Raw genomic sequence first — 57,671 nt, 5'->3', positions numbered from 1 at the left:
GCTTGAAGAAGCCTTCATCAGCCATCTGGAAGAAGCCAGCGGCATTGACGATAACGCCCCCGCCCCGGATGCATCGGCGATGCAAGGCGACGGCGAAAATGGAACGACGAAATGGAAACCGGCCAAGGCATCGTTTTTCAGCCTGCGTCGGCTTTGGGCCTATTCGCTGCGTGAAACCATGGAACTGATCCGCGATCCGATCCGGTTGATGTTTGCCTTGCTGGGTACGGCGATCCTGATGCCGGTTTTTGGGTATGGCATCACGTTTGATGTCGAAAACCTGACCTATGCCGTACTGGATCGCGACAGGACCGAAACCAGCCGCACCTATCTTGAAAACCTTGCAGGGTCCCGATATTTCAGTGAACAGCCACCGTTAAACAGTAATGACGAACTTGAACAAAGATTGCTGTCGGGTGACATTGCGCTGGCGATTGAAATCCCACCCGGATTTGGCCGTGACCTTGAAGCCGGACGCAGCCCCGAAGTCGCCGCCACCATCGATGGCACCATGCCGTTTCGCGCCGAAACCATCCATGGCTATGTCGAAGGCATTCACAGCAAATATCTGAACGAACGCAGCATGCGCAATACCGGTTTGCCGGCTCAAACCCTGCCGGTCAGTATCGAAACCCGCTATCGCTATAATCAGGACTTCAAAAGCATCTATGCCATGGTGCCATCGGTGATTGCACTGTTGCTAATGTTCATTCCCGCCGTTCTGATGGCGGTCGGCGTCGTGCGCGAAAAGGAATTGGGATCAATCACCAACCTTTATGTCACCCCCGTCACGCGGATCGAATTCCTGATCGGCAAACAATTGCCCTATGTCGGGCTGGGCCTGATCAATTTCGTTCTGATGGTCGCGATGGCGCTATTCTGGTTCGAGGTCCCGATGCGGGGCAATCCGCTTACACTTGTTGTCGGGGCCTTCCTGTTTGTGTTTGCCACGACCGGGCTTGGGCTTTTGATTTCGTCCTTTACCCAAACGCAGATCGCCGCCCTGTTTGGAACCGCGATTGCGACAATGGTGCCATCGGTCATGTTTTCGGGGATGATGCAGCCGATATCGTCACTTGACGGTGCGCCCGCCGTGCTGTCGACCATCATGCCGACATCGCATTTCATGTCGATCAGCGTCGGGGTCTTTACCAAGGCGCTTGGCTTTGCCGAACTTTATCCCCAAATCCTGACGCTGGTGGTTTTCTTCCCGGCATTGACCGCCCTTTCGATGCTGCTGCTTAAAAAGCAGGAGGCGTAAAATCGATGTTTGGCAAACGGATTGAGAATATCTATCGCCTCGGCATCAAAGAGCTTTTCAGCCTCCGTCGCGATGTCGTGTTGCTGATCCTGATCTGCTGGGCGTTTTCATTTGCGATTTACAATGCTGCGACCGGCTTTTCCCATGACCTTAAAAACGCATCAATCGCGATTGCCGATCTGGACAAATCCAAACTGTCCCGCCAGATCGGTGATGCGTTCCTGCAGCCGTTTTTCAAGAGACCGGCGGAAATCAGCGAAGGCGACATCGACGCCGCCATGGATAGCGGCGAATATACCTTTGTGCTGGTGATCCCGCCCGATTTTGAAAAAGACCTGATTGCCGGTCATCAACCGGAAATACAGCTTAATATCGATGCTACCGCGATGATGCAGGCCGGGATCGGCCAAGGTTATGTCAGCAACATCATTGCCCAGGAAATCCAGACCTTCATGAGTGGTGTTTCGGCCTATGTCGCGGCCAGCCACGAACCACCGACACAGCTTGTCACGCGTTATGCCTATAACGAAAACGCGACCAGTTCATGGTTTACCAGCGCGATGGAAATCATCAACAACATCACCATGCTGTCGATCATCCTCTCTGGTGCCGCCCTTATTCGTGAACGAGAACATGGCACGATCGAACATCTGCTGGTGATGCCGCTTGATCCGTTTGAAATCATGCTGGCAAAGGTCTGGGCAAACGGACTTGTGATTCTGATCGCAAGCGCGCTATCGCTGTTTTTCGTCGTCGAACTGATGCTTGGCGTGCCTATTATCGGCTCCAAACTGTTATTCTTGGCAGGGACGATGCTGTATCTGTTTTTTGCCACCGCCCTTGGCATTTTCCTTGCGACCATGACAAAATCAATGCCGCAATTCGGGCTCCTATTTATCCTTGTCGTATTGCCGATGCGGATGTTGTCGGGCGGGAATACGCCGCTTGAAAGCATGCCTGAAACGCTTCAGAACATCATGCAATTCGTCCCGTCCAGCCACTTTGTCAGCTTTGCACAGGCGATCCTGTATCGCGATGCCGGGATCGATGTTGTCTGGCAGGAATTCCTGATCGTCTTCGTGATCGCCGCTCTGTTCTTCGCCTTTAGCGCCATGCGCTTTCGCAAAAGCATCGCGGCAATGCGATAGAACCGGAAAGCCCGGTTATCCGTGGCGAAGCTTGAAAAACAGGATGGTCGAGGCCAGCACAAGGGTAAAACCGTTGGCAATGATCACCGGCCAGTCACCACGGATCAGGCCATAAACCAGCCAAAGCGCGATCCCCGTGCACAGGATCAGAAACATCACAAGCGAGATATCAGCCGTCGAGCGCGTGCGCCAGGTACGTATAACCTGCGGCAGGAAGGCAATCGTGGTCAGTGATCCGGCAAGAAGGCCAAGGACAGTTTCAAAAGACATGATCATGGAAGGCCTCCGTCAGATCGCCCGACCCGATGACAGCGCATCAGATCGGAACAAAACGCTCGATTGAATGCATTCAACACATAACACAACCAACTTCAAGCGGGAAATATGTGAGGGCACCGTGACACGCCAGAAGCCTTGATAAGCTTGGGGGAAAGCCGGAATTTAAAGCCAGAAACACAAAACCCCGCTCGGAAACCGGCGGGGAGGAAATGGTGGGCCTAACAAGACTCGAACTTGTGACCTCTCGCATGTCAAGCGAACGCTCTAACCAACTGAGCTATAGGCCCCTGTATTTGGGGAAAGATGGTGGGCCTAACAAGACTCGAACTTGTGACCTCTCGCATGTCAAGCGAACGCTCTAACCAACTGAGCTATAGGCCCTCTAACCCATCTTTCATCTGACCGGCCTTCAAAGCGGAAGGCTTGGCCAGCGCCGTTTGTGACGGCGAGGCGGTATTTAGCCCAAGGCAGAAAAAGGTGCAACCCCTCAATTGGTTTTTTGACAAAAAATCTTCATCTATGGGGGACGGGATGGATCGCTGTTGCTATGATCATCATCCAGTTTAGGGAAGATATAACAAACGACAATGAACCAGTTGCCATCGGATCTTACCGGCAGTGGACCGGCAACCGTCATCCTGCCATCCCGGCAAACCCTGCCGGTGGTGTTTGCATCGCCCCACTCCGGGCGCCATTATCCGCAGGAATTGATCGAGATTGCCCGTATTGACTCGTTTGCGCTCCGTGCATCCGAGGATGCCTTTGTCGATCAGCTTTTTGCCAGCGCGCCCAAGCTTGGCGCACCGATGCTGTGCGCGACATTTCCGCGTGCCTTTGTCGATGTCAATCGCGGGGCGCTGGAGCTCGACCCGCGCATGTTTGATGGCCCCCTGCCTTCGGATGCGGATATTCATTCGATGCGGGCCCTCTCGGGGTTGGGATCAATCCCGCGCGTCGTCAGTGGCGGGATCGAGATTTACAAGGCGCGCCTGCCGGTCGCCGAGGCGATGCACCGGATCGATACCTATTACCACCCCTATCACAGTGCGCTTCGCAAACTGATTGACGCAACGCGTGACCAGTTTGGCTATTGCATTCTGATTGATTGCCATTCGATGCCCGGGGATTCTGTCGACAGCAGCAAAAACCGCGTTGATCTGGTTCTGGGCGATTGCTATGGAAGTTCCTGCCATCCGTCTTTGACGCGCTTTGTCGAAGATCGTGTCCGCGATCTGGGCTTTACCCCGTCGCACAATGATCCATATGCAGGCGGGTTTTGCACGCGCCATTACGGGCAACCGGAAGACCATGTGCACAGCCTGCAGATCGAGCTTTCACGCTCGCTTTACATGGACGAGGACACGATCACGCCCCATCGCGGATTTGACACCCTGCGCGAACAGATGACACATCTGATATCGTGCTTCCACGATCTTGACGGGAATCCCTTCTGATGACCACCAGCCCCGTTTCTTCCTCACCGTCGGGCAAACCGATGCCAAATGGCGACGCCTCCCTCGAGGACCTAGTGATCCGGGATGCAGAGCCAGAAGATTTTGGCCGCATCACCGAGATTTACGGCCACCATGTCCTGCATGGCCTGGCCTCGTTCGAAGAACGCGCGCCTGAAATCGCTGAACTGACATCGCGCTGGCAGCATGTCCGCGAACGCGGCCTGCCCTATCTGGTCGCCGAAATCGACGGCCGTGTCGAAGGCTTTGCCTATGCCGGCGCCTATCGCCCGAGACCGGCGTATCGTTTTACGGTCGAAGACACGATCTATATCGCGCCCGATGTCGTCGGCAAGGGTGCCGGCCGCGCGCTTCTGTCCGAGCTGATCAGACGCTGTACCGCCCTTGGCTATCGCCAGATGGTCGCCGTAATCGGCGACAGCGCCAACGTGGCCTCCATCGGGTTGCACGCACGTCTTGGCTTCCGGGTGGCAGGCACATTGCAATCGGCAGGCTTCAAACTTGGCCGCTGGGTCGATAGCGTGATCATGCAGCGCGGCCTCGGCGACGGTGACGGTAACTTCCCTGAACACGATCCGGGACGGGAAAAGTAACCCGTTACAGCCCACCCTATCGCACGACAAACCACCAAAGGCACTGGTTGGACAGACAGTGCCTTTTCTTTTGGATTGCTGAGTACCAATCAGGCAGGAAATCCCCACCCCGAAAAAGATCAGAACCGGCCTTTAACCAATGCGCGATTTGCACTGCACAATTCCGCGCAGGCGGCATAATGATATTTTCGGTGAAAATTCCTGCCCCCTGAAATCCCTGCAAATCCTTGGAATTCAGGCAAAAAAGAAGGCCGCCTGTGACAGCGGCCCAAGTCTAGGGAGGAAACGTCCAAGAAACGAGCGACAAGTCGCTCGCCGGAATGCACTGCGTCCTACCGCAGCGCACAAATAGACATTACCCATTAGATCGCGCGGACGCAACACGTTTTTGACTATTTTTTTATCAAAAAAATAAATGCACTTTTTTTGATCAAAATTTCACCAAACTGACACTTTTTCGAACTGAATCCCGCCCATCTGAGGTCACTTTTTCAGCATTGCCCCCATTCTCGACGCCGGTTCATTTGTGAAAATTTGGCGACTCACAGCGAATCAGAATGCAAGGGAATGACAGAAAACCTGCGATTCCATCGATAAATTCGAAAATTCCCCCTTCGATTCCCGTCATGAGAATATGCTCAAAACCCGCAGAAACTCTCAGTTTCACGGTTTCAGGAGCGTTGACGCGGGAAAATACATTGGAAAACATATTGGTCGAACCGGCCCGACAAAAACGGGATTCGCTCCGATACGGCATAAAAAACGGCCACAGAACGTGTGACCGACAAAAAGGCAGGATGATTGATTTCGGAAACAGGCCTAGTTCAGGGTCTGATTGACGATCTTGCCATCCGCCCGGACTGATGATTTGACCGATACAGGTTTTGCCACCTTGCGGCCCGACAGGCCATCAGCAACGATCTGTTCGCGGTCATGACGTTTTTTGGCGTCATACATCCGCTGATCCGCCAGATCGATCAGGTTATGCGGCTGTGAAATGGCGTCTTCGATCCGTTCGGCAAGGCCGTAGCTGGCCTGCTGCGTCATGCCATTAGCAAGAGCAGCCAGACCGGGTGACATGACGCGATGCATGACATCGTTCGCACGATCGAGCGTCAGATCCGGCAGAATAACAAGGAATTCCTCGCCACCCCAGCGGATCACCAGATCGGCACGACGGAACCGTTGCGCCAGATTGCGCCCGGCTTCCTCCAGAATACGATCACCGTAATCATGACCAAACTGGTCATTGATCTTTTTAAAATCATCAAGATCGACAAAGGCCACGGTCAGCGGACTGCGTTTCCGATAGGCGGTTTCAAAATTCAGTCGCAGCATTTCCATGCCAAAGGCACGGGTATAAACGCCTGTCAGCGGATCAATCGCGATTTCCTGGGCGGCAACAATCGTACGGTAAAGCTGCACCGATGCCGCCATTACCGCAAGCGGCAGCAGGACCGACAGGATCATTTCAACCGGAACATAGCCACTGGCAACCGGCCCCTGCGCCCCAAAAACCAGCAGGACGAGTATGGGCGAGACCATTATCCCCGCCTCAACCAGCGTCAAAGGCATGATCGCGACCAGAACAACGATACCAAGCAGAAGGAAACTGTGCGCGGTCAGCATCTTGGGCGAGGCATCCGGATCAAGCCCGGAAAAACCGCAAAGCAGGGTGGCAGCAATCACAAGAAACAGCATCGGCAGATAAGGCGCACGTCGTCGCCATCGGGAACTGACCGCACGATTAATCAGCACCGCAATCGCAATCCCCATGACAAGGAAGCGCATGATCACGGTTTGCGATTGCCAAAAGCCATTACCAAAAGCCCCGTCCCAGATCGGGACAAGCGCCAGCAGAACGAGGGTGAAAAAAGCCGCGAAGCGTGCCGTCAGCTGGACCGATTCCTTGCGCCGCAGATGCAGCAATTCTGCATGCCGGGGCGTGTAAAGGAAATCTCGATAGCGGCAACGCAGTGGCCCTGCGAAGCGCCGACTATCTCTTCGGGGACCAGATAGCACGCGGGTCAGCTCCAACTCATCTTTGCGAAGGAGCCACAGCAGCCCCGAAATTTTTATGATCGTTCCCTGATTTAACCGCCAATTCAACTATCCAGAAGAGGTGGCTGCATAAATTTGAATTAATTTTTAACTAACCGCGAGTGAAAAAATGCAAATAAGCACCTGTTTCAACACAAAGTCGAACGTAGATTAACGTCTCCAGGTTGTTTTTCCGATACACTTCACTCGCAAAACCCTAAGGCGAACTAAGAAACATTCGCGACTCGCAATAAAGGGCAAGGCCGTCATGCGATAAAAAGAAACCGCCACACCGGAAATCCGGTATGGCGGCAATAATCAAGGCCGATCGAAATCCTTCTGGAACAGGATCAGCCCCAAAGCGCCCGGTCCGGAAGCCCCATAACACCCTTGTCAAACGCCAGACCATTTTCACGGTCCTTTGCCATCCAAAGAGGCCCGTCAAGATCGACAATGCGCGCATCGGCAGCAACGATCATGGCCGGCGCCATCGCAAGCGACGTCCCGACCATGCAACCAACCATGATCTGCATGCCGACCTTGGCGGCAGCATCGGCAAGCTCAAGCGCCCCGGTAAGACCACCGGTTTTATCGAGCTTGATATTGATCATGTCGTAAAGCTGCGCAAGGCGCGGGATATCGGCGACGGTATGGATCGATTCATCGGCACAAAGCAGCACCGGACAATCAATATCTAGCAGGCCATCATCCTGCCCGGCAGGCAGCGGCTGTTCGATCATTTCCACACCAAGTGCGTCGAGTTCGGCCCCGATATCTTCAAGCAGTTCAATCGACCATGCCTCGTTGGCATCAACGATCAAACGCGATGTCGGCGCGCCTTCCCGAACCGCACGAACGGACTCGAGAACGTTTTCACCGTTAAGCTTTAGCTTGAGCAACGGTGCCGATGCCGCCTTGCGCGCGGCTTCACGCATCGCATCAGGCGTATCAAGGCTGAGCGTTTCTGCCGTAATCAGGCCTTCGGGCGCCTTGCGCTCAGCAAGTTCCCAGGCACGGCGGCCAAACCGCTTTGCCTCAAGGTCCCAATAGGCACAATCAACTGCGTTGCGCGCCGCACCGGCCTTCATCGCGTCCTGCAGTTCCTTGCGCGTCATACCATGCGAAAGGGCATCGGCCTGGGCCTCGATATCGGCAATCACTTTTTCGACGGTTTCACCATAACGGGCATAGGGAACGCATTCCCCATATCCGGTGAATTCACCATCGGTCAGCGTGACCTTGACGACATGGGCCTCGGTCTTGGCGCCGCGCGAGATTTTGAACGCCCCGCGCAGCGGCCAGACTTCGGATGTGACACTTATGCGCGGCACATCAGATCTCCTGCAGTTTGTCGACGATTGGTGCAACACCGGTCCGAACCGGATCAACACATGGCAGGCCAAACTCGGCTTCGACTTCGGCCAGAAGCTTTTTGGCCGCCGCATCGTCAAGCGACTTGGTATTGATCGCAAAACCGGCCACCACGCAATCGGGGTTGGTCAGGCGCGCATGCATCAGGTTGACTTCCATCGTGGTTTTCAGGTCCGGAAGCTTGTAACCCGGCAGACCGCGCATGTGGGTACGGGTCGGTTCGTGGCAGACGATGATCGCATCGGGCTGCGAACCATGGATCAGGCCCATGGAGACACCGGCAAACGATGCATGGAACAGGCTGCCCTGCCCTTCGACAACGTCCCAGTGATCGGGCTCGTTGGCCGGGGCAATGGTTTCAACCGCGCCGGAAATGAAGTCCGAAATCACGGCATCAACCGAAATGCCCTCGCCCGCGATGAAGATACCGGTCTGGCCGGTCGCACGGAAGGTTGACTTCATGCCGCGCTTTTTCATTTCGGCATCAAGGGCCAGTGCGGTGTACATTTTACCGACCGAGCAATCGGTGCCAACCGCCAAGACACGTTTGCCCGGGCGCTTTTCACCATTGCCAATCGGCAATTTTCCATCGAAGTGACGCACATCGAAAAGTTTTACGCCTTTGGCATTGGCGGCTTCGACCAGTTCGGGAATCGTCGACAGGCGCGTATGCAGGCCATTGGCGATATCCATACCGGCATCAATCGCTGCCAGAAGGGTTTCCATCCATGCCGGTCCGATAACGCCGCCACGGTTGGCAACGCCCAGAACGATGGTTTTGACGCCTGCGGCCTTGGCTTCGGCAATCGACATTTCCGGCAGACCAAGATCAGCCTGACAGCCCGGAAGGCTTAGCTGTGCGACACACCATTCCGGGCGCCACTGCTTGATGCCAATCGCGGTTTTTGCAGCCAGTTCGTCCGGTGCATCACCAAGAAACATAAGATACGGATGTTCGATTTTCATTTTACCTCCTTGACCAGCGTCCAACCGCTGCCCTTATAATCTGGGGCGACTATAACGCAACTTGGTGGGAGCCATCCAGATATATGAATTGATATCTTCGACTATCCACCGAAATGTTCGCACAAAATTCGAATATCGAAACAAATAACAAAAAAACATTCTGAATTCATCGAAGACAAACCTCCTTTCTTGTGAATTTCACCGGGAAACGCCCGGAAAAAGCAAGAAAATGCAATTTTGAAGGACTGGCGCGAAAGCGTCCGACTACACATGAGTACCGATCTCAAAAAGTGGCTTTCTGACCGCAAAATTGAAGAAGTCGAATGTATTGTCCCAGATATGTCCGGGGTGGCGCGGGGCAAGGTTCTGCCAACGCAAAAGTTTTTGCGCGGGCTTGAAGCCAAAAGCCTTGCCATCCCCGAGGCAATTTTTTCCATGACGGTCACCGGGGGTTACCCGGAAGAAACCGACGCGTTTCTGGACCCGGCGGAAAAAGACGTTGTCATGGTACCCGATCCGGAAACCATTCGCGTCGTGCCGTGGTACGAAGAACCGACAGCACAGATTATTTGCGACTGTTACCATTTTTATGGCGACGAGGTGTCGATCTCGCCGCGCCACGTTCTCAAACGCGTCCTGGCCGCCTTTGAAGAACGCGGCATGAAGCCGATCATTGCCCCGGAACTTGAATTTTATCTGGTGGCAAAAAACACCGACCCAGACAACCCGCTCGAACCGCCAATCGGTCGTTCGGGCCGCCCGGAACGGGCATCGAACGCCTTTGGCATTGATGCGATCAACGAATTCGATCCGCTGATCGAAGACCTCTATGACTATTGCGAAGCCATGGATATCGACGCTGATACCATGAGCCACGAGTCGGGCCCCGCCCAGCTTGAAATGAACTTCAATCACGGTGCGCCGCTTGAACTGGCCGATCAGGCATTCCTGTTCAAACGCACGCTGCGTGAAACCGCGCTCAAGCACGGGGTCTATGGCACATTCATGGCCAAACCGATGGGCAACCATCCGGGCAGTGCGATGCATATCCATCAGAGCGTCATCGACATCAAAACGGGCAAAAACCTGTTTGCCGATGACAATGGCGATAATTCACAGATGTTCCTGAACTATGTCGGCGGCCTGCAACGTTACCTTCCGGCTGCCATGCCGCTTCTGGCCCCGAACATGAACAGCTATCGCCGTTTGCAGCCCTGGTCGGATGCGCCGATCAACATGCACTGGTCCCTTGATAACCGTACGGTCGGCCTGCGCCAGCCTAACGGTCCGGCCAATGCACGCCGCATCGAAAACCGAATTCCGGGTGCCGATGCCAACCCGTATCTGGCGATTGCGGCATCGCTTGCCTGCGGCTTGCTCGGTATCATCGAGGAAATCGACCCGACCGCCCAGATTGAGGGTTCGGGTTATGACCGGGCACATTCCCTGCCCCGCCACATCCACGAGGCGCTGGCAAAATTCCATCGGTGCAAACCGCTAAAAGACCTGTTGGGCGAAGAATTTTCGGCCGCCGTTCTTGCCGTCAAGGAAGCCGAATGGGATGCCTACCAGACGGTGATCAGCGCGTGGGAGCGTGAACACCTTCTGCTGAACGTTTGATTGAATTCTTGCGCCGGGGCATCATCCCCGGCGCAAGAATGTTGCATGATGAATGCCTAATTTTTCACTTGATGCGAAAAATGCCCAAAAATCCATCTTGTGTTTGACAAAAACCTGAGGCATTCGAAGGATATGAAGGTCTTGGAGAAAGCAATAACAGGACCTTCAAATTTTCAAACGCTGCCACATGGGAGGCTCAGCGAAATGAAATCACTTCTTAAATCTTCAAGCCTTGTTGTCCTTGCCGCAGCCCTTTCGGGCTTTGCCGCAAGCGCATCGGCACAGGAAGTCCTTAACGTTTATAACTGGTCTGACTATATCGGCGAAGAGACCGTAGCCAATTTCGAAAAGGAATATGGCGTAAAGGTCAATTACGACGTTTATGACAGCAACCAGGTTGTCGAAGCCAAGCTTCTGGCAGGAAATTCGGGCTATGATCTGGTCGTGCCGACGCTGGCCGATGCGCAGCGCCTGATCCAGGCGGGCATCTTCCAGAAAGTCGATAAATCGAAACTGGAAAACTTTGGCAATCTGGACAAGGTGATCCTGAATCAGACCGCCAAATACGACCCGAACAACGACTATGCTGTTCCTTACCTGTGGGGTACCAACGGCATTGGCTATAACGTTGCCAAGGTTCAGGAAGCTCTGGGCGACGATGCACCGCTCGATAGCTGGGCGCTGGTATTTGACCCGCAATATGCCGAAAAGCTGTCGAAATGCGGCCTGACCATGCTTGATGATCCGGGCGAGATCGTGCCGCTGGTCAACTTCTATCTCGACAAACCGGATTCCAAGCAGTCGAACGAAGACATCGAAGCCGCGATGGCCGAACTCGAAAAAGTCCGTCCCTACATCACCTATTTCCACAGCTCGCAATACATCAACGACCTTGCCAATGGTAACGTCTGTGTATCTATCGGCTGGTCGGGTGACGTTGGCCAGGCTGCCCTTCGCGCCGACGAAGCCGGTAACGGCAACGAGATCAAATACGTGATTCCGAAGGAAGGCACGCTGATCTGGTTTGACGTAATGATGATCCCGGCGGATGCGCCTAACCCGGATCTGGCCCACAAGTTCATTGATTACATCCTGCGTGCCGATGTCGGTGCGGATCTTGCCAACTATGTCGAATATGCCAGCCCGAACGAGGCTTCCATGGAATTCATCGACGAAGATCTGAAAGCCGATCCGGGTGTTTACCCGTCGCAGGAAGTCAAGGAACGCCTGCGTTCCAAGATCGAACCGGGCTCGAAAGAACTTCGTACCCGCACCCGTCTGTGGACCAAGCTTAAAACCGGTCAGTAATCAACCGGCTGGCATTCGAACCTGATCCAAGGGGCGCTGCATCCGTGCAGTGCCCCTTTTTCGTGGCAGGATGTCTTGTGACTCGTGATGGCATTCGTGAAAGTGCGCAATGTCTCATGACTACCGCCGAAGGAAATGAAACCGCCAACAATGCACATTTTCTGAACACCCCTGCCGACTTTTCCGCCATTTAGCGCAACATCAGCCACAAAACGTTCGAAATATCGCACACCCCTCTTTACAGATTGTGGAATTGCTTCATCCTGTTAATCAGGCAAAACCAAAACATCGGACGGCAAGCTGCGGCCAATCGCGCCAAGATGCACAACCGGGCATGTCGCCCGATGTTTTGGGTATATCTCGACAACAAACAAGGGGAGAAGCTTGGTGTCGCAGGGGGCTTTGCAGAAAGCACACGAGGATGTGCACAAGACTCAGCCTTGGAACAATCCCGAAGCGGTCCCGTTTATCCGTTTCGAGAATGTGACCAAGAAATTCGGCGACTTTTATGCCGTCGATGATGTGTCGCTTGATATTTACCGACATGAATTATTTGCCCTTCTGGGCGGATCGGGCTGCGGCAAAACAACCCTTTTGCGGATGCTGGCCGGGTTCGAGGAACCGACAGCGGGCAAAATCTTCATCGATGGTGTCGATATGGCCGGGGTCCCGGCCTATGAACGTCCAACCAACATGATGTTCCAGTCCTATGCCCTGTTCCCGCACATGACGGTTGAACAGAACGTGGCCTTTGGCCTGCATCAGGACGGATTGCCGAAATCGGAAATCCGTACACTGGTTTCAGATATGCTGGCCCTTGTGCAGATGACCAAATTTGCTAAACGCAAACCCCATCAGCTTTCCGGCGGACAGCGCCAGCGTGTTGCACTGGCACGATCCCTTGTCAAAAAACCCAAGGTTCTGCTGCTCGATGAACCGCTTGGCGCACTTGATAAAAAGCTGCGTGAACAGACGCAGTTCGAACTGGTCAACATTCAGGAAAAGGTCGGCACCACCTTTGTCATGGTCACCCATGACCAGGAAGAAGCCATGACCATGGCATCGCGCATTGCCGTGATGAATGAAGGTGTGATCCGTCAGCTTGGCACGCCGTTCGAGCTTTACGAATATCCCAACAGCCGCTTTACCGCGAACTTCCTGGGTCAGGTCAACCTGATCGAAGGAACGCTTGTCGATGATGATGAAAAATACGCCGTCATTCATTCCGACGATGCTGGTGGTGAAATTTATATCGACCACGCCGTTCAGGGCCACGAAGGGGCTACGCTTTGGATCGCGCTTCGCCCGGAACGTTTGCGCCTGCTGACGGAAAAACCGACCGATACGAAATACAATTGCCTGTCGGGCAAGGTCGAAGAAATCGGCTACCTTGGCGGGCTTTCGACCTATCACGTACGCCTTGATAGCGGTTTCCGCATCAAGGTCACCGAACCCAATTCCAGCCGCCATATCGAACCACGTTACACGTGGGAAGATCGCGTCTGGGTAACGTGGGAGGCCGGGGCTGCTTCGGTTCTGAACCAATGAGCAGTGAAAAGCCAACTCTGAAACAACGTTATGATCGCCTGATGCTCAAGCATGGCCGGGTCCTTGTGATCGGCCTGCCCTATCTCTGGCTGATGCTGTTCTTCCTGATTCCGTTCCTGATCGTGCTCAAGATCAGCTTTGCCACCGCCGAATACGCCCAGCCGCCCTATAGTGCGCTGTTCACGTGGATTGACGAAGGCGTCAATATCACGATCAATTTCGGCAATTACCTGTTTCTGCTTAGCGACAGTCTTTATATATCGGCCTATCTGAATTCGATCCGGATTGCTGCGATTTCAACCGTGATCACGCTTCTGATCGGCTATCCGATGGCCTATGGCATTGCACGCGCGCAAGGTTCGCTTCGCAGTGTCCTTCTGATGATGGTGATCCTGCCCTTCTGGACCAGCTTCCTGATCCGCGTTTATGCTTGGATCGGCATTCTGGACCGCGAGGGGCTGATCAATGCGCTGCTGCTAAACCTCGGCATCATTTCCGAGCCATTGATCATGCGTCAGACCGAATTCGCGGTCTATATCGGCATTGTCTATACCTACCTGCCCTTCATGATCCTGCCGCTTTATTCCACGCTGGAAAAAATGGATGTCAGCCTGATCGAGGCCGCCCTTGATCTTGGCTGCAAGCCATGGAAAGCCTTCATGAAGGTGACATTGCCCCTATCGATGCCCGGCATTCTGGCCGGATCGCTTCTGGTGTTCATTCCGTCCGTTGGCGAGTTTGTCATCCCGGAACTTCTGGGCGGGCCGAATACCCTGATGATCGGCCGGACATTGTGGAACGAATTCTTTGCCAACCGTGACTGGCCGATTGCGTCTTCTGTCGCGATTGCGATGCTGCTGTTCCTTGTCGTGCCGATCATGTGGTTCCAGCATATCCAGACCAAGCAGGAGGAAAACGGGCAATGACCGGTAAACGTTCGACTTTCCTTCTCAGTGCTCTGGTCTTCGGCTTCGCATTTCTGTATCTTCCGATCCTGCTTGTGATCATTTACTCGTTTAACGAGGGCAAGCTGGTCACCGTCTGGACCGGCTTCTCGTTCAAATGGTATGTGTCGCTATTTTCCAATGACGGCATGATTGATGCCGCCTGGAACAGCCTTCGGATCGGGGTGATGTCGGCAACGCTCGCCCTTGCGGTTGGCACACCGGCCGGGCTTGTCATGTCCCGTTTCGGACGGTTCAAAAGCCGCACCCTGTTTTCGGGCATGGTTGCCGCCCCGCTTGTGATGCCCGAAGTCATCACCGGCCTGTCCCTGCTATTGCTGTTTGTCACCCTTGAACAGCTTATCGGCTGGCCAGCCGGGCGTGGTGTAACCACGATTGTGATCGCACACACGACCTTCTGTGCGGCCTATGTCGCGGTTGTTGTGCAATCGCGACTGGCGGGCATGGATACCTCGGTCGAAGAAGCCGCGATGGACCTTGGTGCCAAACCGGCAAAGATTTTCTTTGTCATTACCCTGCCCATGATCCTGCCGGCCCTGTTGGCCGGGTGGCTTTTGTCATTTACCCTGTCGCTTGACGATCTGGTGATTGCAAGCTTTGTCGCCGGTCCGGGTTCCACAACCCTGCCGATGAAGGTTTTCTCGTCGGTAAGGCTTGGGGTTTCGCCGGAAATCAACGCGCTTGCAACTCTGATCATCCTTGCAGTGTCGGTGATGATCGTGATTTCCAGCCTGCTGATCCTGCGGTCTGAACGCGCACGCAGCCGATCCATGGATCAGGCCACCCCGGAAAACTGAGTCTGCGATCTTTCGAACAAAAAAGCAGCCCCCGCGAAGGTGCTGCTTTTTTTATGATGCTGATTGAAAAGCCGATGGCAAAACCGAAATCAGGCCCGGTTCTGTTCTTCCATCTGACGCAGGAATTCACGACATTTCATACCCGGTGCAAGCACACGCCAGTACGACACCACCGCTTCTTCGGTTGCCACACTGAAATCGATAATCAGATTATCAAGCGCGTTCTGGCGCATCAGTTCGGCAACACGTTCCGGAATCTGTGACATCTGCCACATGCCAATCACCAATGCATAGGACGTCCGCATCAGCTTGTTGGCATTCTCGGGCGTGATGGCATACAGCTCGGACAGGGCATCTGCCGTCCGTTTCACCATGGAAGACAAAAATCTCCGATGGCTTAGAACCGCTTCATCGTCCGTCCCCTGCTCAAGAACCCCTTGTGACAGGGACGCCAGATGCAGGAATTGCTTCCGTTTGACAAGATACTGCACGAATTGTTGTGCAACACGTGCTGAATCCCGATCTTCGGGACGGCGCAACGCTTCCTGTTCAATCACTTCAAGATTGTTTTCAAACCACCCCTTCAGGAACCCGCGCAGGACTTCCAGAAAAAGGGCTTCCTTGCTTGAAAAATAAAGATACAGCGTGCCTTTGGCGAGACTGGCCTTTTTGGCGACTTCGGCTGCCGATGGCAGTTGTCCGTCCCCCTCAAGGTAAAGCGCCTCGGCTGCGACAAGTATATCGTTTCTACGTTTCAGTTTTTGCTCGTGGCTACGCGCACGAACAAGACATTCGTTTTCCATAGAGAATTATTCCCCCAACATTCTCCCTGAACTTATATTAATGCCTATTAATTCATTCAAAAGTCAAATCGCGCGGTGACTTTCGATAGATAAAATCAAAGAAACGTCGATGTAACAAACAGTTCACCTGCATTTTTTGAGCGCACGTTAGATGAACAATAGTCACCACAAAGCAATCACGAAACGTATTTGCGAACAAAAATCGCGAATCTGTACAGATTTGATTCGCTGCGGCTGCGAAGCCCCGATTGCGGCACGCGCGAAATACCTGGCGGGTAGCCTTCATACCAAAACCATTCAACCGCCCGTTCCTTCTGGCAACAAAAATGGCCCTGATTGGGCATCCCTAACCTTTTGAGTGGGTGATCTTGTTGATAAACCACGTTAAATCAAACGCGGGGAAGATTAAAATCCGCGAAAACAAGCGGTGTCATTTTTCACCACTGATCCTGAAACTGGTCTTAGAACCGAGGGGACTATGAGCACACACGACGAAAATGAACTTCCTGAAGCCAATAATGGCTCTCAGGCGGCGGCAGATATTGCTGAAAACAGCGAAAACGCCGAATACAATAACGGCCAGATTCAATATTCCGGTCGCTGGCAGGACGTTTTGAAACTTTGCTGCTGGAACACACTATGGACCATCCTGACATTGGGCATATTCCGTTTCTGGGCCAAAACCCGGATGCGCCGCTATATCTGGAGCAACATCGTCATTGATGGTGATGCGTTGGAATATACCGGCCGCGGGTTGGAACTTTTCCTTGGCTTCCTGATTGTCTCGGTCATCTTTATCCCCGCGTCCCTGCTACTGGGCTTTATCTCGGCCCAACTGCCCCCGGCTATGCAGGGATTGCAGATTATCGTGATGTATGCCGTCATTCTGTTTCTGATTTTTGTCGCGATCTATCGCGCCACGCGCTATCGCATGAGCCGCACCTTCTGGCGCGGCATTCGCGGAAAACTGGGCGGTTCGTCCTTCAAATACGCCCTGATCGGCTTTGGCAGTTTTTTGGCAGCCATCCTGTCGCTGGGCATTCTGATGCCGCTCAGCTTTATCACGCTGACCCGTTATGAAACCAACAACACCTGGATCGGCGACCATCAGGCAAGATTTACCGGCACATTTGGCCCTGCCTTCAAAAAGTGGATCCTGACCTGGCTCCTGTGTCTGGTCGCGATTGCCATATCGGGCGGCATTATTGCGGCGGCGGTAAACCTTACGCGTTCGCCATTTTATATCGTGCCGCTGGCCTTTATTCCGTATCTCGTGATCGTCTTCGGGATGGCCTGGTACCATGTATGGTGCTTCCGGTATCAAAGCGAAAATACCACCCTTGCAGGCCTGCAATTTGGCAGCACGCTCGCGACCGGGCAATATATCAAACTGCTGCTGCGCTTCCTGCTGTTGATGGTTGTGGCGGGCATTGTCTTTGTCGCCCTGCTGTCGGTCACCGGTGGTTTCGCCGCATTCTCGATCATCGCGAATAACGCGGCATCCTATATGCCACCGGAACAGATTCTGGCGATCATGGCACCGTTCTTTATCCTGATGCTGCTTGCAACACCGGTCTTCGGCATCCTGACATTTGTCGGGCTGACCCATCCGATGCTGGCACTGCATATTTCATCGCTGGTATATGACGGTAATATCGCAGAACTGCATCAGAACACGGATGCACAAAACGTTCCGCGCACCGGCGAAGGCCTTGCAGAAGCCTTTGATCTGGGCGGGATTTAACAAGGCGTTTTAATGAACAGCTTGCCCAATGCCCGTCTTTTTGACGGTAAAACATCGTTGGCAAAGAATGTAACGGTCAGCATATCTGACCGTTACATTACCCTGTATCTGCCAGATGGCGGGGAACAGGTACTGTCAAAAGACAGTGTTTATCTGTGCGAAAAGATCGAAAAGGGAAAACCGCTTCGTTTGCGAAAGCGCAAGGATGACGGATTTCGCCTGATTTTTGACGATCCGCACTCCAAGGCCTTCATTCTTGAAACCCTGCCCGGACTTGCCGTGGACGAAGCTGCTACACGGGCAAAAGTCCGGCTTTCTGCCGGTATCGTCGGTTTTTCCGCGGCAATTGCCCTGCTGATCTGGCAGGGCATGCCACTGATGATCGATCTGGTTGTCGCGGTGTATCCACGTTCAATGGAAGTGGATATGGGACGCAACGCGCGTGAACAGATCGTGGCGATCATGGGCGAAGACCGCGACGGAACAAGTGCCTGCGCAATCAGCGATCCCGCTCAACAGGTCATCACCACCATTTTGGACCGTTTTCAACAAACCGGCACACTGACATATGACTATGAAATAACCTTCCTGCGCAGTGATATCGAAAACGCTCTTGCCCTGCCCGGCGGACAGATCATTGTATTTTCGGAACTCACAAAAAAGGCCGAAAATCCCGAAGCACTGGCTGGCGTTCTGGCCCACGAAATCGGCCATACCGAAATGCAGCACGGCCTAAAAAAGCTGTTTTCCGGCATCGCGCTCGGCCAGCTTGTCCGATTGATGACCGGCGGGGCCGACCTTCCGGTTGGCTTTGTCATGGAACAAAGCTATTCCCGGGACATGGAAACCGATGCCGATCACTTTGCCCTTGAACTGATGGGCGATGCCAGCATCGAAACCCAAAGTACGGCAAAGCTGTTTCGCGCAATTTCCACCGAAAGCAAATATGCCGAAATCGCCAGTTTACTACCGGAAATCCTAAGCTCGCACCCGGAAATGACCGGGCGGATCGACCTGTTTGAACAAAGCGACATCACAGGTACGCTTGATATCAATCCGCAGGATTGGAAAGCCTTGCAAACGGTCTGCGACTAACCATGTTGGAACCGGACAGGCCATAAACCTGCCCGCCTCGCTTGAGCGGATCAGACCGGCAATTCGGTCGTGCGTTTGACTTCGCGCAGGGTGATGATGGTCTGGACGCGTTCGACACCGGGCAATTGGGTCAGGACTTCGCTATGGATGCGCTCATAGTCGGCAGTGTTGCTGTAAACCACATGCACCAGATAGTCGCTCTGCCCCGCAAGAAGGTAACATTCCACGACTTCCGGGACCGACTGGATTTCCTTTTCAAAGGTTTCAAGCGCCTCGCGGGTCTGGCGCGCGATCGAGATATTGACGAATGCATTGCCCGGTTTGCCGATGCGGGCCGGATTAAGCAGCATGGTGTAACGGTCAATCAGACCGGCTTCTTCCAGAAGACGGACACGGCGCAAACAGGCCGAAGCCGACAGATTGACCTTTTCGGCAAGTTCGGCGTTGCTGATACGGCCATCGCGTTGAAGCAGCCGCAGGATCATTCGGTCACGTTCGTCCATCTGCATTTCGAATATTCTCCCTGCCTGAGGCGGATTTTTTTAAATTATATAGCATTAATACCATCAAACTCACCGAGGATTGAAGAGAAATTGCCATAATTTTCGGGTATCCTGCACAGATAACTAAAAACGGGAAAACCGTTGTTATTGCCACGTTTGTCCGGGAGAGACACAATGCTGATTGGCATTCCGAAAGAAATCAAAAACCATGAATATCGCGTCGGCCTGACCCCAAGTTCCGTGCGTGAAGTCACGGCACATGGGCATGATGTGATCATCGAAACCAATGCTGGTGCCGGTATCGGTTGCAGCAACGATGATTACGTCTCCGCCGGCGCAAAAATCGTCGATACCGCGGCCGAAATCTTTGCCAAATCCGAAATGATCGTAAAGGTCAAGGAACCGCAGAAAGTCGAATACGAGCAGCTCCGCGAAGGGCAGCTTCTGTTTACCTACCTTCATTTGGCACCCGATCCGGAACAGACTGCCGGTCTGATCAAATCCGGGGTGACGGCGATTGCCTATGAAACCGTTACCGATAAAAACGGTGGCCTGCCATTGCTGGCCCCGATGTCGGAAGTTGCCGGACGCATGGCACCGCAGGTCGGTGCAGCAGCCCTGCAAAAGGCCAATGGCGGACGCGGCATGTTGCTGGGCGGCGTGCCCGGCGTTGCCCCGGCCAAGGTGGTTGTGATCGGAGGTGGTGTTGTGGGCACCAATGCCGCCCGCATTGCCGCGGGCATGGGTGCGGACGTCATCATTCTCGACAAGAATGTCAAACGCCTCACACAGATTGACGATCTGTTTGGCCCGCGCATCAAAACGCAATACGCCACCATCGATGATACCGAGGCACTGGTCTATGATGCCGACATGGTTGTCGGTGCCGTCCTGATCCCGGGTGCAGCGGCACCAAAGCTGATCCACAAGGACCAGCTTTCAAAAATGAAGCCGGGTTCGGTGATTGTCGATGTCGCGATTGATCAGGGCGGCTGCTTTGAAACATCCAAAGCCACCACCCATACCGATCCGACCTATATCGTCGATGACGTGGTGCATTACTGTGTTGCCAACATGCCCGGTGCGGTAGCCCGCACATCGACCTTTGCACTCAATAACGCAACCCTGCCCTTCACCCTTGCCCTTGCCGACAAGGGCTGGAAAAAAGCCTGCCAGGAAGATCCCCATCTGGCCGCAGGGCTAAACGTTCACGAAGGACGCATCACCTATGAGGCCGTCGCACGTGATCTTGGCTACGATTACATTCCGCTGACAAAAGTCCTCAACTGACCAAGCGGCGTTGCATCATACCCAAATGGCCGCCTCGTTTGCCGGGGCGGCCATTTTACAAGCCGTTCAGATCACGAACAAAGGCACGTGCGCATTTCACAAACTCATCAATAACCCGCGACATTGTGTCTTCGGGCCACGCCAATGCAAGATTGACCGCATCGGCGGGCAATTCCGGCATCGGAATATAGGCAACGCCGACATGGGGTGTATGGGTAACCCAGCTCGGCGCCACGCCAACCCCCATTCCCGCGGCAACAAGTGCCACGATTCCCAACGTGTGACCAACTTCTTCAACGATGTCCAAAGATACCCCGACATCACGCGCATGCTGGATAACCACGTTCTGGTAACTGACCCCCAAAATCGGCGCGTAGGCAATATATGGCAGCCCCGTAAAATCGCTTAGCGACAGCGTTTTGTTTCCGGAAAGCGCATGATCCGCCGGAACAAGACCCACAAAGGCCTCGCTGAACAAATTCATGATATTGAGGTTGGCCTTGGCCCTTGGCGGGCGAATAAAGGCAACATCCACCTGCCCGTCTATCATCGCATCAAGCAGCTCGTTGGTCGTCAGTATTTTGATATCAATCCGCGTATCCGGGCATTTGGCATGAAACATCCGCAGGATTTCCGGTAGACATGTAAAAATCGCAGGTGAAACACAACCAATCGTCAGCTTGCGATTTGCCTGCCCCATCACGAAACGGGCGGCCTCAACCCCCTCCTCGACACTGGATAACGCCAGCAACGCCTTTTCACGGAAAACTTCTCCCGCTGGCGTCAGGCGAACACTTCGGGTCGTGCGTTCAAAAAGTTGCCCACCGACCCGTTCTTCAAGCTGCTTGATTTGCTGGCTAAGAGGAGCCTGTGCAATGCCAAGACGTTCGGCGGCCCGCCCGAAATGCATTTCGTCAGCCACACAAATAAAATAACGCAAATGGCGTAATTCAACACGATTATTGATACTCATCAGATATAAATATACGCCATTTATATATTTGACAAGATTAATGTCCGGCTGATTTTATAGTCTCAGGAGGCGCCCTGCCAAAAAGCCGAACAAGAAGCTCGCAGGGCCATGATGGAGAGGCTAGAGATGCAATCAACTGAACCGGCATTGCCGAAGCGAAGGTTTGACCTTGCGCTTCCGCTAAAAATTCTGACCGGCGCCACGCTGGCAATCATTGTGACACTGACCCTTGCACAGGTTGTCTTTCGATACTTTTTTGACAGTCCGCTTTTATGGAGCGACGAACTTAGCCGATTACTCGTGGTTTGGATGACATTTATCGGTGCTGCCGTTGTGTGCTGGCAGGGACGTCATCTTTCCGTCGATGTTTTCGTAAATCTGATGCCGGAAAAAGTCAGAAAGATCGTCCGTATTTCCAATCAGATTCTGGCACTGGCCTTCCTTGGCGTGATGACCTGGAAAAGCTTTCGTATTGTAAAACTCGAAAACTTTCAGGAAATGAGCATCCTTCCCCTGCCCGCCGGTACGGTGCGTCTTGCCGCAACCGTTGGCGGAATACTGATGCTTGTTGTCATCCTTGCCCGTCTTTTCCTGTCAGATCGGCTTCGCAATGTGCGAACCGAAAATGACGAAAACTCGATGCTGTAAGGGCCAGAAATGACAATCGCAATTATTCTCGCCCTTCTCGTTGTTTTGCTGCTGGCCGGTATGCCGCTGGCATTTGCAATGGGCGTTACCACCACTGCCTATCTTTACTTGACCGGCATTGACGCCGGGATGCTGACGCAGCGCATGACGGCGTCAATCGACAGCTTCCTTATTCTGGCGATCCCGTTTTTCTATCTTGCGGGCGAGTTGATGAATGCCTGCCGCCTGACGGACAGGATCATCAATATGTCGCGTGCGCTGGTCGGACACATTCACGGTGGCCTGGCACAGGTCAATATTTTTGCCAGCATGATTTTCTCGGGCATGTCCGGCTCGGCAACCGCTGACACCACCGCACTCGGTTCGGTTCTTATCCCGGCGATGAAAAAGGAAGGCTATCCCGCACCTTTTTCGGCCGCTGTAACCGTTGCGTCGGCACTTGTCGGCCCAATGATTCCCCCAAGCGTTGCACTGGTGATTTACGGCACCCTTGCAAATGTCTCCATCGGGCGCTTGCTGGTGGCAGGTATCATTCCCGGTGTGGTGATCATCCTCAGCCAGATGGTATTCACCTATTTCATTGCCCGCAAACGCGGCTATCCCCGCTATGAACGCGCCAGCATACGTGAAATCGGAAACTCGATTGTCGAGGGCGGCCCTGCCCTGCTGTTTCCGGTCATTATTGTCGGCGGCATCCTGCTGGGTATGTTCTCTCCGACCGAGGCCGCGGCAGTTGCCGTGCTTTACGGTCTGGTACTTGGCCTTCTGTACCGTCACATGAATTTGCGCCAGCTTGGCAAGGTTCTTGTGGATGTTGGTCTGGGCAGCTGCCGCATCTTGCTGATTGTTGCTGCATCGGCGGCTTTCAGTTGGGTTATGGTACGCGAAAACGTTCCCCAAAGCATCGGCATCGGCATTTCGACCATCTCTAGCGAACCAATCATCGTTCTTGCGATCATTCTGCTGGTTCTGGTGCTTGTCGGGCTGTTCATGGTGGCCTCTTCGGCCGAAATCGTGCTGACCCCGATCCTTGTTCCCGTTGTCATGCAATTTGGAATCGATCCGGTTCATTTCGGTGTTCTGATGGTCTTCACCCTCATCATCGGGGGGGCCACGCCACCGGTTGGCATCCTGATGTTCATCGCTCAGGACATTGCCAAAATCTCGCATGCGCAAATGGTGCGCGCGATGATCCCGTTTTACATCCCTCTCTTCTTCGCGGTGATTTTGCTTGCGGCATTCCCGCAGATCACCCTGTTCCTGCCGAACATCGTGTTCGGCTCCTGATAGCCATCAATCGATACCGGAGCCCCAAATGACGGCCAATAAAGCTGTGCGCAAGCACTTGCTCAAAGACATGACGTTCATCGAATTTCGCGAACGTCTCAGCGAAGATCCCGTAATTCTGATTTCACTGGGATCCCAGGAAGAACAGGGGCCGATCGCCCCGATGGGTGACTACATGCTCACCGATGTTCTGGCCGGGAAAATTGCCGAAAAATCAGGTGCGATTGCCGCCCCGATCATGCCGTTTGGCTATGCTGACTATTTCCGTACGGTGCCCGGCGGCATACAACTCCGCCCGGAAACCTTCAGCGCCATCCTGACCGACATGATCGAAAACTTTACCGATCACGGCATCAATAAAATCGTGATCCTGAACGGTCACAGCGGCAACTATCCGCTGATCGATCAGGTCATTCGCAAAATCAAACGCGAAAAAGGCCTGCTGATCCCCTGCCTCAATATGTGGCGTCTGATCCCGGCCGAAATGTGGAAAGAACTGCATCCGGAAATGGGGGCAAAGGCACTCGGTCATGGTGGTGATCCGCTGACCTCTGTTTATCTGCATCTGTTCCCGGAACTGATGCGCATGGACCTTTTGTCCAAAGAAGACAGCAAGGGTGAAATGCTTGGTTTGCCAACCGCCGGCCTGGCGGGTGTCCGTTTCCGCGATGTTGAAATCGCTCTTGCCGTGGATGTTACCGATCGCTGCGGCAATGGCATTGCCGGGGGCGATCCGGCGCAATCGAGCGCCGGGAAAGGCGAAAAAATCGTCAGTTACCTCGTCGAATATTGCGCGGACTTTATCCGTCACTTCTCCGATCAGAACCCAAAAGTCGACGCTTAACCTTCATCAGGGAGTTTTGAATATGCGTAGAACACTCACAACAACGCTGTTTGCAGCAGGTCTGGCAACTCTGGGCCTTGGCCATGCAAATGCGGCCGAAGAAATCCGTTATTCCATCTGGGCCAATCCCGGCGAAGCCCAGTATGAAGGCGCGCTTGAATTCAAACGTGTCGTAGAAGAAGAGTCCGACGGTCGCTACAACGTCACGATTTACGGCGGTGAACAACTTGGCACCCCGCGTGAACTTTTCACCCAGCTTGCGCTCGGTATCACCCAGATTTCAGCCAGTGGCGATCCCGGGATCAAGGACATCGAATATCTGGCGATCCCCTTCCTGATGAAGGACCTGAAAAACTACAACGCCGTGCTTGAAACCGACTTTGGCGCGGAATGGAACAAGAAGCTGATCGATGAACGCGAAATCCGCCTTCTTGGTTTCATGCCGCGCAACCCGCGCCAGATTAGCGCGAACGTCGAAATCAATAGCATTGACGACCTCAAAGGTCTGAAACTGCGTGCACCAGAGCGTGATTACTATGTCGAATCTCTAAGCGCACTTGGTGCCAACCCGACCCCGATGGCCTTTGCCGAGGTTTATACCGGCCTGCAGGCTGGCGTTGTCGATGGCCAGGAAAACCCGATCGAAACCATCTATGCCGCGAAATTCTATGAAGTCCAGAAATCCATCGCGATGGTCGATTACATCAAAAAACCGGCTTACGTGATGATCGGAAACGGCTTCTGGGAAGGTCTGAATGCAGAAGATCAGGCACTGCTGAAACGGGCCAATGATGCATCCAATGCCGTCATTGAAAAAATGCTGCCCGAGCAGACAAAAAAAATGATCGCCGATATGGAAGCTGCCGGCATCGTTTTCACCCACCCGGATATCGCACCTTTCATCGAAGCGACCCAGTCGGTTCGTGACGAACTCGGCACCAAAATGTGGGGCGAGGAAGTCTACAAGAAAGTTGCCGAAATCGGTCAGAAGGACCTCGACTAACCCCGAGATCCCTTAAAACCACGGCCCGCCACCAAAAGGATTGATTGAAGAATGTCCCCAAGCGCCAACAGCGAAATCGCAAGAAAGATCGATGCCATTGTCGATGATATCAACGATCAGTTGATCGATATTCGTCGGGATTTGCATCGCCACCCGGAACTGGGTTTTCAGGAACAGAGAACTTCTGCGAAAATTCAGAGCCACCTTGACGATCTTGGCATTAGCTATAGCAGCGGCTTTGGAAAAACTGGTGTCGCTGCCATTATCAATCAAGCGGCGGCGGGCCGCCTTATCGGTATTCGCGGCGATATCGACGCGCTACCGATCACCGAAGAATCCGGGCTTCCCTTTGCCTCGGAAAATAAGGGGGTCATGCATGCTTGCGGACATGATGCCCACACTGCCATCGCCCTTGGTGTTGCCACCGTTCTGGCAAGACTTGGTGAAGATTTCAAAGGCCGCGCCTTGGTCCTGTTCCAGCCGGCAGAAGAAGGCCTTGGCGGCGCACGGGCGATGCTTGCCGATGGTGTCTTTGACAAACACAAACCCGATATCATGCTGGGCTATCACAATTGGCCGCTGCTTCCCGGCGGTTCGGTTGGCTGGCACCCCGAAGTCTCCTTTGCGTCCTCTGATCCTTTTGATGTGACGGTTTCCGGTCTCTCCGGTCACGGGGCACATCCGCATCTTTCCGTTGATCCCATTGTTGCTGCGGCCCAGTTCATTTCCCAGGTCCAGAATATCGTTTCCCGGGAAATCGCCCCCCTTAACGCGGCGGTGGTCACGATCGGAAAAATCGAAGGCGGTACCGCACGCAACCAGATCCCCGATACGGTGACCCTTCAGGGCGCGATCCGCACCCATTCCGAAGACGTCCGCAGCGCATCCAAGGATGCCATCACACGCATCGCCGAAGGCGTCGGCACCGCCACTCGGACAAAGATCGATGTCGAATTCCTGCAAGGTGTTGGTGTGGTCAAAAGCGATCCGGCGATCCTTGAACAGGTTGTCGCAACCGCACGCGACATCCTTGGCGATGAACAGGTCATCTGCCTACCGCAGGGCTCTATGGGTAGCGAGGATTTTGCCGAATTTTCGTCGCGTATTCCAAGCGCACATCTGCGCATCGGCTCCAAAGCAACGGATCGTGCCACAATGCTTCATCGCAGCAATTTCGATCTTGATGAAACCTGCATCGCAACCGCCGTTCGCGTGATCGCCAACGCCGCCCTGCGTCTTTCAACATCGGATTGAACCAAACTCCACCTGTCTGGAAAATCTCCCTTAAGCCAGACAAAAAAGACAGCCTCCAGAGCATATTGCTGTCTTTCACTTGGCCGGGTCTCATGACCCGGCCTTTTTTCAGGCGGTATAACGGAAATCACTTTGCCGAAACAAATTCATCTACGCTAATCTTGTCCTGAGCATTGGGGAGAAGATCATGGAAATATCGATGCTGATCGGGGCGATGGTCGCGGCCGCCATCTATACCCTGACACCCGGCCCGGCCTTTTTGGCGATGCTGGGCATTGGTGCCGCACAGGGGCGAAAGGCAAGTGCGGGTTTCCTTTTCGGGCATTTTGCCGGGGATATCATGTGGGCTAGTCTGGCGCTGGTGGCGATCATCGGGTCACGCGTCCTTGATCCGATGGTGTTTGATATTCTGGCGATGATTTGCGGAGTCTACCTGTTTTGGCTTGGTATCCGGGCTGTCACCGCCAAGCGCAAGGTCGATGGCGCGGTTGCCATCACGGTTCGCAACCCGTGGCGGCGCGGCATTATTTTCGGGATCACCAATCCCAAGGGATATCCGGTCGCGGTCGCGATGTTCACAGCCCTCCTGGCACAGGATGCCGCGTCGCTTGGCTGGGACAGCATGACGGGGCTTTTACTGGCGTCTGCCGTCGGATTTCTGGTCGCCGATCTGATCTTGATCTGGATTGTCGGACTTGGCGTGTTGCGCCGGATGTATCAGCGCCACGAAATCTGGATCGTACGCGCCACCGGGGTTTTATTTATCGGTTTTGCCGTTCAGGCAATTGCCAATGCCCTGCCCAACCTCGGCCAGAACCTTACACATGGGTTCAGCACGCTTCGCAAACCCTGATCATTCTCGCGCCAAAACAAAAGCCGCCCGGCGAACCGGGCGGCTTTTTTTGATGTTATGGTCTGAGCGACTTAAAATTCGACCTGCGTCACATCGCGAACAGCACCCTGATCGGCACTGGTTGCAAGCGCGGCATAGGCACGAAGGGCCGTTGTCACCTTGCGCTTGCGCGGCTTGGCCGGTTTCCAGGCATCCTTGCCCTTGGCTTCCATTTCCTGACGGCGCGCCGCCAGAACCGCGTCATCAACCGCAATCCTGATCGACCGGTTCGGAATATCGATTTCGATGATATCGCCCGGCTCGATCAATGCGATATCCCCGCCTGCCGCGGCTTCCGGCGATACGTGGCCAATCGAAAGACCCGACGTCCCGCCCGAAAAACGCCCATCGGTGACAAGCGCACAGGCCTTGCCCAGCCCCATCGATTTCAGATAGCTGGTCGGATACAGCATTTCCTGCATGCCCGGACCACCTTTGGGGCCTTCATAACGGATGACGACAACATCGCCTTCCTTGACCTCGCCCCCCAGAACCTTGGCAACCGCCTCGTCCTGGCTTTCGCAGATTACGGCCGGACCGGTGAATTTCAGGATGCTGGCATCGACACCGGCGGTTTTAACGATACAGCCATTGACCGCCATATTGCCAAACAGAACCGCCAGACCGCCATCCTTGCTGTAAGCATGTTCGATATCGCGGATGCAGCCTTCTTTTTCATCCAGATCAAGATCGTCCCAGTAACGTTCCTGACTGAACGCCGTCTGCGTCGGGATGCCACCCGGCATGGCGCGGAAGAATTTATGCACCGCTTCGTTCTTGGTGCGCCGGATGTCCCATTTTTCAAGGGCATCGGCCATGGTTTTGCTATGCACCGTCGGCACATCGGTATGTAGCAAACCACCGCGTTCCAGCTCGCCCAGAATACGCATGATGCCGCCAGCACGATGGACGTCTTCCATGTGATACAGCGGATGCGAAGGCGCAACCTTTGACAGGTGCGGGATCTGGCGCGACAAACGATCCATGTCGGCCATGGTAAAGTTGACTTCGGCCTCGCGCGCGATTGCGAGCAGATGCAGAACCGTGTTGGTCGAACCGCCCATGGCGATATCAAGCGCCATCGCATTTTCAAAGGCCTCGAACGTCGCGATGCCCCGCGGGGTCGCGGTAACGTCTTCTTCCTCGTAATAACGCCGCGCCAGCTTGACGGATGTACGCGCCGCCTCAAGGAAGAGTTCCTGACGCGCGGCATGCGTCGCCAGCACCGAACCGTTACCCGGCAGCGCAAGGCCAAGCGCCTCCGCCAGACAGTTCATCGAGTTGGCGGTAAACATCCCGGAACACGAACCGCAGGTCGGGCATGCCGAACGTTCGACAACCGCAACCTGTTCGTCCGAAATTTTCGGATCGGCGGCTTCGACCATCGCATCAACAAGGTCAAGATGACGTTCCTGACCATTAATGGTGACCTTCCCGGCCTCCATCGGGCCACCGGAAACGAACACCGCCGGAACGTTAAGGCGCATGGCGGCCATCAACATGCCCGGCGTGATCTTGTCACAGTTGGAAATGCAGACCATCGCATCCGCGCAATGGGCATTGACCATATATTCAACGGAATCCGCAATGATTTCACGTGACGGCAAGCTGTAAAGCATGCCGTCATGGCCCATCGCGATACCGTCATCGACCGCAATGGTATTGAATTCCTTGGCAACACCACCGGCGGCTTCGATTTCGCGGGCCACCATCTGACCAAGGTCTTTCAGGTGAACGTGACCAGGCACGAACTGGGTAAAGCTGTTGACGACCGCAATGATCGGCTTGTCAAAGTCTTCATCCTTCATGCCCGTGGCGCGCCAAAGGCCACGCGCACCGGCCATATTGCGGCCATGGGTGGTTGTACGGGACCGATATTCCGGCATGGTCGAACCTCTCTATCTTCGCGGGGTGTTTATCATTGTTACATATTTAGGGGTTCTAGCACAGTCTTCGCGCCGAATGACAGTTTTTTGCCCGAAAATTTCGTGTTTTTGCGCCATATGGAACGAATGCTACCTGAAAGATAGCAGACCTTTCCAAGGCAGCACTTTCAATCACCAGGTTAACTTTCGGTAATTCCACCACCTTCCCATCGCCAACCTACCCGAAAGACCCCAAATACTATCCCATTAGATAGGCGACGACCTCGACCACAATCCATATCTTAATAGGTGATTATCGCCGCCAGGCGATTCTCCCACTCCCATTCTCGCCCCGGCCTGCGTCGCAGGCTCGGGGTTTTTTTTATGCTTTTCCCGGCCCCATCATTCCTTTTCCTGAAACAGTGAAATGCTTTAAAGCAATGACAGAACGTTCCTTTTTCTGCATGCTGCCCCATATGACAGCGATCAGGACTGTCCATCTTACGAGGTAAAGCATATCGATGTCGGCCGATCTCAAGACCCTGCTCAGGCGTGGACTAAGCGCGCATGAAGGCAACCGTCCTGACGAGGCCGAGAAGATTTACCGTCGTGCGCTGTCGCTTTCGCCCGGCAACCCCGAAGTCGAACATCTTCTGGCAACTCTTCTGACCGGTATTGATCGCCACCGCGAAGCCCTTGAACTGTTTGATAGCTGCCTGCCGCGACTTGGTGCCAACCCGGCAGTGCGGTGCAATTTCGCGATTGCGCTGGAACGGGCCGGGCAGATCGAAAAGGCGATTGACGAATTCCGTCAGGCCATCAGCTATCATGGCGATTTCCCGACCGCCCTTTATCATCTGGCACGCCTTGAAATGCCGCGCGGCCATATCGGGCAGACGGTGGACCTTCTGGGGCGGTTGCTGGGCCTGAAACCCGATCACTTTGACGGGCTTTTGCTGTTTGGCAAGGCATTGCACGCACTGGGGCAGGAAGAAGCAGCACTCGCATCGCTTGACCGCGCCGCCGAGGCCGCCGGCATCACGCCAGATATGATTTGCCGTGTCGGGGATGTGTCGCTGCGGCTTGGCTATCCCGGCATGGCGCAAAACCTGTATCAACGCGCGCTGAGCATCGATCCCCGCAATGTCCCGGCCCTGCACGGTTTGGGCCGTGCGCTCTCGGCACAGGGCGATTATGCCAAGGCGATCGCGATCCTTAAAACCGCCAAGCGCCTTGCCAAGGGCAGGATCGAAATCGATCTTGAAATTGCCGATATCGAATTGCGGTGCGGCGACGTCGCAAGTGCGATTGCCGAACTGACCGTGCTTGTGGAAAAACACCCGGCAAATGCGGATGCCCACACAGCCCTTCTGGCCGCGGTTGCCAGACTGCCCGATATCGGCGGGGTCGAATATCTTAAACAGGCCCGCCAATGGGCACGCAGCCACATGCCAGCCTTGCCCGAACCGAAATTCACCAACAGCAAACAGGTCGATAAACGGCTTCGCATCGGATGGCTGTCACCGCATTTTTGCGAACATGCTTCCTTCGCCCTGCTTGCGGGAGTTGCCCGGCACCTTAACCGCAACGAGGTCGAACTGTTTCTGTATTCGGCCACCCCACGCCCGGACCAAACCACCCGTTCATGGCAGGTCATGGCCGATGGCTGGCGCGAGGTTTACGGCCAAAGCCCGCTTCAGATCGTTGAGCGCATCCGCAAGGACAGGATCGACATCCTGTTTGACCTGACCGGCCCGGTCGCAAATCAGCCGATCACGGTATTTGCCCATCGCGCTGCCCCGGTTCAGGCCAGTATCGCACCAATGACGACGGGCATCAGTCAGATGGATTACATCCTTGTCCACCATCGCGCGATCCCGGCCAAACCGGCCGAAAACAAGCTGTTTTGTGAAAATGTGCAACATCTGGGATCGGGGCCTCTTGCCTATGTCGGTGCGGATGATGCCGCCATGCTCAGCCTGCTTCCAGCCGCAATTGACGAGGCCGTGACCTTTGGTTGCTTTGACCAGTTATCAAACATCAGCGACGCCAGCCTGAACTGCTTTGCCCGCGTTTTAAATAAGGTCAAAAACAGTCGCCTTGTCATTCAGGATGATGTTCTGGGCGATGCCTTTGCCAAAAAGACGATGCTGGATCGTCTACGCCAGGCCGGGCTTCACACGGATCGTGTCAATCTGATTGGTGCGGTAAACCCCGAAGATAAACCCGATCTTTACGCCCGGATCGATATCGGCTTGGCCCCGTTCCCGATGATCGATATCGCGCGCTATTTTGATATGCTCTGGCACGGTATTCCGTTTGTCACGATGGCGGGTGAAACACCGGCATCACGCGCAGGGCTTTGCCTGTTATCCGATATCGGGCTCGATGCGCTGGCGGCGGAAACGCAAAAGGGTTACGTCGAAAAGGCCGTCCTTCTGACACAGGATATCAACGCCCTTACCACCATTCGGGCAGGCATGCGCGACCGGATGAAAAACAGCAAGGCCATGAACGGTGCGGCCACCGCGCGCGAACTTGAAGAAGCCTGCCGGGATATGTGGAAAACCTGGTGCGCGTTATGATGCGCCTAACGCGCCAGAACACCGCGCGCGAAAAGTTCGGTCACTGCGGCCTGCAAATCATAGGCGATAAAGTCCGCCTCTGCCGCCTCGGGCCAGGTGGTTTCCTTTGCCCCGTGCCCGGTCTTAACGATCACCGCATGGGTGCCCGCCGCACGTCCGGCACGAATATCATTGATCCGATCCCCGATCAGAACACTATCGCCCAGCGAAATCACAAAATCCTCGGCCGCCGCAAGGATCATGGCCGGGCCCGGTTTGCGGCATTCGCTTTCACGGCGATATCCCTCAATCCCGTCGGGATGATAGGGCGAATAATAAATCCCCTGCACCGATGCCCCCGCGCGCGCCAGCATCGCAAGCATCGCCTCATGCAGGTCACGAAGGCCCGCCTCGGTCAGATAACCCCGCGCCACCGCCGACTGGTTGGTCACGATCACAACCGGAATACCGGCATCATTAAGCTGTTTGATGGCTGCGGCGGTTCCGGGAATCAGGGCAAGATCGTCAATCTTTGACAGATAATGGACTTCTTCATTCACCACCCCATCACGATCAAGAAAAACCGCAGGCACAGGATGGCGCTGATCGCGCCAGCGCGGAGCCGGATCGATGAAATGGCGGTGAACGAAATCGTATTTTCTGGGGCTCATACCTGACCCTGTCTTTTTGTCTCTGAGGCTGATTGACGGGCTAACATGCACCATCAACATCCGGAATGACAAGTTTTCACGACGCAGGTTTGCGTCGACTTATCGCGATGCGGAAAACCAACTGGTATTACCATTATTCGCTTGCCCCGCGACTATCGGTCATGACAATTTCACCCGGGGGCCATTGGGGCCAAGCCATCTGGGGATACTGAATTTCATGTTTGCCGATATCTTTGCCATTCTTGCACCGGTTTTCATAACCACGGGTCTTGGTTATATCTGGGCACGGTCCGGCAGACATTTCGATACGGGACTGGTGACATCCATCGTCACCTATTTTGCCACCCCCTGCCTGACCTTTGCCGCCCTTGCCACGGTTGATCTTGGTGCGGATGCGCTGGTATCGATGGGCACTGCCGCCCTTGCCGCGAACATCATTTTCGTTCTGATCGGCTGGCCGATCCTGAAAGTTTTCAAACTGGCCCCGCGGACCTATCTGCAATCGCTGACCTGGCCGAATGTCGGCAATGTCGGTCTGCCGCTTTGCATGCTGGCTTACGGGCAGGATGGTCTGGCACTGTCGGTTGCGTTTTTTGCGGTTTATGTGGTTTTGCAACTGACCATCGGGGTGGCGTTCGTTTCGGGCAGTTTCTCGCTTAAATCGATCATCAAGATGCCGATCATTCCGGCAACCCTGATTGCAACCGGCTTCCTTGCGACCAATACCGAAGTCCCGGCATGGCTTTACAACACGACCAACCTGATCGGACAGCTGACCATTCCGTTAATGCTGTTTACATTGGGTGTGTCACTGGCCCGCCTCCGCCCGGTTAGCCTCGCACGCAGCACCGCACTTAGCATGCTGCGCCTTGCCATGGGCTTTGCGGTTGGCGTCGGACTTTCCGAAGTCATGGGGCTTACCGGGATCGAACGCGGGGTCGTCATCCTGCAATGTTCGATGCCGGTTGCGGTGTTCTGCTATCTGTTTGCGCAGCTTTACAACCGCGAACCAGAAGAAGTCGCCGGTGTGGTCATCAGTTCAAGCTTCCTTGCCGCCATCGCCCTGCCCGGCCTGCTGTGGTATGTGCTTTAGACTGTTTATTCGATAATCAGGCGATAACTGCCATTGCCCGCACCATCGCGATAAAACCCGACAGCACATTCTGACCGTCCCTTTTGCAGGTCCGCATCCCCGTTTTCAGTTGCCAGCTTGGCAAGATGTTCGCGGCATTCGGCAACGTCATCAAACCTTGCATCCGAAATACGGATATCGGTCTGTTTCTGCGTATCGGGATAATAAACCGCCGTCACCTTTTCCCACGGGGCCGCGTCATCCGTCCAGATCAGGTCGGCCACGAAACGGCGTGATCCATCGGCAATCGTGGCGACAACCAGTGCCGTCACCGAGATCAGAAAAAGACGCCGTTTGGTTCGATCCGTCAGTCTGAATGTCATGCGCCGTCCCAACCAAGGTCGTGAAAATCGGTGCCGCGAAATTCGGCATCACAATCAAGATAATATTCGTCAAGCTGCGGCGGCTTTTGCGATGTACCGCTCAGCATCGCATGCACCTGCCCGCGATGATGGGTCTGATGCACGAAAAGATGCGATAAAACCGCCGCCGCCGTTTCATGCGCGGTCTTCCCGTTACCACGATCCAACGCCACCAGCCGAGCCGCATCGGCATCCGACAGGTTTTCACAGAATTTCAGCAATGTCTGATCGCTGTCACGCTGGGCATCGGAAAGTGCCGCGATATCGGAAAACGGGTTTTCCTCGACAAAACAGCCCCGCCCGCGCCCACCGGCCACAAGGGCATCAATGTAAAACCAGTCGACAATCAGGATGTGATTAAGCGTCCAAAGGATCGTCGGAAAGAACGATGTGCGCTCCGCATTCAGCTCCGCGTCACTCAACCGCGAACAGACCGTTAGCAAGCGATGATTGGACCACGCATTATTCCGCGCCTGATGAAAAAAGGAGGTTCCCGGCATGGCATTTTCTCCCTGCATGAAACCCCGTCCCCTTACTCGCCGGTAACGGGGTGGGCATGGTTAAGCGGACCATTGCCCTTGCCAAAATCAGGGGCGGTGCGGATCGCTTCGCGCACAAACGCCCGCGCGCGTGCCACCGCATCGCTCAACCCCATGCCCTGCGAAAGCCCGGTGGCAATCGCACTGGCAAGCGAACAACCCGTCCCATGGTTGTTTTCCGACGGAATACGATCCGCCTCAAACCCTTCGATATCGCCATCATGCCGCCAAAGGATGTCGACAATGCGATCCCCATCGGCATGGCCGCCCTTGACCAGCACCGCCTTGGCACCCAGTTCACCGATCTTGCGGGCGGCTTCGATCATGTCACCCTCGGTCAAAATCTTCATCCCCGAAAGCACTTCGGCTTCTGGAATATTGGGCGTCAGGACGGTCGCCAGTGGCACCATGTTTTTGATCAGCGCATCAACCGCATCTTCGTTCAAAAGACGCGATCCACTTTGCGATATCATCACCGGATCAACAACAATCGGAATATCGGCGGCTTTGTCCCGGATGAATTTTGCAACCGCTTCGATCACCGGCACACTATGCAGCATACCGGTCTTGATCGCATCGGCCCCGATATCATCAATCGTGACTTCGGCCTGATGGACGATCAGTTTCGGATCAATGCCCAGAACATCAAAAACACCGGTGGTATTTTGCACCGTCAGCGCCGTGATAGCGGTTGCGGCATATCCACCCAGAACAGTCACGGTTTTGATGTCGGCCTGAATTCCGGCCCCGCCGGAACAGTCAGAGCCCGCAATGATCAATACGCGACCTTTCATGATCGACCTCCAAGCACTTCTGATATTCGGTCCAGGGTCAGGCCCCTAAGATAGTCCTGCTGCCTTAACCCGCAACAGCCATGATTTCGGCAACAATGCCATCAACGATCTGTTCGACCTTGATCGCATCATCCCCTTCGGCCATCACACGGATCAGCGGCTCCGTGCCCGATTTGCGGATCAGAACACGACCATCTCCGTTAAAGGCCCGTTCGGCACTGGAAATCGCATCAACCACGCTGCTTTGTGACAGCGGATCGGAACCCGCCGCATACCGCACATTTTTAAGTATCTGTGGCAGCGGATCGAACACGCGGCTCATTTCCGAAACCGGACCTTCACGATCGGCCAGAACCGCCAGAACCTGAAGGGATGCCAGCAAGCCATCACCGGTCGATGCAAAATCCGACAGAACGATATGACCGGACTGCTCCCCGCCAACGTTGCAATCAAGGGCGCGCATCTGTTCCACAACGTAACGATCCCCGACCTTGGTACGGATCAGGCGCAACCCATTGCTTTCAAGGTAACGTTCAAGACCAAGATTTGACATCACCGTCGCAACCAGCGCATTGCCGCGCAACTGCCCGGTGCGTTTCCAATGCGTGGTGACAAGGCCCATCAACTGATCGCCATCAATCAACTGGCCTTTTTCGTCGCACATCTGAACCCGGTCGGCATCGCCATCCAAGGCAATCCCGACATCGGCCTTTTCGGCCAACACCCGGTCACACATGGTCTGGGTGTGAGTCGATCCGCATTCGGCATTGATGTTAAGGCCATTCGGCTTGGTGCCGATTTCAATGACGTCCGCGCCCAATTCCCGCAACACCTTGGGGGCGACGGAATAGGCCGCACCATTGGCGCAATCCAGAACGATCTTGAGCCCCTCAAGCGTCACCGAAGACGGCAGCGATGATTTGACCGCCTCGATATAGCGGCCCGGCGCATCATCAATGCGCTGCGCACGGCCAAGCTTGTCGGCAGCCACCAGCAACGCCGACATGTCGCTATCCATCATGGCTTCGATCTCAAGTTCGACCTCGTCGGACAGTTTGAAACCATCCGGGCCAAAAAGCTTGATCCCGTTATCCTGAAACGGATTGTGCGAGGCGGAAATCATCACACCAATATCGGCCCGCATCGATTTGGTCAGCATGGCAACGGCCGGGGTCGGCATCGGCCCGACCAGCATCACATCCATCCCCATCGACGTAAAACCGGCAACCAGCGCAGGTTCAAGCATATAGCCCGACAGACGGGTATCCTTGCCAATCACCACACGATGACGATGATCGCCACGGGTGAAATAATGGCCGGCGGCCATCCCGACCTTAAGCGCGACTTCGGCTGTCATGGGGGCGGTGTTGGCGGTTCCGCGAATACCGTCGGTCCCGAAATATTTACGGCTCATGCTCGTCTTCTCTGCTTCCATCCCCGCACATCGGCGTGCGGGTTATTTTTCCTGACGCCGGTTATATCAAAGTGTCCGCGCAATGCTACCGGCAAGTGACCGATTATACCTCTCATAAGCAACCGATCCGTTAATCGCATCCTTTACCCTTCGCTTATAAAAGCCATGACCTTACTTTTAAAACCCGGTATCTAGGATACGAAGCGTTTGAATATTCCGAAATCGGGGGCATTTTGCGGAAAACCGGTTACCGCAAGGATTATATCACAGGGATCATATTGCAGGTCATCATCGCGATGATTTTCATGACCCGCCCTGCCCTTGCCCATATTGGTCCTCATGAACTTGTCATCGGATCTTATTCTGCGGATCAGGATGATATTGACCTCGCCCCCCTGATCGAACGCCTGTCCGCCAAACGACAGGTCAGAACAGCCGCCGATGTTACGATGCTTCCGGCCGATGACTTTACGCCGATCACGGGATCATCGGGTGCGGGTTACACGCTTGAAACCGTCTGGTACCGGATGCAGATCCATGTCACCAGGGCCGGGGAAGCCCCCCTTCAACTCAGACGCTATCTGGAAATTTCCCCACCCTATCTGAACCGAGTGAGGCTTACGATACTGGATGCCACGACGCGGATGACGGTTTGGAACGATGTCGTTGGGGACCATATCCCCCCAAACCCGTCAGAAGCCCGTGGGCGACAGCATCTAAGCGCATGGCCAAACCTGTCGGCAGGAAAATACTGGCTGGTGATCGGCGTTTCAAGCAACAGCGCCCAGCTTTTGAATGCGTCTATAAAATCCGATACATCCCTGATCACCGAAAACGTGCAGGATACGTTTCTGTACGGGCTTTATCTTGGCATCCTTTTAATCGGCTTCATGGTCTATTTCACGCTGGGTCTGCTGATCCGCGACCGGGCGATTGTCTGGTACGGGCTTTATGTTCTGGCCCTGTTTACCGGAACGGCGGGCATTTCTGGCTATGCCCAGCTTCTTCTGTCCGGCACATGGCAATTTGCCAGTGATGCCATCACCGGTGCTGGCACGGCCTTCTCGCTTGCGACCAGTGTGATGATGTGGGCCTACATCATTGAACTGGACAAATACAAGCGCACCGTATTCACGGCTCTTGCGGTTTACGCGGCACTTGCAAGCCTGTGTTCCCTGACATCGGTCAGCGACCTGTACATCCATTTTGCGCGCAGCTTTTTCCTGTTCCATATCGGTGTGCTGCTGATCCTCTATGGCTATCTGTTCTATTTTGGTGCGACCAAGCCCGATGCGCCAAAGCTTCGGATCTATTTCGTCGCATTGGGATTGCCCGCCGCGGCGGCAATCGTGCATCTGTTGATGCTGATGGGCCTTGTTCCGGCCAACAGATTTACCAGCAACTGCTATCAGGTGGCATCACTTGTGCACCTGCTATTGCTTGGCATTGCCATGGCAGGCCGAACATACGCACTTGCCAGCCAGCGTGTCACAGCCGTTCAAAACAGTACGCGCGCCAATCAGCTCGCCGACGAGCAGCGCGAATTCATCACCATGCTATCCCATGAATTCCGAACACCACTGGCCATTATCCAGCGCGCCGCCGAAATGGTTTCGCTTCATGTTCGCGATGCCCCGGAAGCCATAACCAGCCGTATCGCAACCATTCGCAGAAATGCGACCCAACTGTCTGAACTGGTGAATGTGTTCCTGACAAAGGAAACACTCGATAGCACCAATTTCCGTATTTCCCCCAGACCAACCGTTCTGGCACCGTTCCTGCGCGACCTTGTCCTCCGACGTCAGCGCGAGACGTCCGATCATGACATTGAGCTTGAAGAGGTGGATTTTACCGCCGCAAGCATCGACAGAACCCTGATCGAACGCGCGATATGCAATCTGATTGAAAACGCCCGAAAATATGCCCCGGATGCCAGTGTTCGCATCGGCTTCACCCACCGCAGTGATGGAAATGTCTATATCCGCGTCACCGACAATGGCCCGGGAATTTCACCCGATGATCTGTCGCTTGTTTCCGACGCATTTTACCGTGGCAACAGATCTGGCAGCACCCATGGCGTCGGTCTGGGTCTGCATATCACCAACCGGATCATCATCGGGCATATGGGCCGCATGACAGTCAGCGTAGGCGAAAACGGTGGCACCACCATCCTGATTCGCCTGCCCTATGACCGCGAACTGACCAAAAACAACATTGAAGCGGCACGCACCACCAATCTTGATCCCCCGACGGCACCTGCCTCCGACCCGGAAAATGCGTCATGAGGCATCCGAAAAACCGACCGATGCTTTTCTGTTTCCGGCTCCTGCTGGCGCTACTGACCATGCTGTCGGTCACGGCCCCGCTGTCCCCGGCCACGGCAACAGAGGTCGGCAAACTAACCATTCTGCCGGGTATCTCGGCCCCTGTGAATTTGCATGATCACGTTCTGTGGCTTGAAGACCGGACAAACGATCTGACACTCAATGACGTTTTGAACCTGCCAATCGATGATTTCACCCCAAGTACCGGCGTGCCAAGTTTTGGCTATACCGGCGACAGCGTCTGGTACCGGCTGCAACTGTCTGTTCCGCAGGGCCTGACACAATCCCTGCAACTTGAAATTCAGCCAAACTACATGAATTTCATTGATGCCTATCTGATCAGGCAGGGAACATCTCGCCATCTTTGGCAAAGTCATATGGGCGATCATGTCCCGGCAGGCCTGCGCCCCACCCGCGGCAGCCAGCAGGTCGACCGCTTCCCGCCTCTCGAACCGGGTGATTATACTCTTTTCATCCGTACCAAATCGAACAGCACCCAGTTATTGATCGCCAAACTTTGGCCAACCGATCAACTTATTTCCAGTCTGACGCTCCGCGACGGGGCAATGAGCATCTATTTCGGTGTCATCCTGATGCTCGGCGTGGTTTACACGGTTCTGGGCTCTCTCGTCCGGGATCGTGCGATTGCGACATATGGTGTCTGTGTTGTTCTGGTGGGCGCACTGGCATCATCGGTCAACGGACTGGTGCTATCGATCATTCAGCCCGAATGGCCATATGCCAATGATCTGATTGTCGGGTTGACTAATGTGATCGGCTCGACCGCCTCTGTCTTTCTGTGGTTCTATATTCTTGATCTTGGCAAACAGAATGTTGTGATCGCGCGGATCGCTAAAGTCTATTGCGGGCTTTCGGTTGCCTGCGCTCTAACCGTGACCACCGATTTTTATGCGCTTTACGGCACATATATCGTGCCGCTGCATGCCGCGTTACTCACGACACTGTCCCTGATTGTTGCCTATCGGATCATCCGGGCGCCAAGGCAGTGGCTTTTGTGGATCTATCTGGTTGTCATTGTGATCCCGATCGGCGGGGCCGTGCTGTTGCAACTGACCCATGCCGGATTGATTGCCGCCACGCCGTTCCGGCTTGGCCTGCATCAGTTCACGCTGTTTTTCCATATGTGCGCGATGGGTATCCTCATGGGGTTCCGCCTTTCGCAGATCGAAAGGGAACGCATGAACATGCTTAGGGTCACCGCGGCAACAACATCGCTTGTCGGGGAACAGCGAAAACTGATTTCCATGCTCTCGCACGAATTCCGCACACCGCTTGCGGTTATTCAACGATCTTCCGAAATGCTTCTGCTTCGGCTGCGCGATGCCCGCAGCGACGTCACCGACCGCCTGCAACGCATTCAGGATCAGGCACGCAAACTATCGCGTCTGGTGGATATTTTCCTCAACAAGGATGGCATCGATGACGGTGACTTTGCGCTGGCCCGCGAACTGGTGCCGGTCAATCGTCTGCTGACGGACTTTGTCGCAGATACATCGCGCGCCGATGCCGAAATCACCTTGGAATGCGTCGGGACCGAACAGCTTGAAACCTATGTCGATGCCACACTGGTCGGGCTTGCGATCACCAACCTGATTGAAACCGCACGGCGCTACGCCCAAGGATCTCCAATCCGTATCAAGGTTCGTCGCAATGGCGGCTGGCTGGTGGAAATCGATATTCCCTGCCACGGCAAGGATTTGAACAGCCAGGAAATCCTGCGCATCAGTGACGCCCTCTTTCGCCAGGATATCGGGCCAACCGCAATGCAGAATGCGCTGGGGCTTCATATCTCGCAGCGCATCGTTGATGCACATGGCGGATCGATCAAATTGCGCGATAAGGGCACCGACGGGATCGAGCTATGCCTGTTGCTGCCATGCGAAGACAGCACCAGGTCGTTCGACATCTGAACGAATAACAGTCAATCAGGCGGTTTTCCCAGCACCGACAATGATACCAGGCGATGTAAAAGCATAGCCCCGCCCATATGCGGTCCGAACCGGCAATTCATCGCCCGTTTCGCGCAGGACTTTCTGACGAACGCGCCGGATCGCCGTATCAAGGTTGCGGCAATTTTCGGCCGTATCGGCCTTACCCAGCGCCATAACGATTTCCGGCCGTGTCAGCCACGCCCCGTTTGCCTCGACCAGTAATTGCACGATGGTGCGTTCCGTCGCGGTCAAAGTCGAACTGCCACCGCTTGAATTACTGAGCGTCCAGTTGAGCATATCAAGGGTCCAGGCGCCGTCGCGTTCCAGGTCTTCAGCCGCATCGTCATCTTTTTTGCCAACCCGGCGCAACAACGGCCGCAGGGCCGCCTCGATCACCGAAAGCGGGCTGTCTTTCGTCAGGTAAACATCCGCACCGGATTTATACCCGGTAAGATGATGATCCATCCCCGCAAGGGATGTCAGCATCATGATACCGCAATCAAGATTGGCGCGCGCATATTTGGCCAATTCATAACCATCGGCATCCGGCAGCATGATATCGAAAATGACCGCCGCAGGTGTTTTGGATTTCAGCGCGCGATGAAATGCTGCGCCGGTTTCACAACCGACAACATCAAAACCGCACATCTCGAGGTATTCGCACAAATCCCGATTAAGATCGGCATTGTCCTCGACCACGAAAACACAAGTCGCCATTGTTTCCTGACCCGCAGCCTTTTCCGGCTGTTCAACGCGCAGGTGCGCGCTGTATCCATTCATTCAACTTCGCCTTCGCTGTTTGCACGAAACCAACCATTTGCGCGATCTTCCTGATCGCAATTCTCTTTATCTTTAAAGGTATGTGGCGATTGGGTAAAATCCGCAAGCCCCAAGCACGATCTGTCAGAAATTGCCAGATTCACCGGATCAAAAAAAGACCCGCAATTCTGGCACCCAAAAATGCACCAGAACGGCGGGCCTTTTATAATTCGTTGTTCAAACCGGTCAACCTATACATCCATAGATTGATAGTCGAAAATGGCTATACCATTGACGTCGCGGTCGCGACCGATATCGACTGAACCGTGTCATGAACATCATGGACACGGATCATCTGAACACCGTGCCGCCATCCATTAACCGCCGATGCAATTGATCCTCCCAGCCGCTCCTTGGGGGATGCAGCCGGATCAATCTTGCCGATAAATGATTTGCGCGACGTGCCCAGCAACACCGGGCAGCCCAACCCGTGGAAAATCGCCAGACGCGACAACAGTTCCAGATTGTGCATCAATGACTTGCCAAAACCGATTCCCGGATCAACACAGATACGATCGCGCGCAATCCCCGCCCGTTCACAACTTTCGATCCGGTCCAGCAGATAGTCATACACATCCAGAACCGCACAATCATATTGCGGGTTTTCCTGCATCGTGCCCGGTTCGCCCTGCATATGCATCAACATCACGGGCCTGCCCGATGCCACAGCGACTTCCATCGACCGTTCATCACCTTCAAGCCCGGTCACGTCATTGATGATGGCCGCACCAGCCTCAATCGCGGCTTCCATCACGCCCGCATGGCGGGTATCGATGGAAACGCAATGGCCGTCTTCGGCCAGGGCCCGGATCACCGGAACAACGCGGGCGATCTCGTCGGCTTCGGACACGGCTTCCGCCCCCGGCCGGGTCGATTCCCCGCCGATATCAAGGATGGATGCCCCCTGTGCTGCCAGGGCACGCGCGTGTGCAATCGCCTGTTCGGTGGTATTGTAATCGCCGCCATCGGAAAAGCTGTCCGGCGTCACATTGACAATGCCCATCACATGGCAGGACGCCATATCAAGCCCGGCAAAATCCGCACGCTTGCTGGTCAGACGGTTCAGGACATCATTGATTTCATCCACCCGCCCGGAATTCTGGACCCAGCCTTCAAGGGCCAGCAACGGCAGGATCATGCTTTCGGCACCGCCGCCGTCGCGACGGCGGATGATTTCAAGGGCGGAAAAACCTCGGCGCGATCCGGCAAGCGGTAACGTATTGGGATCATCGGCATGGTCGATGAAACCGGTAGGTGCGTAATATAACGGTCCGTCAAAATCAGCGAAGCCCCGCACATCGGCGGGGCTTCGCAGGACCGATCCTTCGATCTTGTCCATCAGTCTCTTTCAGTTAGCTGCCCGGCTGCGGCTCCGGGGACAAATCCCCGCCACCTTCACCCGGGTTTTCCTTGCGTGCGCCACCGGTGGTCGGAACGGTCGAACGGCGTCCGCCGCCCGTGTCCTTGCCGCTACCATTGGAATGGCCCGCACGGTTGATTTCCTCGCCACGCAGAAGCGCATCGATTTCCTTGCCCGACAGGGTTTCGTATTCCAGAAGTCCCTTGGCAAGAACATGCAAATCGTCAAGATGCTCGGTCAGAACCCGCTTGGCGAAGGTATATGCCTCGTCGGAATAACGACGTACTTCCTCGTCAATGAGTTGCGCGGTTTTCTCGGAAACATTCTTGTGCTGGGCAACGCTGTGACCCAGGAACACTTCTTCCTGATTGTCCACATATTTGACATTGCCAAGCTTGTCCGAGAATCCCCACTCGGTCACCATCTTGCGCGCATACTGCGTCACCATATTGATGTCCGAGGACGCACCCGTCGTTACCTTGTCCTTGCCAAAGATGATTTCCTCGGCAACGCGGCCACCCATGGCAACCGCAAGGTCGGAAATCAGCTGTTCATAGGATTTGGAAACCTGATCGCGTTCCGGCAGGCGCATCACCATACCCAGCGCACGACCGCGCGGAATGATGGTTGCCTTGTGGATCGGATCGGATGCCGGGGTATGCAGCGCGACAAGCGCATGACCGCCTTCGTGATAGGCCGTCAGCTTCTTCTCGTCGTCGGTCATGATCATGGAACGGCGTTCCGCCCCCATCATCACCTTGTCCTTGGCATTCTCGAAATCGGCCATGGTAACGACACGCTTGCCAAGACGGGCCGCCAGAAGCGCTGCCTCGTTGACAAGGTTTGCCAGATCGGCACCCGAGAAGCCCGGCGTACCACGCGCAACCGTGCGCAGATCAACATCTGGTCCCAGCGGAACCTTGCGGGCATGAACACCAAGAATACGTTCACGGCCTTCAAGGTCCGGGTTCGGCACAACAACCTGACGGTCAAAACGACCGGGGCGCAACAATGCCGGGTCCAGAACGTCCGGACGGTTGGTTGCCGCCACAAGGATAACACCCTCGTTGGCTTCGAAACCATCCATCTCGACCAGAAGCTGGTTCAGGGTCTGCTCACGTTCATCGTTACCGCCGCCAAGACCGGCACCACGATGGCGGCCAACGGCGTCGATTTCATCGATGAAGATGATGCACGGTGCGTTCTTTTTGCCCTGTTCGAACATGTCACGCACACGCGATGCGCCGACACCAACAAACATTTCCACGAAATCGGAACCCGAAATCGTAAAGAACGGCACGTTTGCTTCACCGGCAATCGCACGCGCCAGAAGCGTCTTACCAGTACCCGGAGGTCCGACAAGAAGCATGCCTTTCGGGATTTTACCGCCAAGACGCTGGAATTTCTGCGGATCGCGCAGGAAGTCGACGACTTCTTCAAGCTCGCCCTTGGCTTCCTCGATCCCGGCAACGTCTTCAAAGGTCACACGACCGGATTTCTCGGTCAGCATCTTGGCCTTTGATTTGCCAAAGCCCATGGCCTTGCCGCCGCCGCCCTGCATCTGGCGCATGAAGAAAATCCACACACCGATAATCAGCAGCATCGGGAACCAACTGATAAGCGCGCTCATAAGCGGCGACAGGCTTTCTTCCGGCTGGGCGATAATACGAACGCCCTTGTCGTTCAGCTTTTCGACGAGATTCGGATAATCAGGGGTATAAACACTAACGGTCCGGTTATCGCGGGTTTGCGCTGTAAGAGTGTTGCCCTGGATCGTAACTTCTGAAATCTGGCCGCTGTCAACTTCGGCCAGGAAGTCCGAAAACGCCAGCGTTGACTGGCCGCTCCGTCCTGATGGCGACTGAAACAGGTTAAACAAAGCCACCAAAAGGATGGCAATGATAACCCACAGTGCGAGATTTTTTCCCATATTCATTCCAAGCTACTGATCGCAATTTGTGTTCGCCATGACGCGCAATCGCCCTGCGCACGGCCTGACCATCAGATAATGATAAGGTACCTTTACGCAAGTAGGACGTCGGGTTTCGGCGACGATTTAAACCCACTTTCCCACAAAGGTGTCGGGGGTGCAAACCGCCATCGCATTCCGATTGCGTTTTCTACCCCTATGGGGGCCGTCCGGCAACCGGCGGCGGATAATACGTCGGAAATGCCCGAAACCTCAAGCCCGCCAACGGAATGCAGGACTTCTTTATCATAAAGGGCGGGTATGGATGCAAGGGCCGCACGCGGCAAATGATCCACAAATGGCGCGATTTTGCCAATGGCGGCCCGAAAGGCGCGCGTGTGAAACGCATCACAAGCCGACAGCGGCGCAATCACAAACCGCCCCAAATCAGTGTAATCCGCGGTTACCCCCGCGCCATGATCTGCGAAAAACAGCTCGAACCGATTGTCCCAACGCTGCCCGAAACCACCGCGTATCAACCCCGGATCGATGCGGACCGGATGGGCATCCACGCGCCCGATCTCCCGATAAACCAGCAAAATGCCCCCCCGGCGATGCAACACGCATCCGCCCAGACTGACCCGCGCATCTTCCTTCTCGTTGATTTGCAGCAGGGCCGCCATCAACGAGCCCAGTGCCGGCATATAATTTTCTCCGCCAACCACCCGGACAATATGCCCAAGAGCATAGCGTGCGGTTACTTCATCACCGCCAACATCCTGCCATTTCGAATAATCGATACGTGCAATACCGCAATTTGCAATCTGCACTGCCGATGCCAGAAGGTCGGCAATCCGGTATTCCGCGGTTTGGCGTGCATCGGCACCGCTTTGAACCATCTCTTTTTTCGGGCCGTCCATCATCGGGTCGTGTCTGATGCGCACGCGCTCAAAACGGACATTGCGGTTTGACGGGTCTTCGATCCAGTCCTGCTGACGAGCCCGAAGTGTTGCAATCAGATCGGCCTTGGTCACGGGCAATAAGGGCCGCAACAATCTGGTATTGCGCAGATAACGCCGCGCTGCCATCCCGGCCCGACCGATCACGCCACTCTCGCGCTGTTGCCGCATAACAAGCGTTTCACGCTGATCATCGCGATGATGGGCGACCAAAAGGTGCAGGATGCCCATTTCCCCCAAGGCGTGGTCCAGCAGGTCATAGCGGGCCTTGCGCGCCGCTTCCTGAATACCACTTTGCGGTTTGGCCCCGTCCCAGCGCAAAATACGATGATCAATGCCATGTTTTCGAAGCTGCTCCCCAACCCGGATCGCTTCCTCTGCCGCCTCCGCACGCAGGCCGTGATCAACCGTGATGGCGGTCAATTCGCCGCCCTTTGACCCGCACCATTCATGCGCCAGTAACGCCAACGCCATGCTGTCCGCGCCTCCCGAAACCGCCACGGCAATTTTCGGCCGATCTTCAAACGGGCCAAAAACATTCATCAGGCGCGAAAAGACAACGGCGTCCAATGGGGTTCCATCGGACGCCGGATCGGGATTGATCATATTTTCCGGTTGGTCTGCCATCAGACTGCGATCAGGAACAGCCGCGATTCTTGCGTTCCTGACGCGCACGGTCAAGCACGACCGCCGACGCATTCGGGAAGTTGGCAATCAGATGGCCAAACGTCGTGCAGGCATCGTCCTTCTTGCCCAGATTGCCAAGCGACATGCCAAGTTTAAGCAGGTTATCCGCCGCCTTGCTGCTATCGGGATAGGTCTGAAAACCTTCGGTAAACGCGACAGCCGCCTGATCATACTGTTGGCGAACATAAAACGTTTCGCCAAGCCAGTATTGCGCATTCCCGGCCAATGCATTGTCAGGATGGCTTTTGACAAATGCGGCAAGGGCGGTCTCAGCCGCCGCAAAGTCCTGCTTGCGCAAAAGATCAAAAGCATAACGATACTGTTCTTCTGGTGTCCCAGCCGGAAGGGCACCACTGGCACCCGATGCAGCTGCCGCACGGGCGGGCGCACCAGACCCGGTATTGGATGGGCCCGATGGCACGGCGGGCGGCGAACCCTCATTCTCGATCACACCGAACAATTGGGTACCACGGTCATCAACCCGTTGCCCCGTACCGGCGGTATTTGGCTGGACATTCGATGCGCTCGCACCGTTTGCCGCCGCCCCGGCCGCCGCCGAGGGGGCAACTGCACCGGTCTGTGTACCGCCCGCACTGGCTCCACCTTCAAGCTGGCCAAGGCGGAAATCAACATCGGAAACCAGACGATCAAGGCGATCTTCAATCTTGCGAATGCGGAAGTCGAATTCTTCGATCTGGCCGGTAAGCTGGGTCACCGCGCGTTCGATCTCGTTGATCTGAACCTGCTGGCGCGCCGCGGCCGGACTTCCATCACTTGAACCACCATCGGCAACACCACCCGAAGGAACACCCTCGCGGTAGACATAACGCTGCAACAGGTCAAGATCCTTGCGCAACTGTTCGACCTGACGGGTCATGTTGGATTCTTGCGCCCGTACCGGTGCACCGCCAAGAACAGTCATACCCAGCAGGGACGCGACGGCAAACACCGACAAATAGCCGACCGGGCGACGGCGCAGCGCCCCCTGTTTTCCCCCAACGGTTGGTGAATGCGCCGCCGCGGAAATCTGGTGCGGCAGGGCGTCATTGCGATAACCGGTTTTCGGGCCAACTCGGATCATTTTCGGGTCCTTCGTCGTAATTTCGAACATCACATTCCCAGTATCATCAAGGAACAGCTAATGTTGCAACATTTTCAGGCGGCAAAAATAAGGCGCCTGTCCCTTTCGGAACAGGCGCCTTGAAATTCAGGCTTTCACCTGCACGCGCTTAACGGATAACCGAAACAGAGCGGCGGTTTTTAGCCCAGCTTTCTTCGTCGTGGCCCAGTGCGACCGGACGTTCTTTACCATAAGAAATGGTTTCGACACGTGACGGATCGATGCCCAGAGCAACGAGGTAATCTTTCACGGAGTTCGCGCGACGCTCACCCAGTGCAAGGTTGTATTCACGGGTACCGCGTTCGTCGGCATGGCCTTCGACAACGACTTTGTACTGCGGGTATTTTTTCAGCCAAGCGGACTGAAGTTCCAGCGTACGGCGTGCTTCGCCCGACAGGTCATATTTGTCGAAGCCAAAGAATACGCGATCGCCAACATTAACCGCGAACCATTCCGGGCTGCTTTCCGAAAGCGTGCTCGAAGTGGAAGACGGCTGGTTGGTGGTCGAAACACCTTCGCCAGCAGAAGTAGCCGAGCTGTCAGGTGCAGTTTCACAGGCAGCCAGAAGTGCGGCAGCAGCAAAAACACTCAGAATCCGAAGTTTCATTTAAGTTTTCCCCTTAACACCGGACGCATTCGCCCGATTGTGGTGTTTTCCATGTCTCGCGACACCGAAAATGCCCGCGATTAATGCGAATCGCATTCAGTGCTTCGCGATGACTATACTCTTGAGATATCAGGGAATCAAGGGCGACCATGCCGGATCCGATCCATCCGCCGGTGTCACGATCTCACGCTCGTTAAAACCGGTCAAATCGATCGAATACAGACGATAGCGATCCTTGGTCCCGTCCCTGGACGGGTGCTGGCGGTGATACATCAACACTCTTCCGTTCGGTGCCCATGTCGGGCCTTCGACAAGGAAGCCCTCGGCCAAAAGCCGCTCTCCACTGCCATCTGGACGCATGACACCGATATAGAACCGACCTCCTTGTGACTTGGTGAATGCGATCAGGTCACCGCGTGGCGACCAGACCGGTGTGGCATAAAGACCACCACCGAAACTGATGCGCTGGACACCGCTTCCATCCGCATTCATCACGTAAAGTTGCTGTGATCCGCTACGATCCGAGTTGAACGTAATTCGCGAACCATCAGGAGAATATGACGGCGATGTATCAACTGCAGGATGCCGCGTCAACTGGCGTTTTTCGCGCGTACGCAGATCCAGCTGGTAGATTTCACTATTGCCGTCCAAAGCCTGGGACATCACCACGGAATTGCCATCTGGGGCAAAACGCGGGGCAAAGGTCATGCCCGGGAAATCGCCAAGCAATTCAAGCTCGCCGGTATCGATATCCAGAACATAGACACGTGGTTTATCGTTGAAGTACGACATATAAACCACTTCCTGGGCCGTCGGAGAAAAACGCGGGTTCAGAACAAGAAACTTGCCGTCCGACAGGAAACGGTGGTTCGCACCGTCCTGATCCATGATGGCAAGCCGCTTGACGCGTTTATCGCCCGGGCCCGATTCGGAGACATAAACGATACGGGTATCGAAATAACCCGATTCCCCGGTAATGCGTTTATAGATCTCGTCGGCAATCTTGTGTGCGATACGCCGCCAGTTGTTCGGCTGGGTGCGATAGGCCACCCCTGCCATCTGGTTTTCAGCCAGAACATCCCAAAGGCGGAATTCGACACGCAGAAGCCCGTTCGGTTCGGTGACAACCCGGCCATTGACGAGTGCCTGCGCATTGATCGCGCGCCACTCGGCAAAGTTCGGATTGACCGCCAGCGAACTGGCACTCTGGATAAAGGCTTTTTCGTCAATTGGCGCAAACAGACCCGATCGCGCCAGATCGGCACTGATCACCGATGTGATGTTCTGACCGACTTCGGTTTCCGAAACACCTTCACCCGGGAAACGGGTAACGGCAATCGGCATCGGTTTGACTTCACCCCGGGTGATGTCGATACGGAGTTCGGCATGCGCCGGTGCCGAGGGTACAACGGCCAGGCCAGCAACAACGGCAAGGGCACACAGTCCTGCCAGACTGCGTGTAACCCAATCTCGTTTTGATGCGTTGGTCTTGATGGTCATCCTGCCTCGCTATTTTCCACGCGTTTTGAGGGACTTATGATTTTATTCATTACAGGCCCAGCATTTCACGCATGTCAAAATTGAACGTGAATGTGCGCCACATTTCGTATTTATCCAGCGGCAGTTTCAGGGGACTGCATTGTGGATTTTGCACAGCTCGAAGAGCACTTTCTGCAATCGCACGACGAGAAGGATCGCCGCCAATCTCCCCAGAGTTGCTAATCTGTGCCTTTTGTACTGTTCCGTCTGGCCGTGCAACAACATGTATTTCAACTGCAAAGTTCCCGGCTTCCTTGGCTCCGGCCGGTGGGCTCCAGCAGCGTTCGATCTGTCTTTTGACGGCGTCAAGCTCGCTCATAGTCAAACGCGCGTCCAGACGGGTCGCAACCACCTCGCTTGCATTGTCTTCGGGCGTATCTTCCGGTGTATCCTGTGGTGTCGGCTGTGCACTCGGTTCGGTTTTGCGCACATCCTTCAGAATATCGGCAAGTGTCCGCTTCGGCTCCGGGTCGGGTTGCTTCTTCGGTTCGGGCTTCGGTTCCGACTTGGGCTCTGGCTTTTTGGCCTCAACCGGCTTTGGTTTCGGCTTTTCCGGGGTCGGGGTCGGTTCCTTCTTCACTTCCGGTTTCGGAACGGGTTTGGGTTCCGGTTTCGGCTGAGGTTTGGGCTCGACCTTCGGCTCCGGTTTCGGCTCAGGCTTCGGTTCCGGTTTGGGCTCTGGCTTTGGCGCTGGCTTGGGTTCCGGTTTCGGGGTCGGTTTGGGCTCCGGCTTCGGAACCGGCTTAGGCTCTGGCTTTGCAACCGGTTTCGGTTTCGGCTTTTCTTCGGCTTTCGGCTTTGGCAGCGCCTTGGTCGGAGCAGCCGAGAATTCATCGACTGTCACCACCTCGACCGAAATCGATTGCAGTTCCAGCGGCGTTTCCTCGAACAGTTCCGGCAAGCCTAACCAAGCAATCAGAAAGATCACCAGGTGGGCTGCCAGAGAAATCAGAACACTGCGAAACATGTCGGTTTACTTGCCCTTTGCGGGTAGCTCCGCGATCAGTGCAACTTTGCTAAACCCGGCCTCGCTGATCAGGCCCATGACTTCCATCACACGGCCATAATCAATTGCCCGGTCACCGCGCACGAAAATACGGGTATCGCGTTTATTCTCGGTAATGGCCGAAAGCTTCTCGGCCAGCGTGTCCTGCGGAACTTCACTGTCCATGATATAAAGGGTGCCATCACCGGTGACAGATACGACCAGCGGTTCGTCCTGGCCGGTCATCGGGGCGGCCGATGTTTCCGGCAGGTCCACTTCGACGCCAACCGTCATCAAAGGTGCGGCAACCATGAAAATCACCAGCAGAACAAGCATCACGTCAACCATCGGGGTGACGTTGATGTCGCTCATGGCGCGGCGGCTGTTGCTGCGACGACCGCGGCGGCGTCCTCTGCCGGATCCGGATGCGAGTTGAGCGCCCATATCAGTCTCTCGCGTCGTCGAGCTGGCGTGACAGAATCGACGAGAACTCGTCAACAAACGCTTCAAGGCGGTTGCCATAACGGTTCAGGTCACTGGAAATCTTGTTATAGGCCACCACCGCCGGAATAGCCGCAACAAGGCCCATCGCCGTTGCAAGCAACGCCTCGGCAATACCCGGTGCAACCACTGCAAGCGATGTGTTTTTCGATGCCGCAATCGACTGGAAGGAAATCATGATCCCCCAGACCGTCCCGAACAGGCCGACAAACGGTGCGGTAGAACCAACCGACGCCAAGAACGTCATATAACGTTCAACCCGGTCCATCTCGCGGCCCAGCGTGGTTTCCATTGATCGCTCCAGACGCTGCTGAAGGCGCGCGCGCATTGTTTCGCCTTTGACGCCGCGCGCGTTCGAACGACGCCATTCGCGCATTGCCGAAACAAAAATCGCCGACATCGGATCGCGCGGCTGATCAGCAATTCGGTCATACAGGTCTTCAAGCGACCCGCCCGACCAGAATGCCTCTTCAAATGTGTTTGCCTGGGCGCGCAATTTACGCAACCGGATCAGCTTTTCAATGACAATTGCCCATACCCAAACGGATGCCAGCATAAGACCGATCATAATCGTTTTGACGACCAGACCAGCCTGCAGGAACAGACCCCACATAGACATGTCATGGGCCATGACCGACTGCCCCAGCGTTACCGCGTCGACCACCTGATTTTCCATATTCTCTTCAGTCCTCGTTCACATCCAGATAGGTTGCGTAAGCCGTTCTCAATTCATCGGGCATCCGTTGCGCCCGTAACTCTTGCAGCGACACGCAGGCGAGATATATCTCGATAACCACGAGCACCTCGTCGTCCCGCATGATCTTCTGTTCGAATCCCAGCGACGCGCCCCCCAGTTTGATCAGGCGAGTATCCACAATCAGCCTGTCTTCCAACCGGGCCGCCCGGCGAAAATCGAGCGTACAGTGTCGAACGGCTATGGCAACTTTGTGGCGCTCTGCAAGGCTACTATTGCTAACGCCCAACAGGTTAAGCATCGCTGAACGCGCCCGCTCGGCAAAGGCGAGATAGTTGGCGTGATATACAATTCCACCTGCATCGGTATCCTCGTAAAACACCATTAACGGGAAAATATGCCGCTTGCCCTCGATATGACCGAGCAGGCTGTTTTCGCTCTTATCCGTCATTCCTCTGTCCCGTCTGCGGCCTTGGTCGCGCGCTGATCAAACAGGTCCGCCAACGGCACACCATTGCCTTCGCGCGGCGGCACCAGCCCCAGATGCTTGTATCCCTTGATGCCCAGCATCCGGCCCCGCGGGGTGCGCTGTATCAATCCCTGCTGCAACAGATACGGTTCGATCACGTCTTCAATCGTGTCACGTTCTTCCGACAGGGCCGCTGCCAGCGTATCGACACCAACCGGCCCGCCGCCGTAATTCCCGGCAATACAGTTCAGATAACGGCGGTCCTGGCTATCAAGGCCGAGGTTATCGACCTCAAGCCTTGTTAGCGCCGCATCGGCGATGAATTTATCGACGGGCGATTTTCCGGCAACCACCGCAAAATCACGCACCCGGCGCAACAATCGCCCGGCAATACGTGGTGTTCCCCGTGACCGGCGGGCAATTTCCATCGCCCCTTCACGCGTCATATCGAAACTCAGCAACCGCGCACCGCGCGCCACGATCTCGACCAGCTCTTCGGGCTCATAGAATCGCAACCGCAACGGAATACCAAACCGGTCACGAAGCGGCGTCGTCAAAAGCCCCGACCGTGTCGTTGCCCCGACAAGCGTAAAGGGCGGCAGATCAATCCGCACCGAACGTGCAGCCGGTCCCTCGCCGATGATCAGATCAAGCTGGAAATCTTCCATCGCCGGATACAGGATTTCCTCGACCGCCGGGTTCAGGCGATGAATTTCATCAATAAACAGAACATCGCGCGGCTGAAGATTGGTCAGAAGGGCAGCAAGATCACCGGCCTTGGCAATCACCGGGCCGGACGTCGCCCGGAAACCGACGCCAAGCTCGCTGGCAACAATCTGCGACAGTGTCGTTTTCCCCAAGCCCGGAGGCCCGAAAAACAGCACATGATCCAAGGCCTCTTCGCGGCCACGCGCGGCCTGAATGAACACATCAAGATTTTCGCGCACTTCTTTCTGGCCGGTAAAATCGTCCAGCCGACGCGGGCGCAAAGAGCCGTCCTGATAATCCTCTTCGCGGCGTTCCCCGCTAAGCAAACGGTCTTCTTCCTCGCTCACGCGCTAAGCTCCTTCAATCCCAGACGGATCAGGGTATCAAGTGTCTTGTCCTCACCGGCCTGCTGGGCGGCCTTGCCAACCGCGCCAAATGCCTCGGACCGGCCATAGCCCAGATTGACCAGCGCTGAAACCGCATCGGCCAGAACCGCGCCATCATCGACAACCGGCGCGGCATCGGCTGTGTCGATGCTCACATCAGCAAGCGGTTTGACCGATTTTGCAGATTTTTTTGACGAAGTTGCGGCGGACGATGCCACAGGTGCCGCCGGGGCCGCAACCGGGCCAAGGTTAATGCGCGCGGCCTTGTCTTTCAGTTCACCCACAACACGGGTCGCCACCTTCGGGCCAATTCCCGGCGCCCGGCAAAGGGCCGTGGTATCCTGCGCGGCAATCGCACGCAAAAGATCGGTCGGGCTTAAAACCGACAAAAGGGCCAGCGCAACCTTGGCCCCCACCCCTTGAACCGTCGTCAAAAGGGCAAACCACTGCTTTTCGGCGTTATCGGCAAAACCATAAAGATGAATGTGATCTTCGCGGACATGGGTTTCGATCATCAAACCAGCCTCGCCGCCTTTTGGCGGCAGCATGGTCAATGTTCTGCGCGATGCAAAAACAAGGTATCCGACCCCGTTTACATCGATGATGACACTGTCCTCGCCAATGAAATCGACAATTCCGCAAAGTTTTGCGATCACCTGTATTTTCTCCCCGGTCCGGCTGTTATCCCCGCAAGCGCGCGGGTTCCGGCATGTTGTGCATGACAAATCGCAACCGCCAGTGCATCGGCCGCATCTGCGCCATGGATCTGACATCCCGGCAGCAGGGTGGATACCATCATTTCAACCTGCTGCTTGGCCGCATGACCCGCACCCACCACCGTCTTTTTGACGGCATTGGGTGTATATTCCGTTACCGGAATGCCACAACGTGCCGGCGCAAGCAGCGCAACACCGCGCGCCTGCCCCAGTTTAAGCGTCGAAACAGGGTTTTTGTTAACGAAGGTTTCCTCGACCGCGGCCTCATCGGGCGTCCAGGTCGCAATCACATCCATAAGCCCGCTATGAAGCTGATCAAGCCGTTCCGCCAGCGATAGCGACTGTGTAGAGGTCACGACACCATTGGCAACATGACGCATCCGGTTGTCTGTAAGGTCGATCACCCCCCAGCCCGTGCGTTGAAGACCGGGATCGATACCTAGAACCCTGACCACGTCGCCTCACCTTATTATCATAAGCAAAATAAAATACGCCCGTCATTCAAAAGGGAATGACGGGCGTAAGCAAGCGTAATCAGTTATCAAGCGCAGCAGCGATCTCGTCGGTCCAGTTAACGTTGGTCCAGACATTCTGCACATCATCGTTATCTTCAAGCGCATCAACAAGCTTCATGATGCTCTGTGCCTGATCGATGCTGATGTCGGCCTCGGTCACCGCGCGGAAGACAAGCTTTGCACTTTCCGGATCCCCGAACTTCTCCGTCAGCGCTTCACGCACATTGTTAAGCTCTTCGATCTCGGTTTCGATGACGTGGCTCTCATTATCCGATTCCACATTTGCAGCCCCCGCTTCAAGGGCGGCCTCAAACATTTCATCCGCACCGGCCTTGTCCGCCGGATAAACGATTTCGCCAAGACGGTTGAACATGAAGCCGACCGAACCGGTTTCACCAAGGTTTCCACCGCTTTTGGCGAATGCGGCACGCACTTCGGATGCGGTACGGTTGCGGTTATCCGTAAGCGCCTCGACGATCACGGCAACACCGGCCGTCCCGTAGCCCTCGTAACGGACCTCTTCATAATTGTCGCCCTCGCCTGCACCGGTCGCCTTTTTAATCGCGCGATCAATGTTGTCTTTGGGCATGTTCTGAACACGCGCGGCGGCAATCGCTGCACGCAGACGCGGGTTGCTGTTGATATCATCACTGATTTTCGCCGAAACCGTGATTTCACGGGCGAGTTTGGTGAAGATTTTGGCGCGCTTTTTATCCTGCGCGCCTTTGCGGTGCATGATGTTCTTAAATTGGGAATGGCCGGCCATAACCTGAAACCTGTATTCTTTTCGTGTTGTCGATCAGTGCAAATCGGGCACCGGCCGGTAACTGCGGGATCTTCCCGGGCAGACCGGTCTCGCGATGATTACGCGCCAGTCCGGCGGACCGAACCGGACCGGACAAACTGACAGGCAGAAATTTCGACCGCTCCTATATCCTGTTTGCGCTTCAAGGTCCAGCTATCCGTCATCTGCCCGCATTCATCAACCGGCACGCACCGAAACCGCAAGCGCATCACCTCTGATTTATACAACTTATGGATTTAACCGTGATTTTTTGTCGCAGAACTGCTTACGCCTTGCAGTTCTGTGAATAATATTTCAATAATATCCCTTAATAAGAAAAAATAACTCTAAAGTATAACTCTTCGGGGGTTACAAACTGGGCGACGAAAAGAACAAAACACCCGTTGCCTGATCCAAGAAACCCGGACGGACACAGAAGCCGCTCGGGGAAAACAGCACAAGAAGGTAGGACAGAATGGGAATTAAGTTCGGGGTCCAAAGCAAACTTCTGATATCGTTTGCATTGGTCGGATTGATGGCGGTGGTTTCTGCCGTTGTGGGTGCCGTGTCTTTCAACAAGTTCGGCGAAGCTCTGACCACCATTACAGAAGAAAAACTGCCGCCGATCGCTGCGGCACAGCAACTGGCGACCGAAAGCGCGGAAATCGTCGCGATTGCACCGCGCATCGTCGCATCCAATTCCACAGATGAAGAACTGGCGATCAAGGAAGAACTTGATTTCCGCCTGCTGGAACTGGTCAACAAGATCAACGAAATCGAAGCCACCGGCTTCATGCCTGACGTGATTGCCACGATCAATGACAACCGCATTCAGTTGCAGGATACCCTTGGTCAGTTGCACACCGTCACCCAGGAACGTTTTGCCATTTCGACCGAAAAGGCCGAAAAACTAAGCGAGTTCCAGGACCTTGCAAAACGCTATGGCGATACGCTGAAACCGGTTCTGTCCTATACCCAGAATGACATCGCGCAGGGCAATGCCTATGCGCAGTCATTAAAAGACGATCCGTCCGCCAAATACACGGCAAGCACCGAAGAAGTCATTGAAAACTTCATCAAGATGAACGAGGCCATCAGCGCACGTTCACCGGTTCTGGAAATCGAACGTCTTGGTTCGTCTGCTGCCAACATGATCATCGCGTCAACCACCGAAACGCAGGCCGTGCGTCTGTCGATCATTCCGGTGCGTATTCGCGGTACATATTCCGATGCGCTGGCCGCCCTTGATTCCATCGGGAACGAGCGCCTGAAGAACTTCTATGTCGAACTGATCGACAAGATGCAGAAGCTCTCGGTCGGGGATGACAGCCTGCCGGAACTTCGCAAACGCGAACTTGCCGCCGCCGAGGAAAGCCAGCGTCTGGTCATCCAGAGCGGTGAATACGCCAACGCGATGCGCAGCAGCGTTTCCGAACTGGTCGCCGCCCTGAACTCCGAAGTCAATGACGCCGCCACACAGGCAAAAGTCGTCGAGAAACAAAGCCTGACGGCACTGGCCGTTGTCGCCATCGCCGCCATCCTGATCTCGCTGATCATTTACGTGGTCTATGTCCGTGGCAACCTTCTGCGTC

51 protein-coding genes and 2 tRNA genes (1 of these 53 running past the window's edge) are annotated in these 57,671 nt (G+C 55.0%); 23 read left to right on the top strand and 30 right to left on the bottom strand.

All coding sequences use genetic code 11. The features are described from left to right. Nucleotides 1-1,261, top strand: the final stretch of a protein-coding gene (gene rbbA / locus TH468_RS20085) for a ribosome-associated ATPase/putative transporter RbbA (RefSeq protein WP_085646224.1). Its footprint begins 1,505 nt before the window's first position; only the last 1,261 of its 2,766 coding nucleotides appear in the window; the start codon falls outside the window, past its left edge; it ends in the stop codon at nucleotides 1,259-1,261. Nucleotides 1,262-1,266: 5 nt separating this feature from the next. Further along, on the top strand, nucleotides 1,267-2,409 hold the full coding sequence (locus TH468_RS20080; protein WP_085646223.1) for an ABC transporter permease: 1,143 nt from the start codon (nucleotides 1,267-1,269) through the stop codon (nucleotides 2,407-2,409). Between the two features lie 15 nt (nucleotides 2,410-2,424). On the opposite strand, the gene TH468_RS20075 is transcribed toward TH468_RS20080, so the two are convergent. The 3 genes from TH468_RS20075 to TH468_RS20065 form a co-directional block, all read right to left on the bottom strand. Continuing rightward, nucleotides 2,425-2,685 carry a SemiSWEET transporter gene (locus TH468_RS20075; RefSeq protein ID WP_082824739.1) on the bottom strand — a complete coding sequence of 87 codons (261 nt, stop codon included), beginning with the start codon at nucleotides 2,683-2,685 and terminating at the stop codon, nucleotides 2,425-2,427. Nucleotides 2,686-2,898: 213 nt separating this feature from the next. Further along, nucleotides 2,899-2,975, bottom strand: a tRNA-Val gene (locus tag TH468_RS20070). Nucleotides 2,976-2,992: 17 nt separating this feature from the next. After that, nucleotides 2,993-3,069 (bottom strand) — tRNA-Val (locus TH468_RS20065). A gap of 206 nt (nucleotides 3,070-3,275) precedes the next feature. Here TH468_RS20065 and TH468_RS20060 point away from each other — a divergent pair. After that, on the top strand, nucleotides 3,276-4,142 hold the full coding sequence (locus TH468_RS20060; RefSeq protein ID WP_085646222.1) for an N-formylglutamate amidohydrolase: 867 nt from the start codon (nucleotides 3,276-3,278) through the stop codon (nucleotides 4,140-4,142). A 41-nt stretch (nucleotides 4,143-4,183) separates the two neighbouring features. After that, nucleotides 4,184-4,753, top strand: a complete 570-nt coding sequence (locus TH468_RS20055; RefSeq protein WP_082824752.1) for a GNAT family N-acetyltransferase — start codon at nucleotides 4,184-4,186, stop codon at nucleotides 4,751-4,753. 819 nt (nucleotides 4,754-5,572) lie between these two features. On the opposite strand, the gene TH468_RS20045 is transcribed toward TH468_RS20055, so the two are convergent. From TH468_RS20045 to dgcN, 3 genes are all read right to left on the bottom strand, one after another. Next, nucleotides 5,573-6,682, bottom strand: a complete 1,110-nt coding sequence (locus tag TH468_RS20045) for a diguanylate cyclase (RefSeq protein WP_231858246.1) — start codon at nucleotides 6,680-6,682, stop codon at nucleotides 5,573-5,575. A gap of 461 nt (nucleotides 6,683-7,143) precedes the next feature. Then, entirely contained in the window at nucleotides 7,144-8,124 is a 981-nt protein-coding gene (gene dgcA / locus TH468_RS20040) for an N-acetyl-D-Glu racemase DgcA (RefSeq protein WP_085646220.1), read from the bottom strand. A gap of 1 nt (nucleotide 8,125) precedes the next feature. Next, complete coding sequence (gene dgcN, locus TH468_RS20035; RefSeq protein ID WP_085646219.1) at nucleotides 8,126-9,130, bottom strand: N-acetyltransferase DgcN; 1,005 nt, start codon at nucleotides 9,128-9,130, stop codon at nucleotides 8,126-8,128. A 270-nt stretch (nucleotides 9,131-9,400) separates the two neighbouring features. Here dgcN and TH468_RS20030 point away from each other — a divergent pair, with 270 nt between their 5' ends. The 5 genes from TH468_RS20030 (at nucleotide 9,401) to TH468_RS20005 (ending at nucleotide 15,368) form a co-directional block, all read left to right on the top strand. Then, nucleotides 9,401-10,750, top strand: a complete 1,350-nt coding sequence (locus tag TH468_RS20030) for a glutamine synthetase family protein (protein ID WP_062960060.1) — start codon at nucleotides 9,401-9,403, stop codon at nucleotides 10,748-10,750. 204 nt (nucleotides 10,751-10,954) lie between these two features. Further along, on the top strand, nucleotides 10,955-12,058 hold the full coding sequence (locus tag TH468_RS20025) for a polyamine ABC transporter substrate-binding protein (protein WP_085646218.1): 1,104 nt from the start codon (nucleotides 10,955-10,957) through the stop codon (nucleotides 12,056-12,058). A gap of 387 nt (nucleotides 12,059-12,445) precedes the next feature. Next, entirely contained in the window at nucleotides 12,446-13,606 is a 1,161-nt protein-coding gene (locus TH468_RS20015) for an ABC transporter ATP-binding protein (protein ID WP_007091767.1), read from the top strand. Further along, nucleotides 13,603-14,532 (top strand): ABC transporter permease subunit, encoded by a 930-nt coding sequence (locus TH468_RS20010; protein ID WP_085646216.1) that lies wholly within the window; start codon nucleotides 13,603-13,605, stop codon nucleotides 14,530-14,532. The genes TH468_RS20015 and TH468_RS20010 overlap by 4 nt, the downstream gene beginning before the upstream one ends. Continuing rightward, the gene (locus tag TH468_RS20005) at nucleotides 14,529-15,368 is read left to right on the top strand and encodes an ABC transporter permease subunit (protein WP_085646215.1); all 840 of its coding nucleotides are present in this window, start codon (nucleotides 14,529-14,531) and stop codon (nucleotides 15,366-15,368) included. Before TH468_RS20010 ends, TH468_RS20005 begins: the two co-directional genes overlap by 4 nt. A gap of 89 nt (nucleotides 15,369-15,457) precedes the next feature. Here the strand turns inward: TH468_RS20005 and TH468_RS20000 are convergent, their stop codons facing one another. Beyond that, on the bottom strand, nucleotides 15,458-16,171 hold the full coding sequence (locus TH468_RS20000) for a TetR family transcriptional regulator (protein WP_085646214.1): 714 nt from the start codon (nucleotides 16,169-16,171) through the stop codon (nucleotides 15,458-15,460). Nucleotides 16,172-16,649: 478 nt separating this feature from the next. Here TH468_RS20000 and TH468_RS19995 point away from each other — a divergent pair, with 478 nt between their 5' ends. Both TH468_RS19995 and TH468_RS19990 read left to right on the top strand, forming a co-directional pair. After that, nucleotides 16,650-17,915: a YjgN family protein gene (locus TH468_RS19995; protein ID WP_085646213.1), complete on the top strand. Its 1,266-nt coding sequence runs from the start codon at nucleotides 16,650-16,652 to the stop codon at nucleotides 17,913-17,915. A gap of 12 nt (nucleotides 17,916-17,927) precedes the next feature. Continuing rightward, a complete protein-coding gene (locus TH468_RS19990; RefSeq protein WP_085646212.1) occupies nucleotides 17,928-19,010 on the top strand; it encodes a M48 family metallopeptidase in 1,083 nt (360 codons plus the stop codon). A 50-nt stretch (nucleotides 19,011-19,060) separates the two neighbouring features. Here TH468_RS19990 and TH468_RS19985 read toward each other — a convergent pair whose 3' ends face one another. Then, a complete protein-coding gene (locus TH468_RS19985) occupies nucleotides 19,061-19,519 on the bottom strand; it encodes an Lrp/AsnC family transcriptional regulator (protein WP_007092109.1) in 459 nt (152 codons plus the stop codon). A 168-nt stretch (nucleotides 19,520-19,687) separates the two neighbouring features. Here TH468_RS19985 and ald point away from each other — a divergent pair, with 168 nt between their 5' ends. Beyond that, nucleotides 19,688-20,803, top strand: a complete 1,116-nt coding sequence (ald, locus tag TH468_RS19980; RefSeq protein ID WP_085646211.1) for an alanine dehydrogenase — start codon at nucleotides 19,688-19,690, stop codon at nucleotides 20,801-20,803. 55 nt (nucleotides 20,804-20,858) lie between these two features. Here ald and TH468_RS19975 read toward each other — a convergent pair whose 3' ends face one another. Next, nucleotides 20,859-21,776, bottom strand: coding sequence for a LysR family transcriptional regulator (locus tag TH468_RS19975; RefSeq protein ID WP_085646210.1), 918 nt, complete (start codon nucleotides 21,774-21,776; stop codon nucleotides 20,859-20,861). Nucleotides 21,777-21,902: 126 nt separating this feature from the next. On the opposite strand from TH468_RS19975, the gene TH468_RS19970 reads away from it, so the two are divergent. From TH468_RS19970 to TH468_RS19945, 6 genes are all read left to right on the top strand, one after another. After that, nucleotides 21,903-22,424, top strand: a complete 522-nt coding sequence (locus TH468_RS19970; protein ID WP_085646209.1) for a TRAP transporter small permease — start codon at nucleotides 21,903-21,905, stop codon at nucleotides 22,422-22,424. A 9-nt stretch (nucleotides 22,425-22,433) separates the two neighbouring features. Further along, nucleotides 22,434-23,711 carry a TRAP transporter large permease gene (locus TH468_RS19965; protein ID WP_007092113.1) on the top strand — a complete coding sequence of 426 codons (1,278 nt, stop codon included), beginning with the start codon at nucleotides 22,434-22,436 and terminating at the stop codon, nucleotides 23,709-23,711. Between the two features lie 28 nt (nucleotides 23,712-23,739). Further along, the gene (locus tag TH468_RS19960; RefSeq protein WP_085646208.1) at nucleotides 23,740-24,555 is read left to right on the top strand and encodes a creatininase family protein; all 816 of its coding nucleotides are present in this window, start codon (nucleotides 23,740-23,742) and stop codon (nucleotides 24,553-24,555) included. A 22-nt stretch (nucleotides 24,556-24,577) separates the two neighbouring features. Next, nucleotides 24,578-25,558, top strand: coding sequence for a TRAP transporter substrate-binding protein (locus tag TH468_RS19955; RefSeq protein WP_085646207.1), 981 nt, complete (start codon nucleotides 24,578-24,580; stop codon nucleotides 25,556-25,558). Between the two features lie 51 nt (nucleotides 25,559-25,609). Then, nucleotides 25,610-26,812 (top strand): M20 family metallopeptidase, encoded by a 1,203-nt coding sequence (locus TH468_RS19950; protein ID WP_085646206.1) that lies wholly within the window; start codon nucleotides 25,610-25,612, stop codon nucleotides 26,810-26,812. A gap of 187 nt (nucleotides 26,813-26,999) precedes the next feature. Next, on the top strand, nucleotides 27,000-27,665 hold the full coding sequence (locus TH468_RS19945) for a LysE family translocator (protein WP_085646205.1): 666 nt from the start codon (nucleotides 27,000-27,002) through the stop codon (nucleotides 27,663-27,665). 71 nt (nucleotides 27,666-27,736) lie between these two features. On the opposite strand, the gene ilvD is transcribed toward TH468_RS19945, so the two are convergent. After that, entirely contained in the window at nucleotides 27,737-29,590 is a 1,854-nt protein-coding gene (ilvD, locus tag TH468_RS19940; protein WP_085646204.1) for a dihydroxy-acid dehydratase, read from the bottom strand. A gap of 500 nt (nucleotides 29,591-30,090) precedes the next feature. On the opposite strand from ilvD, the gene TH468_RS19935 reads away from it, so the two are divergent. Beyond that, nucleotides 30,091-32,154, top strand: a complete 2,064-nt coding sequence (locus TH468_RS19935; RefSeq protein ID WP_085646203.1) for a tetratricopeptide repeat protein — start codon at nucleotides 30,091-30,093, stop codon at nucleotides 32,152-32,154. Nucleotides 32,155-32,159: 5 nt separating this feature from the next. Here TH468_RS19935 and TH468_RS19930 read toward each other — a convergent pair whose 3' ends face one another. Further along, entirely contained in the window at nucleotides 32,160-32,804 is a 645-nt protein-coding gene (locus tag TH468_RS19930; protein ID WP_085646202.1) for an HAD-IIIA family hydrolase, read from the bottom strand. Between the two features lie 217 nt (nucleotides 32,805-33,021). Here TH468_RS19930 and TH468_RS19925 point away from each other — a divergent pair, with 217 nt between their 5' ends. Further along, nucleotides 33,022-33,897, top strand: a complete 876-nt coding sequence (locus TH468_RS19925; protein WP_085646201.1) for an AEC family transporter — start codon at nucleotides 33,022-33,024, stop codon at nucleotides 33,895-33,897. Between the two features lie 5 nt (nucleotides 33,898-33,902). Here TH468_RS19925 and TH468_RS19920 read toward each other — a convergent pair whose 3' ends face one another. The 4 genes from TH468_RS19920 to glmM form a co-directional block, all read right to left on the bottom strand. Continuing rightward, nucleotides 33,903-34,259, bottom strand: coding sequence for a hypothetical protein (locus TH468_RS19920; RefSeq protein WP_085646200.1), 357 nt, complete (start codon nucleotides 34,257-34,259; stop codon nucleotides 33,903-33,905). Beyond that, on the bottom strand, nucleotides 34,256-34,798 hold the full coding sequence (locus tag TH468_RS19915; RefSeq protein WP_085646267.1) for a DinB family protein: 543 nt from the start codon (nucleotides 34,796-34,798) through the stop codon (nucleotides 34,256-34,258). The genes TH468_RS19920 and TH468_RS19915 overlap by 4 nt, the downstream gene beginning before the upstream one ends. Before the next feature lie 32 nt (nucleotides 34,799-34,830). Further along, nucleotides 34,831-35,631 (bottom strand): bifunctional hydroxymethylpyrimidine kinase/phosphomethylpyrimidine kinase, encoded by an 801-nt coding sequence (gene thiD, locus TH468_RS19910; protein WP_085646199.1) that lies wholly within the window; start codon nucleotides 35,629-35,631, stop codon nucleotides 34,831-34,833. A 64-nt stretch (nucleotides 35,632-35,695) separates the two neighbouring features. Then, the gene (glmM, locus tag TH468_RS19905) at nucleotides 35,696-37,045 is read right to left on the bottom strand and encodes a phosphoglucosamine mutase (protein WP_085646198.1); all 1,350 of its coding nucleotides are present in this window, start codon (nucleotides 37,043-37,045) and stop codon (nucleotides 35,696-35,698) included. A gap of 305 nt (nucleotides 37,046-37,350) precedes the next feature. Between glmM and TH468_RS19900 the strand changes: the two genes are divergently transcribed. Then, a complete protein-coding gene (locus TH468_RS19900) occupies nucleotides 37,351-39,330 on the top strand; it encodes a sensor histidine kinase (protein ID WP_168177198.1) in 1,980 nt (659 codons plus the stop codon). Then, on the top strand, nucleotides 39,327-41,300 hold the full coding sequence (locus TH468_RS19895) for a sensor histidine kinase (RefSeq protein ID WP_085646196.1): 1,974 nt from the start codon (nucleotides 39,327-39,329) through the stop codon (nucleotides 41,298-41,300). The genes TH468_RS19900 and TH468_RS19895 overlap by 4 nt, the downstream gene beginning before the upstream one ends. Before the next feature lie 15 nt (nucleotides 41,301-41,315). Here the strand turns inward: TH468_RS19895 and TH468_RS19890 are convergent, their stop codons facing one another. The 15 genes from TH468_RS19890 to TH468_RS19820 all read right to left on the bottom strand — a co-directional run bounded on the left by TH468_RS19890 (nucleotide 41,316) and on the right by TH468_RS19820 (nucleotide 56,061). Next, nucleotides 41,316-42,101, bottom strand: a complete 786-nt coding sequence (locus TH468_RS19890) for a response regulator transcription factor (RefSeq protein WP_085646195.1) — start codon at nucleotides 42,099-42,101, stop codon at nucleotides 41,316-41,318. Nucleotides 42,102-42,363: 262 nt separating this feature from the next. Next, nucleotides 42,364-43,479, bottom strand: coding sequence for a dihydropteroate synthase (folP, locus tag TH468_RS19885; protein WP_085646194.1), 1,116 nt, complete (start codon nucleotides 43,477-43,479; stop codon nucleotides 42,364-42,366). Nucleotides 43,480-43,492: 13 nt separating this feature from the next. After that, nucleotides 43,493-45,436, bottom strand: a complete 1,944-nt coding sequence (gene ftsH / locus TH468_RS19880; protein WP_085646193.1) for an ATP-dependent zinc metalloprotease FtsH — start codon at nucleotides 45,434-45,436, stop codon at nucleotides 43,493-43,495. Between the two features lie 86 nt (nucleotides 45,437-45,522). Then, entirely contained in the window at nucleotides 45,523-46,995 is a 1,473-nt protein-coding gene (gene tilS, locus TH468_RS19875; RefSeq protein WP_168177197.1) for a tRNA lysidine(34) synthetase TilS, read from the bottom strand. 10 nt (nucleotides 46,996-47,005) lie between these two features. Further along, nucleotides 47,006-48,136, bottom strand: a complete 1,131-nt coding sequence (ybgF, locus tag TH468_RS19870; protein WP_246832391.1) for a tol-pal system protein YbgF — start codon at nucleotides 48,134-48,136, stop codon at nucleotides 47,006-47,008. 148 nt (nucleotides 48,137-48,284) lie between these two features. Then, nucleotides 48,285-48,782: a peptidoglycan-associated lipoprotein Pal gene (gene pal, locus TH468_RS19865; protein WP_007092132.1), complete on the bottom strand. Its 498-nt coding sequence runs from the start codon at nucleotides 48,780-48,782 to the stop codon at nucleotides 48,285-48,287. A gap of 129 nt (nucleotides 48,783-48,911) precedes the next feature. Continuing rightward, on the bottom strand, nucleotides 48,912-50,282 hold the full coding sequence (gene tolB / locus TH468_RS19860) for a Tol-Pal system beta propeller repeat protein TolB (RefSeq protein WP_007092133.1): 1,371 nt from the start codon (nucleotides 50,280-50,282) through the stop codon (nucleotides 48,912-48,914). Between the two features lie 49 nt (nucleotides 50,283-50,331). Beyond that, nucleotides 50,332-51,288 carry an energy transducer TonB gene (locus tag TH468_RS19855; protein ID WP_085646190.1) on the bottom strand — a complete coding sequence of 319 codons (957 nt, stop codon included), beginning with the start codon at nucleotides 51,286-51,288 and terminating at the stop codon, nucleotides 50,332-50,334. A 6-nt stretch (nucleotides 51,289-51,294) separates the two neighbouring features. Next, entirely contained in the window at nucleotides 51,295-51,750 is a 456-nt protein-coding gene (gene tolR, locus TH468_RS19850) for a protein TolR (protein WP_085646189.1), read from the bottom strand. A 1-nt stretch (nucleotide 51,751) separates the two neighbouring features. Further along, nucleotides 51,752-52,483 carry a protein TolQ gene (tolQ, locus tag TH468_RS19845; protein ID WP_085646188.1) on the bottom strand — a complete coding sequence of 244 codons (732 nt, stop codon included), beginning with the start codon at nucleotides 52,481-52,483 and terminating at the stop codon, nucleotides 51,752-51,754. Nucleotides 52,484-52,490: 7 nt separating this feature from the next. Beyond that, nucleotides 52,491-52,952 (bottom strand): YbgC/FadM family acyl-CoA thioesterase, encoded by a 462-nt coding sequence (locus TH468_RS19840; protein ID WP_085646187.1) that lies wholly within the window; start codon nucleotides 52,950-52,952, stop codon nucleotides 52,491-52,493. Further along, a complete protein-coding gene (gene ruvB, locus TH468_RS19835) occupies nucleotides 52,949-54,025 on the bottom strand; it encodes a Holliday junction branch migration DNA helicase RuvB (RefSeq protein WP_085646186.1) in 1,077 nt (358 codons plus the stop codon). The genes TH468_RS19840 and ruvB overlap by 4 nt, the downstream gene beginning before the upstream one ends. Beyond that, a complete protein-coding gene (ruvA, locus tag TH468_RS19830; protein ID WP_085646185.1) occupies nucleotides 54,022-54,720 on the bottom strand; it encodes a Holliday junction branch migration protein RuvA in 699 nt (232 codons plus the stop codon). The genes ruvB and ruvA overlap by 4 nt, the downstream gene beginning before the upstream one ends. Continuing rightward, nucleotides 54,717-55,235 carry a crossover junction endodeoxyribonuclease RuvC gene (gene ruvC, locus TH468_RS19825; protein ID WP_085646184.1) on the bottom strand — a complete coding sequence of 173 codons (519 nt, stop codon included), beginning with the start codon at nucleotides 55,233-55,235 and terminating at the stop codon, nucleotides 54,717-54,719. Before ruvC ends, ruvA begins: the two co-directional genes overlap by 4 nt. Before the next feature lie 79 nt (nucleotides 55,236-55,314). Further along, nucleotides 55,315-56,061: a YebC/PmpR family DNA-binding transcriptional regulator gene (locus TH468_RS19820; RefSeq protein ID WP_085646183.1), complete on the bottom strand. Its 747-nt coding sequence runs from the start codon at nucleotides 56,059-56,061 to the stop codon at nucleotides 55,315-55,317. Between the two features lie 493 nt (nucleotides 56,062-56,554). Here TH468_RS19820 and TH468_RS19815 point away from each other — a divergent pair. Further along, a partial coding sequence (locus tag TH468_RS19815) for an MCP four helix bundle domain-containing protein (RefSeq protein ID WP_210402273.1) occupies nucleotides 56,555-57,671 on the top strand: 1,117 nt, incomplete at its 3' end.

The organism is Thalassospira sp. MCCC 1A03138, from assembly GCF_002115785.1.
Taxonomy (GTDB): domain Bacteria; phylum Pseudomonadota; class Alphaproteobacteria; order Rhodospirillales; family Thalassospiraceae; genus Thalassospira.
Note: the sequence above shows the minus strand (reverse complement) of the source record. Positions and strands in the feature narration are given on the sequence as shown.

Coding starts and splice junctions, on each gene's coding strand:
- TH468_RS19935 (WP_085646203.1), top strand. CDS start 30,091: ATGTCGGCCGATCTCAAGACCCTGCTCAGGCGTGGACTAAGCGCGCAT.
- TH468_RS20060 (WP_085646222.1), top strand. CDS start 3,276: ATGAACCAGTTGCCATCGGATCTTACCGGCAGTGGACCGGCAACCGTC.
- TH468_RS19890 (WP_085646195.1), bottom strand. CDS start 42,101: ATGAATGGATACAGCGCGCACCTGCGCGTTGAACAGCCGGAAAAGGCT.
- TH468_RS19920 (WP_085646200.1), bottom strand. CDS start 34,259: ATGACATTCAGACTGACGGATCGAACCAAACGGCGTCTTTTTCTGATC.
- TH468_RS19915 (WP_085646267.1), bottom strand. CDS start 34,798: ATGCCGGGAACCTCCTTTTTTCATCAGGCGCGGAATAATGCGTGGTCC.
- TH468_RS19995 (WP_085646213.1), top strand. CDS start 16,650: ATGAGCACACACGACGAAAATGAACTTCCTGAAGCCAATAATGGCTCT.
- TH468_RS19945 (WP_085646205.1), top strand. CDS start 27,000: ATGGAAATATCGATGCTGATCGGGGCGATGGTCGCGGCCGCCATCTAT.
- TH468_RS19900 (WP_168177198.1), top strand. CDS start 37,351: ATGACCCGCCCTGCCCTTGCCCATATTGGTCCTCATGAACTTGTCATC.
- dgcN (WP_085646219.1), bottom strand. CDS start 9,130: ATGAAAATCGAACATCCGTATCTTATGTTTCTTGGTGATGCACCGGAC.
- TH468_RS19925 (WP_085646201.1), top strand. CDS start 33,022: ATGTTTGCCGATATCTTTGCCATTCTTGCACCGGTTTTCATAACCACG.
- TH468_RS20000 (WP_085646214.1), bottom strand. CDS start 16,171: ATGGAAAACGAATGTCTTGTTCGTGCGCGTAGCCACGAGCAAAAACTG.
- TH468_RS19990 (WP_085646212.1), top strand. CDS start 17,928: ATGAACAGCTTGCCCAATGCCCGTCTTTTTGACGGTAAAACATCGTTG.
- TH468_RS20010 (WP_085646216.1), top strand. CDS start 13,603: ATGAGCAGTGAAAAGCCAACTCTGAAACAACGTTATGATCGCCTGATG.
- TH468_RS19965 (WP_007092113.1), top strand. CDS start 22,434: ATGACAATCGCAATTATTCTCGCCCTTCTCGTTGTTTTGCTGCTGGCC.
- TH468_RS19855 (WP_085646190.1), bottom strand. CDS start 51,288: ATGTTTCGCAGTGTTCTGATTTCTCTGGCAGCCCACCTGGTGATCTTT.
- TH468_RS19985 (WP_007092109.1), bottom strand. CDS start 19,519: ATGCAGATGGACGAACGTGACCGAATGATCCTGCGGCTGCTTCAACGC.
- TH468_RS19840 (WP_085646187.1), bottom strand. CDS start 52,952: ATGACGGATAAGAGCGAAAACAGCCTGCTCGGTCATATCGAGGGCAAG.
- TH468_RS19955 (WP_085646207.1), top strand. CDS start 24,578: ATGCGTAGAACACTCACAACAACGCTGTTTGCAGCAGGTCTGGCAACT.
- ftsH (WP_085646193.1), bottom strand. CDS start 45,436: ATGAATATGGGAAAAAATCTCGCACTGTGGGTTATCATTGCCATCCTT.
- TH468_RS20005 (WP_085646215.1), top strand. CDS start 14,529: ATGACCGGTAAACGTTCGACTTTCCTTCTCAGTGCTCTGGTCTTCGGC.
- TH468_RS20055 (WP_082824752.1), top strand. CDS start 4,184: ATGCCAAATGGCGACGCCTCCCTCGAGGACCTAGTGATCCGGGATGCA.
- TH468_RS20030 (WP_062960060.1), top strand. CDS start 9,401: ATGAGTACCGATCTCAAAAAGTGGCTTTCTGACCGCAAAATTGAAGAA.
- TH468_RS19960 (WP_085646208.1), top strand. CDS start 23,740: ATGACGGCCAATAAAGCTGTGCGCAAGCACTTGCTCAAAGACATGACG.
- TH468_RS19970 (WP_085646209.1), top strand. CDS start 21,903: ATGCAATCAACTGAACCGGCATTGCCGAAGCGAAGGTTTGACCTTGCG.
- thiD (WP_085646199.1), bottom strand. CDS start 35,631: ATGAAAGGTCGCGTATTGATCATTGCGGGCTCTGACTGTTCCGGCGGG.
- TH468_RS20080 (WP_085646223.1), top strand. CDS start 1,267: ATGTTTGGCAAACGGATTGAGAATATCTATCGCCTCGGCATCAAAGAG.
- TH468_RS19930 (WP_085646202.1), bottom strand. CDS start 32,804: ATGAGCCCCAGAAAATACGATTTCGTTCACCGCCATTTCATCGATCCG.
- pal (WP_007092132.1), bottom strand. CDS start 48,782: ATGAAACTTCGGATTCTGAGTGTTTTTGCTGCTGCCGCACTTCTGGCT.
- glmM (WP_085646198.1), bottom strand. CDS start 37,045: ATGAGCCGTAAATATTTCGGGACCGACGGTATTCGCGGAACCGCCAAC.
- TH468_RS19950 (WP_085646206.1), top strand. CDS start 25,610: ATGTCCCCAAGCGCCAACAGCGAAATCGCAAGAAAGATCGATGCCATT.
- TH468_RS19820 (WP_085646183.1), bottom strand. CDS start 56,061: ATGGCCGGCCATTCCCAATTTAAGAACATCATGCACCGCAAAGGCGCG.
- TH468_RS19895 (WP_085646196.1), top strand. CDS start 39,327: ATGAGGCATCCGAAAAACCGACCGATGCTTTTCTGTTTCCGGCTCCTG.
- TH468_RS20075 (WP_082824739.1), bottom strand. CDS start 2,685: ATGATCATGTCTTTTGAAACTGTCCTTGGCCTTCTTGCCGGATCACTG.
- ybgF (WP_246832391.1), bottom strand. CDS start 48,136: ATGATCCGAGTTGGCCCGAAAACCGGTTATCGCAATGACGCCCTGCCG.
- tilS (WP_168177197.1), bottom strand. CDS start 46,995: ATGGCAGACCAACCGGAAAATATGATCAATCCCGATCCGGCGTCCGAT.
- tolB (WP_007092133.1), bottom strand. CDS start 50,282: ATGACCATCAAGACCAACGCATCAAAACGAGATTGGGTTACACGCAGT.
- TH468_RS19975 (WP_085646210.1), bottom strand. CDS start 21,776: ATGAGTATCAATAATCGTGTTGAATTACGCCATTTGCGTTATTTTATT.
- tolQ (WP_085646188.1), bottom strand. CDS start 52,483: ATGGAAAATCAGGTGGTCGACGCGGTAACGCTGGGGCAGTCGGTCATG.
- ald (WP_085646211.1), top strand. CDS start 19,688: ATGCTGATTGGCATTCCGAAAGAAATCAAAAACCATGAATATCGCGTC.
- folP (WP_085646194.1), bottom strand. CDS start 43,479: ATGGACAAGATCGAAGGATCGGTCCTGCGAAGCCCCGCCGATGTGCGG.
- TH468_RS20025 (WP_085646218.1), top strand. CDS start 10,955: ATGAAATCACTTCTTAAATCTTCAAGCCTTGTTGTCCTTGCCGCAGCC.
- tolR (WP_085646189.1), bottom strand. CDS start 51,750: ATGGGCGCTCAACTCGCATCCGGATCCGGCAGAGGACGCCGCCGCGGT.
- ilvD (WP_085646204.1), bottom strand. CDS start 29,590: ATGCCGGAATATCGGTCCCGTACAACCACCCATGGCCGCAATATGGCC.